The sequence below is a fragment of the Pantoea sp. Morm genome (assembly GCF_016643525.1).
Taxonomy (GTDB): domain Bacteria; phylum Pseudomonadota; class Gammaproteobacteria; order Enterobacterales; family Enterobacteriaceae; genus Pantoea; species Pantoea dispersa.
Genome location: NZ_VOQX01000030.1, coordinates 1 through 54,522 on the forward strand (window position 1 = coordinate 1; position 54,522 = coordinate 54,522).

Genomic DNA, 54,522 nt, shown 5'->3' on the forward strand with positions numbered 1-54,522 from the left:
CTGAACGTTCCGGTTCCGGATGGCAGGCGGGAAAACCCAACAGAGCAGGAGCACAGGGATATGGATAGCGGGATTTAAAGGAATTGGAGAAAAAACGATGATGAAGGCAGATGATTATCGCATCATCAGCAGGGGATGGCAGTTTTCAGTCAGCATCGCCGTGGTGTGGCTGCCGATAAAGAACCGGCGCAGCCGGGAGTGTCCCCAGGCCCCCATCACGATCAGGTCCATGTCGTTCTCCTCCGCGTAACGGCACAGCCCGCGCGGGACGGATTCATCCTGAATTATCCGGGACTCTGCATTAATGCCGGCCGCCTGCAGGATATGCTGCGCATCGCGGAGTGAAGCATCATCGCCATTCACCATCATAACGTGGCTGGTCAGGCCCCGAAGCAGCGGGTTCACGAACAGCCGGGGCGGTTTCTGCGGCTGGCCTCGCTACTGTCCCGGGCGAAGAGCACCCGGGATGGCACTCTGAATGTTTCCCGCACGACCAGTACTGGCTCTTTCTGCAGGCGGATGATGCTTTCCAGATGGCCGCCCACGGTATGTGCCGTGCCGCGCCGGCCGAGTACCATCAGCCTCACGTCATCCAGCCCGGCAAGAATTTCATCCAGCGCGCCGTGCATCTGTAGCTGGCGCACTTCCGGAACTCCCGCACGGGACAGCCGCTCCGCGCAACCGGCCAGAATAGCTTTACCCATGTGCCATGAGCAGGCGGCTGCGCTCACCCTCCACGCGCACAAGCTCTTCGGTCAGCAGCTCTTTACTGTCGATGCCAATGCTCCCGCTCAGGTCAGAGACGGCAGGATGACCGTCTTTTTCCAGCACGTGCAGCAGGGCCAGCGGCGCGGAAAGGCCGGCGGCGGCCCACGCCGCGTAGTCACAGACCGGCCCGGTTGACGGCGAACCGTCCACGCAGGCCACAACGGTATTGTTCATAGCTGAATCTCCTGTCAGTTAGTGACCGCCCATCAGTTTTTCCGCTTCTTCCGGCTTGTCATGCACGCCGAAGCGGTCAACGAGGGTGCGGGTGGCGTCGTTCATGCCCGGTATTTCTACCTCTGTGCCTTCGCGGCGGAACTTGATTACCGCCCTGTCCAGCGCGCTCACGGAGGTGATGTCCCAGAAGTGGGCATGCGTGACGTCAATGACCACGCGCTCTGCTGCTTCGCGGAAGTCGAAATGGCTCATAAAGCGATCGGCGGAGGCATAAAAGACCTGGCCGGTGACGGTATAGGTCCGGGTCTCGCCCTCCAGGGACGATTTGACAGTCATGAAGCGCGCCACTTTAGTGGCAAAGTTAAGCGAGGCAATCAGCACCCCGGTCAGCACGCCGAAGGCCAGATTGTCGGTGGCCACCACCACGACCACGGTCGCCAGCATGACCACGCTGGTCGACAGCGGATGGCGGCGCAGGTCGGTAATGGAGCGCCAGGAGAAGGTGCCGATGGAGACCATGATCATGACCGCGACCAGCGCCGCCATCGGGATCTGCGATACCTGGTCACGGAGGGAGATAATCAGGCAGAGCAGCACCAGTCCGGCAGTCAGGGTGGAGAGCCGCCCGCGCCCGCCGGACTTTACGTTAATCACCGACTGACCAATCATGGCGCAGCCCGCCATGCCGCCGATAAACGCCGTGCAGACGTTGGCGATACCCTGCGCCTTGCACTCGCGGTTTCTATCGCTCGGCGTATCAGTCATGTCGTCCACAATAGTGGCGGTCATCATGGATTCCAGCAGTCCCACCACGGCAAGGCCGGAAGAATAAGGCAGGATAATCATCAACGTATCCAGGTTCAGCGGAATGGCCGGAATGAGGAATACCGGCAGGCTGTCAGGCAGTTTGCCCATGTCGCCCACGGTGCGCACGTCCAGGTGCAGCCACATGGAGATGGCGGTCAGCACCACGATGCAGACCAGCGGAGAGGGAATGGTTTTATTGAGGTACGGAAAGAGGTAAATGATTGCCAGACCGGCGGCGGTGAGCGCATACACGTGCCAGGTCACGTTGGTCAGCTCTGGAAGCTGCGCCATGAAAATCAGAATGGCCAGCGCGTTGACGAAGCCCGTTACGACCGAGCGCGACACGTAGCGCATCAGACTGCCGAGCTTCAGGTAGCCGGCTATCAGCTGGATGACCCCGGTCAGCACGGAGGCAGCAAGCAGATACTGAAGGCCGTGGTCTTTCACCAGGGTTATCATCAGCAGCGCCATGGCGCCGGTCGCGGATGAAATCATGGCGGGGCGTCCGCCAAAAATGGCCATCACCACGGGAATACAGAACGCCGAGTAGAGGCCGACCTGCGGGTCTACTCCGGCAATGATGGAAAACGCGATCGCTTCAGGAATAAGCGCGAGCGCGACGACAGTACCGGCGAGCACGTCACCACGGACGTTGCCCAGCCAGTCCTTACGCGTCGAGGACAGCAGCATAGTAATTTCTCAGATTTTGAATACAGTCAGCCCGTGAGGGCAAAAATTTCAGATACGAAACAGCTCATCCGCAGACGGGATGTTTTTGAGTGCGCGACTGGGGTTACTCAGTGCGACAGGGGAGGGTTACGACTCAGGGTGGCGTAAGACGCATGGTTTTTAAATTCTCCCTTATGGCAAAAGGTGCCTTCAGGACTGAATTATGCCAGCGAAATCTTGTGAAAGTGCGCTGACAGCGAAGCCTGATCTTGTCAGAACAGGGGCTTAACTATAAACGAAAGCAAAAAGAGATCAATGTTTCACCATGCAGATCATTGGCAGGGAAGAGATCAAAAAGGCGCTACTGCTAACGTCTGCTACTGGCACCAACTGGACAAGCTTACTGACCTGAAGGTCCGCTGTGAGCGAACAGCAGACGTTGGACTTAGTAACCTTACAAGCTAGAGTAGCTTGCACGGTCGGTATAATCAGCTGTTAGACCCCGAACCCTCATTTGCTCAAATGAACATACACATTGGATAGGAAGAAAAGTAATGCAATTCATTACCCATGGCCCTGACATTCCGGATGCACTTTTGCAGGCGCACGAGGAAGGCCGCGTGGTATTTTTCTGCGGAGCAGGAATTTCCTACCCTGCCGGTTTGCCGGGGTTCAAGGGGTTGGTGGAGCAGATTTACCGCCTGAACGGCACAACACTTTCGGAAATTGAGCGTGAGGCCTTCGAGCGCGAGCAATTCGACGCCACACTGGACCTGCTGGAGCGACGCTTGCCGGGGCAGCGTGTGGCCGTTCGCCGCGCGCTGGTCGAAACCCTGAAGCCAAAGCTCCGTCGCCAAGGGGCTACCGATACCCAAGCGGCTCTATTGCGCCTGTCACGCAGTCGCGAGGGTACAGTTCGATTGGTCACTACCAACTTTGACCGCATCTTTCATGTGGCAGCCAAACGCACGGGCCAGGCGTTCCAGGAGTACGCAGCGCCGATGCTGCCCGTTCCGAAAAATAGCCGCTGGGATGGTCTGGTCTATTTGCATGGCCTGCTGCCGGTGAAGACGGACAATACCGCCCTGGATCGTCTGGTGGTCACCAGCGGCGACTTTGGTCTGGCCTACCTAACGGAGCGCTGGGCAGCCCGCTTCGTAAGCGAGTTGTTTCGTAACTACGTAGTCTGCTTCGTAGGCTACAGTATTAACGATCCGGTACTGCGCTACATGATGGATGCGCTGGCGGCCGATCGGATGCTCGGTGAAGTCACGCCGCAAGCATGGGCACTGGGTGAATGTGAGCCGGGGCAGGAGCACCGGAATACCGTTGAGTGGGAGGCTAAGGGGGTCACACCCATCCTTTACACCGTACCCGCGGGCACTCACGATCATTCATCGCTGCACCAGACGTTACACGCCTGGGCAGATACTTATCGCGACGGTGTGCAGGGTAAAGAAGCCATCGTCGTCAAACATGCTCTGGCCCGTCCGCAGGACAGCACACGGCAGGATGATTTTGTGGGCCGGATGCTATGGGCCTTATCAGATAAATCAGGTTTACCGGCAAAACGCTTTGCGGAGCTCAATCCTGCCCCGTCGCTGCAGTGGCTGTTGGAAGCTTTCTCGGACGAACGCTTTCAGTACAGCGATTTGCCGCGTTTCAATGTGCCTCCACACACAGAGGTCGACACAAAACTTCGGTTCAGCCTGATCCGTCGGCCTGCGCCCTATGAGCGCGCTCCGCAGATCCTGCTGGCCTCAGGAGGCGTCAGCGTTAGCCAGTGGGATGATGTGATGTTCCAATTAGCCCGCTGGCTGGTCCGCTATCTGGACGATCCAAGGCTGATCATCTGGATTGCAAAATGCGGCGGGCAACTGCACGACCGTTGGTCTTGGATGATCGAACACGAACTGGATCGCTTCGCTGCGCTGGTACGGGATAGTAAGACCTCCGAGCGGGATGAAATTCTTTTGCATTCCCCCAAGGCCATTCCCGGTCCCCATATGTCCACATTGTGGCGGCTTCTGCTCAGTGGTCGTGTGAAATCTTCATGGCGTCACCTCGACCTGTATCGCTGGCAACGCCGTATGAAGCGCGAGGGCTTGACCAGCACATTGCGCCTAGAGTTACGCGTGTTACTTGCTCCCATGGTGGTGTTGAAGAAGCCGTTTCGCTGGAGCGACGACGATTCGGGCAGCATCGCTGAGTCCCTGCGAATCAAGCAACTTGTTGACTATGAGCTTGAGTTGGCCGCCGATCACGTGCATTCAACTCTACTCGACCATGCCGACAAGTCATGGAAATCGGCTTTGCCGCTCCTGCTGGATGAATTCCAGCAGTTGTTACGTGATGCACTGGATCTGCTGCGGGAGTTGGGAGAGGCCGACGAACGTCGCGACCGCTCGCATTGGGATCTGCCGTCCATTACTCAGCACTGGCAGAACCGTGGGTTCCGCGACTGGGTGAGCCTGATTGAATTGCTGCGTGATGCATGGCTGGCCGTTCGCTCCAACGACAGCGCTCATGCTACGCGCATCGCGCTGAATTGGTTTGAGTTACCATACCCCACCTTTAAACGTCTGGCCTTGTTTGCCGCGAGCCAGGACGACTGCATACCGCCCGAACGGTGGGTAAACTGGCTACTGACAGAAAACTCGTGGTGGCTGTGGTCCATAGAGACCAGACGCGAGGTATTCAGGCTGTTTGTTTTGCAGGCGCACCATTTGTCAGGAACTACACAAGACCGTCTGGAAGCAGCCATTCTGGTGGGACCTCCGCGCGAGATGTACCGGGATGACCTGGAAGCAGAACATTGGCAAAACAAGGTGGAACATTCTGTCTGGCTGCATCTGGCCAAGCTCAGCACATCAGGCCTTGTTTTGGGTGCATCTGCAGCTGCATGCCTGACAGAAATATCTACTGCCCACACGCAATGGCAACTGGCAGGCAACGAAAGTGATGAGTTCTCTCACTGGATGAGTGGCACAGGTGATCCAGAGTTCGAGGACAGCCGGGATGTCGACATTGCGCCCCGTAAGCGGCAGGAACTGGTGCAATGGCTCGCAAAGCCAATCCCAGAACGGCAACCTTTCTATGAAAACACGTGGCGTGACGTTTGCCGCACGCGCTTTTTTCACAGTCTGTCCGCGTTATGTGAGTTATCACAGGATGGTATATGGCCTACGGGCCGCTGGCGTGACGCTCTGCAGACCTGGGCCGAAGATGGGATGGTATTACGCACTTGGCGGTACGCCGCACCGCTGGTGCAGACTATGCCAGATGCAGTACTTAAGGAGATTAACCACGCTGTCACTTGGTGGATGGAGGTGGCCTCTAAGTCCATCAGCATCCATGAGAAAATCCTGCTGAATCTTTGCTGCCGCGTCCTGGCGCTCAATAAAGGATCAGAGCCTCACGGAATCGAGACCAAGGACCCTGTCGGCTCGGCGATCAACCATCCCATTGGACATGTCACGCAAACACTAGTCAACCTGTGGTTCAAGCAGAACCCGAATGACAACGATCTGCTTCCTGCCGATTTGAAGCCCATCTTCACCACACTGTGCAACACGCAGATAGATCAATTCCGCTATGGACGGGTGCTGCTGGGTTCCCGGCTGATCGCATTTTTCCGCGTAGATCGCCCTTGGACTGAACGGCACCTGTTGCCCTTGTTTGGCTGGAACGATACCGTCGAAGCAAAAGCCGTGTGGGAGGGCTTCCTCTGGTCGCCGCGTCTGTACCCGCCGTTACTTGAAGCCTTCAAGTCGCAGTTCCTGGAGAGCGCAAACCACTATTCTGATCTTGGCCAGCACCGCCAGCAATTCGCGACCTTCCTGACTTACGCAGCATTGGGCCCGACCGGGGGATACACAGTGGAGGAGTTCCGATCTGCGATTGGTGCGCTTCCACAAGAAGGTCTGGAGGAATCCGCGCAAGCGCTCTATCAGGCACTTGAAGGTGCGGCCGATCAGACTGAGGACTATTGGAAAAACCGCGCCCAGCCATTCTGGCAACAGATCTGGCCAAAATCCCGAAACCTGGCCACCCCGCGCATCTCCGAGTCTTTGACTCGCATGGTGATTGCCGCCCGCGGTGAATTCCCGGCGGCTTTAAACATGACGCAGGACTGGCTGCAACCAATCGAACACCCGGACTATGTCGTTCACCTTTTAAACGAATCAGGTATGTGCAGCAGGTATCCAGCAGATGCATTGGCCCTGCTGAATGCCGTAATCGCCGATCAACAGTGGGGGCCCCGAGATTTGGGGCAATGCCTGGATCAAATCGTGCAAGCTGATACGCAGCTTGGGCAAGATGTTCGTTACCAACGACTAAAAGATTATTTTCGAAGGCGCGGATTGTGAAAGTGACGGGCGTCGATCCTCGAGAGCAGCGTGGCATGACAAGGCAAATATGCACGGGACAACTAAAAGCTTTGCCGCTCGTGTCTCGCAATGCAACTTTTGTCTAACGGTGATTTACGGCGTTAAAAGTCTACTTGTGGGGACGAGCAGACCTGCATGCTCATCAATGTCCGCTGTGAGCGAGGAGCAGAAGCTGGCACTTTTGTGGACTGCTCATACAAAAGTGACTGAAGAAACAGTTGCGATTCAGTCCGACTGAAGTACGTCTTTATCCGTGACAACACCCGTTGCTGGCCTGTTCGCCTGCTCTGTCGGGTGCTGGATGTTCATCCCAGTGGCTTTTCTGTGCGATACACCGTCATCAATATCACGCATGTGCTAACGCCTGATGTTTTCAATACCGTGGAAACCAGCATCGATTTGCACCAGTTGTCATTGTTAGACCGCAGTATTTCAGTCCTGTTCGAATCAGCAACGTCGTCTGATTTTTTTGACTCTAGCGGGTGGTGATAACTGGGGTGATTTTATTCCAGAGAGTCGATACCATTAACGCAGTATATGTGATTCAAAACAGTGACGCTTGCAGGTATGGCCATCGCCATCAGGCCAATTGTCCGACCGTTAACCGGAGCAACCGTTGTGGTTATGAACAAACCTACCCAGACGCGCCCTAAGTACCAGTACCGCTTTCTGGCTGTCTCACGCGAGGACCGGTCCGCTCCCCCGTTCCGACTTTGTATTGATGCGGATTCAGAACAGGAAGCCCGTCGTATTCTGTCCCCATACTTTATCCTTTCTTTCACGGGGCAGCATCCTGCAGATGAAGGGGAGCATGGGTAAGTCCGTGAATTCCTGAGTTGCCATTCATTTGCTGCACGGCCCTACAGAGGTGCGTCACGTATCCGTGACGTTTTCGGGTGCAGCATTCTGGAAAGTAAAAGAAATCGTTCAGGTTAAAACGGCGTCGCGCCGGGGGCAAATGGCCTGACATAACGCATCAGTAACAGGCGTGATGGTGCAGTCGTGTACTCCCGGTAAAAACAGGGCTGCCCCTGCTGTTTCTGGGCATGTTACAGTGACTTTTAACGCGCTGGATTTTGTGCGCAGATGCAAAATCCTTCCGGATTTTGCATCTGCGATTCAGTAAAGATTACCTGCGCCAGGCCATTTTTTTTCCATCGCCTCCATCTCGAGTTCCAGCTCTGCAAGCCAGTCATTATTCTGTTCAACGTGCAGTGTGCCTGTTCCCTCACTGTTATCGTTGCTTGCGAGTTGCACCGGTAATTCACCGTCGACCTTATCATGCTTCATCAGCGCTCTCCTCTCTGCTGAAGGATAATTCGGCAGTGAAACGGATTTGTGCAGTGAATATACAAATCTTTTCGTGTGCCCTGACTTTTATGGTGTGGCGGAATCACCATGATGGCCGGTCATAAGTGTTAAGACACCTCAGCCGGCAGTCGTTGGAACTCGCAGACTTAAATCCGTTCCATTTTTCCTCAAAGCTGCCGATAACACTTTTATCATTCACTATCACTTCCTTAATTTATTGAGAATAACGATGAGAATATCTACCCGGCTTGCATCAGGCTTCGGTCTGCTTATTTTGCTCTTTATCCTCTGCACGGGCATCGCATTGAACGCGCTGGATCATGCCAGTGACGGCATGGACGACGCAGTCAACGTCAAAATGAAAAAGTACCAGCTGGTACTGGACATGCGCGGTGGACTGAGGGATATGGGCATTGCGGTTCGTAATATGGCTTTGCTCAGTGAACCCGAGGCCATGAAGCCGGAGTGGGAGCGACTTCAGAAGCAAAAGGCTGAACACTGACATTGAAGACGAACGACTCTCTGCCTGATGAAAAAAGAACCGCGCTTACGCGCGGATTGAATGGGGTCACAAAACGCAGGTCTTGTTAGAGTATTTCTCCATAGTAGTCGTTGCTGATGATACGTCAAGGAAAGCTGCGGCTGTCGTGCCTGATATCAGGGGAGGGAGGGCTGAGGTGCAGCACGGGGTGGTTAAGTCAGCTGTGCAGCATATTGCTGGCAATAAAAACCATAATGATTAAAAGAGCACTGCAGAACTGAGTTTTTCTGAATCGACCCGCTACACATTTTAACCGGATATGGGATTAAAAGCGCTCTTACCCTGCCACCGTATGCGCATGGATCCGTGAAGCGACTTCATTCCCGGTATAAAAATATTTCAACTCCCAGCCTGCCAGGCTGGCTGCCATAAGCGCACGCCATTGCGCCCGGCCCGTTTTACTTCATACAGAGCCTCATCCGCATTGTGAAACCACTGGTTTATGGTTTCAGCCTCAGTGGCTGAAGCGATGCCAATGCTTACCGTACAACGAAAATCATCCGAAGCGGGTAAACGTATCTGCAGGATTTTGTCCTGTAAGATTCTGGCCATCGCCACTGCAGATTCGTTGCAGGCATGATACAAAATGACGCCCAGTTCATCTCCGCCAAAGCGTGCCGGCGTGTCCTGCATGCCCGCGTGCTGCCGCAGAACGGCGGAGATCTCAGCTAACAGGAAGTCTCCTGCTTCATGGCCCCAGTTGTCGTTAACTGCTTTGAAATTATCAATATCCAGCAGCATCAGGTATCCGGAGCTATCGCCGCGGCGCGAACTGAGAAATGCTTTCTCAAGGCAGCGTTCGAACATGCGCCTGTTTGGAATTTCCAGCCCGGGATCCATTAACGCGATACGCTCCAACTCGCGGTTACGCTGACGCAACCGCCAGGTAAGATTGTACGAAGTGACGCTTAGCGCCAGTAAGTAGCATGTCGACAACGGAATGCTCAGCCAGACAGTACGCATACTGAAGGTCATATTCAGCTCCAGACCATTCATCAGCCACACCACTCCAGAAGCACACACAAATGCCCGCACAGAGGCGATGAGTTGCGCTGAACCGCCGGCGGCGTATCGATCGGACGCCAGCACCGCCATTATGATAAACGAGGGGAAAGGGCTCAGCGCCATCAGGGCTACCCAGATGCCACCAAACGCAGCGTCAAGGGTCAGGTTCTGCTTTTCCGCAGTGGTGGCGTCATTGGCGCGCAGCGCGCGGCGATAGGCCAGCCATGGCCAGATAAAAGCGTTCACTGACAGCAGGATGGTAAACGTCAGGCTACGATCCATTTCCATTAATACAGAAAGAATCGGGAAAAAACATAGTGTGGTGCCTAACTGTCGCATCATGAACATACGACGAACAAAGCGTCCGGAACGCTGCGCGAGATGGCTGTTCTCTGGGGAGTAGTAAGGCATTGTCGTGAATTCTGAAGAAGGCGGAATCTATTTTTTACCGAAAAAGATCCACCGGCACCACTTACTTTTCAACTCAACTTAACCATCTGATAAAAAATAAAAAAATGTTCAGATAATGGCTCAGCCATAACCGGAAATACTGCCTCGTTCAGGTAACCTGTGAAGGCAGTGGACTCAGCACATGCCGGGGCTGAACGCTGGCAGTGAAGTGTTCCCCGAATTCATGGATGTGGTGAAGCGAAGTCTCATAAAAAAGGCAGGAGTGATACGAATCAAAAGGCCGGACCGGCTCTTGCGGGGAAAAATCAGCGGGGCGTCCGGGCCTTATGGAGTAGTGCAGGAAGCCGGCATTGACCTGGTGACGCCCTGCGAAAACCTGCTCTGTCGGCACCGCCCCCATTGCCCTTATTAGGGCATCCCGGTCGCTCACAGTGTTAAGGAGGAAATGCAGCCTGACTGTATTTTTCAGGCTCATCAGCTGTCACTGCAGCATCCGGTGCCGTGGATCAGACGTGCTGCTTCATCAGATCGATCATTGCCCCCGCGTGCGCGTCAACGTGGCGGATATAGCGCATCACCGTTTCCGGCTTTTTCCAGGTTCCTTCCTGCATGATTTGCGCGGTACTGTATTTCTTCGTGGCCATGTCGATGGCGGCGCCGACCCGGGCGCTGTGACCGGACCAGGCGCGGTAGCGGTTTTTATTCGGCCGCACAGTGCCGGCATCGCCGGCTTCCTGCCAGGCGCGGGCAAAAATATCCTCCAGCGCCCGGGCGGAAAGCGGCTTTTCAGTCGCAGCGGCTGCCCGGTTCGAGCGGTGAACCGGACCGAAGATGAAGGCGTCGGGCTCGCCGGCCAGCCCGGAAAGCGTCAGCCACTCCGTAAGCCGCTGCGAGGAGAGGTCGCCTAGGGCCTTAATAAGCCCCCCGGTCATCACAATGGTTTTGGTCCAGGCGACGTCCAGGATCACCCGGCCGTCCGCCGCGCGCGAGACGTCACGCACCCGCAGCCGGCCCAGTTCGCTGATGCGCAGCAGGGTGGCGTAAGCCACGTGCAGAAACGCCAGGTCGCGCCGCTGCTGCAGGCGATCGGAAACTGACCAGCACGCGTCGAGCGAGAGCAGGTTGTGCAGGCGGAAGGGAATGGCCTGACCGGCACGCTCGCCGGCGATAACGGCGGTGCGGTTGATCTTCTTCACCGCCCGGAACACCAGCGGCGAGGCGTTGGGCGGCATCAGTCCGGCGTTACGGTGTAACATGGAAATGAGCGCGGCGTGCGTGCTGATGGTGGAAGAGGCACGACCGGACGCCTGCAGCCAAAGCAGGTAATCGCGCAGATCGGCCGGCGCCATCGGCAGCAGCACCCGGCCGTGCTCCGCCGCCCAGCGGCCGGCAATGCGCATCACGCTGAGCAGCTGCTGCCAGGTGTTGTCAGAGAAGGCTTCCCGATCGCTGACGAACTCGCGCAGCCGCCCGGTAATGTCGCCGTCCTCCGGGCCGGTCAGGCCCGGCAGGAGTGCCGAATATGTCATGTTTCCGCCGATTGTCCGCCTGGCGTCGCTACGTGAATTCTGAGAATAAAGCAGGGACTTACCCCTGCAGATTTCACGCAGCGCTGCCGCATTAATGTTCGCCCTGAGCCCGTACAGGCCGGATCCCCATCATACCCGGATCCTCGGACGGATCCCAGCTTCATATAAACCCTATTATATAAGGTTAGGATTTTGGGTGATCACACGCTCTATAGCGAGTACGAGCCAATCCCTAGCGCTGATGGACAATACGCTCATTATGTAAAGTTAGAATTTTAAATAGAGTCTGACTTGTAAAAAAAGAGCGTGTCTCACCATTAAAAAGATGGCAACAACACGAAAGACTAAATTTAATTGAGGCCACAACTAAAGAGTGTTTGTATGATTTTAATTAGGTCATATTAACTTTATAGAAACTTAGAGTCGATTCGTAAACAAAGATGTTATCTGAAATAAATTGAGTGATATGCAAGCATGATTAAAAATCAATTAAAAGCCAAAATTGATTGGCTTTTATATTATGAATGATTTTAATTTAAGAACCTCTTGATAATCTCTATTTTTTCTTCAGATAAGCTAGATGTATCCTTGAAGATAATATCATCTTCATCAATGTGTGAAACTATGTCTAACAACCAAGAAATATCTTCGGGATCAAATCCGTACTTTAATAACCAAATTTCCTTTTCATCATTAGTACCATACCGAATGTAATTTTTTAACACCTTAGACCGCTCATCGCCCGTACTTTCGTAATAAATGGACAGCGCTGCAGATAAAGGGTCAGCAAGAGAAAGACTTATAACCTTATCTAAATAATCGTACGTATCATAAACTAACATATCATAATTAAATTCGACAACATTTGCTTCGCTAGGAAATAATCTAACTAGTCTTAATGATGAATTAGGGATTTTTTCAGCACGAAATGATGTCACAATTTTTATTGTAGCTAATTTTTCTAAATATTCTTCCCGCCCCATATCTCCAGATCTTAAAGAGCGCAATAATCTTCTTCTTTCATCTCGTTCAGTAAGGAAGGCATGTCGTAATGAAATTGTTTCACTGAAGGATTTTCCCTGGACCTTCCAAAGCAATATGGGGATTGCCGTACTTAAAATAACTTGCTCAGACCTAGATAGCTGCTCATTTTTAAGATGGCTACAATAGACGATTTTAATTCTATCTTTTAATTTCTTTCTGGCGCTACTGCCAAGCTGGTAGTATTCTTTAGCAGTGATAGTTTTATTAAACCTAATAAGTTTATCAAGTATGAACTCAATATCTTTATTAATATTTGATTCAACTATTCTATCAACTTGTTTTTTTGTCAAGTGAAGATCATCATCAAAAGTGTCTGACTTAATCGCCTCTACCAGATCCCTATAATCTGGCGGTATATTAGAAAAATCATCATCAAGAGCAGAACTTGTATTCAATTTGACTTTTTCTGACATCCTTTCAATAAAGGTCTTAACATTCTTTCTATTGATAATAGTAAATCCATAGTCGAATTCATTTTTATTTGTACTTCGTCCTGACCTTCCAATTAAGTTTTTTAAAGTAAGGTGTCCCATATCTCTGAAATTATCAATCAGAACACAATCAAAAGGCATGTTTATACCTTGATTTAAGGTTGATGTGGCGAAACAAATCTTAGCAAACCCCTCTCTAACAAAGTTCTCGATCAAAAGCCTAGCCTTAAGAGGCATTGAACCATGATGAACAACAACTCCTCTTTTCATGAGCTCAATAAATGAAGACTTCTTACCTAATTGACTATCAGACGATCCGATATAGTTTTCTAAAGATTCTATTATCAATAAGGCCTTACTGTCCGTGATAGCTGGACAAAGCTCTATGTATTCATTAAAGCTTTCAATATGAGAATTATTATATATTTTGTTTTTGGATATATACACCAATGCAGAACCACCATGTGAAATAATATCTTTCATAAGATCATTGGTGATTGTGTAATCAGTTGTTTTTTTGAAGGGAGAAAAGAAGGAGTAGCTGCCATCATCCTCCAGGGCGACAAATATTTTCCCAACATTGTTCTGCTCAAAGCAATCAGAGCCAGACATTTCATTAAAGTTATGCTTCATCTGTTGGGCTTCAGGATTAGCAACAAAAGGATGTGCAAAAACTTTTTTAGCACTGGGAAAAACCCGTTCAGTTCTTCTTACGAAAGCATCGAATGTGATTCCCCGTACGTTTTCATCTGCTATTTGGGCCTCGTCAAATAAAAATAGCCCAATATCAAAATCCTTCGAGTATTTGAATAGCTCAATTCCTCTTTCAGGAGTGATTATAAAAACCCTCTTTATTATATTATTTTGATTAACATTCTCAATAAACTGCAACACTAAAACATCGTTTTCTACTTCTTTCACTACCGCCGAATAAAATTCAGCAATTAGTGCCCTTGATGGGACTACAATTACAACATCATTATCAATTTTCTTGATTAACTCTCTAAAAAGATATGATTTCCCTGTACTTGTTGGTGCTGAAAAAGAATAGAACTTTTTATCAAGGATTGACTTATAAGCTCTAGCTTGTACAGGAGTAAATGAGTTTCCATATTGGGTCTCAATGGCTTTTCCGAGATCCTCATAAACAATCTCAAGAAAAGTTTTTGGTTTATTGGTTTTAAAAAACAATCCCATTGTAGAGAGTAGCTTATTTTCTATGACCCTAAATCTCTTAGGATGGAAGAGTTTAATTAAACTCAAAGTTTCCAATGATGACATGTTTACCGCGCCACTACAGTGAAACTCAACCAAAATAGTTTCCATTATTTTTTCAATGCCATCTCCATTTATAATTTCATTAAGCACGGACTCTTACTCCTATAAGATAGATAGCCTCGTGGCAAAGAAGCGTAGGCATAAACTCTGAGTTCAAGGCGTTATTCATTATACCATTAATATCATCAGATATAATTGAGAAGGCAGCACAAAATGATTTCCCTCCCGATGGCACTTTGTCTATAGCTATGGCACTAACAAAATGCTGAATATCAGAAAGTTCCTGCAAGTCCTTTTTTGCAATTATAAACTCGTTAATCTGACTTAATGCCTTACCATGTGGGTTACCTACTCCACTATATTTTGCCTCTCCAAAAATCACAAAGTTTTTAGGACATTCAGTATGAAAGTCAAACCCTGGGTTTCCAGATATCTTCTCTTTAATAAGTTCTGCAAGAGGTAATCTTATATGAGTTAAATGGTCTTTTAAAACCGTTTGCGCTGTGTCAGATACAAGATACTCCCCGAAGTCAGATGAGATCTCATCTTCAACTTTACTAAGTATGTCGTTAACTATTTTGTTAATGGTTGGTTCAGAACGAGCTGCATAGGTTGTGCTGTTTATTATATTTAAAGGTTCAAGCCAGCTAGTATCTGTAATTACCTTATGCATATCTTGTACACGTGACTTTAAATCAACTATTTCTACAGCGATGGAGTGAATTACTCCTTTTGCCCCAGCCACATAATCTGACATAGGAGTTGATACTTTAGTTATTAAATTCATTTATCATTTCCGTGAGCTTAGAAAGCTTTACAGTGAAAAATACACTTGAATTACAATAAGATACTTATTAAGAGAAATGCGTGGTTTGTCTACAAGGTGATTTTTAGTTAAGTGTTAAAGATAATATCATCAGCTGACTAACAAATAAAAATATTTAAACATATATTTATCAGTGGCTTATGATTTTAACCTAAGAAAATTCTGTCTTTAGTGGGGAGCCGTTCATTTTGCGCCTGTTAGAAATTCAAGTTAATTTCTAAACATTTGGTTTAGGGGATACTAATCGCAGAGGAGGGCATTGCAGACTTGATAGTTAAGTCAAAACTTAATGCAACAGTAGATATGGTGATTTTTGTAGGATATGAGATATGGTATATATAAATTTAACATAAATAGCATTATGCGCCATTTGATTGTAGTGGCTAAATACAGATGTCCGCGTTATCGTCCTTTTCCAGGATTTCCCGGCTGAGGAGGCTACTGATGATGGCTTACGTTTCGAAGTGCATTACGATGAATGAAGTTAACCGCCTCAAGATCCTGCAGGACGTCATTGATGGCAGGCTCACTACTTCGCTTACATTACAACGACTTGGTCTCTCGGATCGCCACTGCCGGCGTCTGCTTGTACGTTATCGCAAGTCTGGGTCGCTGGCACTGGCGAACCGCCGCCGTGCATTGTTCGGTAATCGCTAGCTTGTTCCTGGCCTTGCTGAACTTGCTCTGGGCATCATCCGCGATAACTATACCGACTTTGGTCCGACGCTCGCCTGCGAGGAGCTGGCCGAACTCCATGACGTTGTGCTGGCTAAAAAGACCGTGCGTCAGCTGATGGTACGAGCCGGACTCTCGATCCCCCGGAAAATGCGTTCACCGAGGATCCAGCAGCCGCGGTATCGTCGCGCCTGCGTTGGCGAGCTGATACAGATTGACGGCTTTGATTACCGCTGGTTTGAGGAGTGCGGTCCTGCCTGCACGCTGCTGGTCTACGTTGATGACGCGACCAGCCGCCTGATGCAGCTTCACTTCGTAAAATCTGAGTCCACGTTCACCTATTTTGACGCCACGCGCGGCTATCTGGAGCTGCACGGTTTGCGATTAAATATTTATTCGCTTTAGTACCTATTAATATGCGCCACGATAATAACGCACGTTTTCTATTACTCATTAAAAGCGTGAGAGGCTTCTGATCGCCTCAGCCTTACCGACAAAATTCCGTTCAGCAGACTGATAATTTTCAGGTAGGGTAATAGATAGATAATCCGCTTCTGACTATGCCGGAGAGCACGGCAGTTCCACTCTCTTGAGAAATCCCGCACGGTAACCTACCTTCTATCACTATCCCTGACGCTGCACCCCTCAGATGCATCAACATAACCGGAGGTCAGATGACCCACAGCCACCCTTCCACACCCTGCAGCGGCACGCTGTTTTTTGATGTTAATGAAACCCTACTGGATACCTCAGGACTGAATCAGGCAGTGGCGCAGCGGCTTGGTAACAGACCTGAGCGCGCCGAAGCTTGGTTCACTTCGGTGTTACATCATTCGCTGGTCGGAACCGTAACCGGCAGCTTCCACAATTTTGGTGATATCGCTGAAGCCGTACTGGAGATGACCGCCGCGCGATACGGCATCACCCTGCCGGAGGAGGCAACGCCGCTGGCCGAAATCATCGCCGCGATGCCTGCTCATCCGGATGTGGCCAGAGGGCTGACCGCTCTGCAGCAGCAGGGATATACGCTGGTCGCGCTTACCAACTCCTCTGCCGCGCTGGCTGAAAAGCAGCTGAGCTCCGCCGGGCTGGCCACCCTGTTCACCCGTATTCTCAGCGTGGAACAGGTTCAGGCTTATAAACCCGATCTGAGAGTCTATCAGTGGGCGATGAAGGAGATGGGCCAGCCCGCGTCTGCCTGCATGATGGTTGCGGCGCATGGCTGGGATGTCGGCGGGGCAAAATGTGCAGGGATGAAAACGGCCTTTGTCGCCCGCCAGGGCCAGGCGCTCTATCCGCTGGCGCCCTCACCGGATCGCATCGTCGATGATATCGTTGCGCTGGCTGCAGATATCACCCCGCTCTGCTGAGCCGCATCAATGGATGTGCAGCGGTGTACGGCACACTCACTGTTATGTCTCAAACGCCGATCTGACCGCCTCGACGATACGTTGGGATGTGACGTCATCTTCAAACAATGGGAAGTTTTTTTTCAGCTTGCCGGAAACCTGCCAGCCGTTCTCCTTTAACGACCGGATGATGCGGCTGGCATCATGATCCGGCATCTCAACCACCTCCTTAAGTTGCTGCTGGGCGCGCTGAAACAGAACCAGCACCCGCGCTTCATCGGCCATTTCGGTTCGCACGGTATGCTCGATCACTCTGCCCGTGTAGAGAACATGCTCGGTCAGATCGGGATAGCGCCAGGCAAAGCGGGCATCCTCATAGTCGCTGAAAATGAAGTTGCTCCTCGTGCCGTCATCATACGTTTTCAGCTCGCCAAAACGGTAGCAGCCCGCATAACGTCGCATCAGTTTTTTAGAAAAGAGATCCAGCGTGCGATCGTAGCCGACCCGAAAATCCATCGAGCTGGTAATGGTGGCGGAAACCGGCAGGATGACGCCATCCGGTATTGCGCCATCCCGGTTCAGCGTGTCATTGATCAGAAATCGGTGGATGCGGCCATTGCCGTCGCGCATCGGATGGATATAGACAAAGCCAAAGGCGATAACGCCTGCCCGGGCCAGCGGCGCGGCACCCTTTGTCGCCTCTTCAAAGGCTTTCAGCCCCTGCATAAAGCGCGGGACAACCTCGTAGTGTGGCGCAATATAATGGACGATATCTTCACGCATCGTCGACTGTCCGACAAACACCGGTGAACGTCGCAGCCCCAGGCCCAGCGCATCCTGCCCCAGAATCCCCTGCTGTATGGTATGCAGGCTCTCCTCGCTGAGCGGATCGTCGAGCTGGCCGCAATACTGCGCGATCACATGCGCAAAGCGTTGGATGCGGTCGCCCTGATCAGACTCTTTTTCAATCAGGAAACTGGCGCGCGACTCCTTAAACGTCAGCCAGCTGGCGGTGCGCATCAGAATATCTGCGCCAAAGGCGTTATCCAGGTCTTTTAAGGCGTCATTTAGATCGAAGGCCAGCGCCTGCTCAACGGCGGGCGTTCTCCGTACCAGCGGACAGAAATCTGACGAGCCCGGCAGGTTATCCTTGATGCGCCAGCGGCGGTTACGCTTCAGCGTGGTGCGGGTGAGCCAGGCACCGGATGAAATCGCCTCGACATAACCGCCGTTGGTCACATCGGGCACCTGTAGCGTGCTGCCGGTCAGCCATTCATAGAAAAATCCGGCCCGCCGCGCATACTGGCCGAACGGCTCCTGGCAACACCACTGTTCCAGTGCTTCAGGTCCGATGGCCGTAAACAGCCGGGCAAAGAACTCAAGATGGATCTCTTCATATTTGAGGCCAAAGGCGAAGTGACCGGCAAAGGAATCTTCCGGCTGATAGCCAGGCGGATAGTGATTCTCTACCTGTCCCTGGCTCTCGTGATGGGATCGTACAGTGCCGATGGCCGACTTCACGCGCAACGGTTGCGCCAGTTCAATTGCATAACGTTCGCGCAGCGCGCTGAAGCCGACCAGCATAGCGAATCCCTTATCTGTCGAATTAAAACGGTAACATATAGGAATTCTACCACGAAAACGTTAATTTCGCTATCGAGAAAGCGTTAACAGCCGTCCAAAAACGATAATTAAGTGGCAGGATGATGCGAAAACAATAACGACACTGCCCCGTCAGGGTTTAACCACGATACAGAGCAGAGCAGACCAGCAACAATCATCACCACACCGGCCAGACTGTGCCAGCTGAAAGCCTCCTGAAACACCGGCAGGCTGACGGCCACCAGCCACACCAGCACATAGCTGAGAATCAGCAGCGGATAGACCCGGTTGAGCGGGAAAAAGTGCAGCGCCCGGATCCAGCAGAGCATCGAGACGCCATAGGCCCCCCAGTCCGGCCAGCAGCATAAGGGCGGGCTGGATAGCCACCGCAGGCAGCGACAGGAGACTGCTGAACTCAGGCAGCCGTGGCATCGCCCAGCGCATCATTAACTGCGCAGCAGAAACCCGCAGCACGCTGCAGGCCACCCATCCATACCCTTTCATAGCTGACTCGCCATCAGTGCCACGCCGGTTACCACCAGCAACGTGCCCGCCATCTGGCGTAGCGTCAGTCGCTCGCGCAAAAGGAGCCGCCCGGCCAGCGCGACGAAAATGAAATTAAGGCTCAGCATCGGATAGGCCTGGCTCACCGGCACCTGCTGCAGCACCTGCAGCCAGAGAAGCATGGCGACACCTAACAACAGCACGCTGAGGGCGATCCAGCTTAACCGCCCCTGACGTGACAGCGATAGGTGGTGCCCACCGCGTGAGCAGCGTCCTCGATGATGGCGATACCATGCTGTTCAGCCAGCGCATAAATCGGGTCGAGATCGGCGAGCGCACCGGCATAATGCACCGGAATGATGGCGCGCGTTCGCGGGGTAATCGCCTGTGCAATCTGTTCCGGCGTCACCATGAGGTTGTAAGGATCGACATCAATCATGACCGGCGTCGCGCCCAGCAACGTAATCAAGTTCAGGGTTGAGACCCAGGTCATGGGGGTGTTCACTTCATCGCCCGGCCCGATCCCGATGGTCATCAGCGTAACGTGCATCCCCGTCGTGGCAGAACTGACCGCAATGGCGTGCTGATTGCCGGTCAGCTGAACAAAGCCTGCTCCAGCTCGGCGCATTTTGTTCCGGTCGTAATCCATCCCGAATCAAACGGCCTTAACGGCAGCCAGCTCTTCATCACCGAACGAAGGGCGGGAAAAGGGCAAAAATCCATGCTAAAACTCATGCAGACCAACCTGTAAGCTGTCGCGGGTTTTAATCAGACACAATGCCGGAAAAAGAATTTGAATAGCGGTTTATTCACGCACGGCAATAGCGCTATCGCGCCCCAATTTTCCCGTTATGGAATTAAGCTTATCGGACTGATAATACAAACCACCGCTCAAAAGTTAACTGAACATTAAATGGATGAAATGAATGACAATAAAATCAACGAGGCATTAGTTAAGGATCGCTGAAAAAAGTTCACTCACCACTCACAGATACTCTCTCTTATCGTTACTCTTTTCGTTCTATTGATAATGTTCATAAATCAGCGAACTTTAACGGGAACAGCCGCAGGAAATGCCCGATCTGTGAATTGTCACGATCGGGTCGGCGTTTAACTTTCGTTGATTTTCATCGCTCCGCTGATGCCGGTTTAATGCAGTGAGATCGCCGTAAAACCGGTAGCTTTGCGCGTGCCGGAAACGCCGGTTTAATAAAGCTGTCTTAATGCAATCTTAATATTGCCGGTTACTCTTGTTCTGACCTCACATTAATCGTTATTTTCTGGTGAAATGAAGCAACACTCAGTTAATATCTTTCCGATAAAATGTACCCGCAACGTAAAAACAGTGCTAAAAAGTGAATGGAATCGCGGAGTCAGGCGTTAACGTTGGATCTGCCAGAAAAAGAGAAAAGAGTGATGATACGTGCCGCCTGTTTATGCGCTCTGCTTGCCCTGCTCAGCCCGGTGCTTTATGCCGCACCGACGACTTATGCCATTACTCCGGACAAAACAACCATTGGCCTTTCCTGGCGTGCCTTTGGTCACGATTTTTCGCAGGCCAGACTGCAGGGTGTGACCGGAACCGTGATACTGAATCCTAATGACGACCGTGATAACCATGTCGAAGTGAGTATTCCGGTCGGCACGCTGGTGGCGTCAAACAGCCTGCTCACCTGGCAACTGAAGAGCGATCTGTTTTTTGATGCGGAGCACTACCCGCAGATTCATTTCGTCAGCAGCCGCGTTGTCGCGCTGGGTAGAGGTCAGTACCGGATTTTTGGCGTGTTAACGGTGAAAGATGTCAGCCGGCCGGTGATGATGCTCGCCTCGCTCGACAGCGGTGAGGCGGTCGATCCTGCTTCACGCTCGCTGGCTCTGCACGCATCGACCGCGATCTCCCGCACGGCATTCCGAGTGGATCGGCTGGTCGGGGTGGTGGATGACCGGGTGAACATTGCGCTGGCGATTGCCGCGCAGGTGAACGCTCCGCTCCGCTGAAGGCGCAGCCAGACTACGTCAGTGCGGCCTGCAGGATAGTGGCGATAGCCGCCAACTGGTGAGCCGGATTGCGGCCAATCAGCACATACTGGAAGCCATCCCGGTTCCACCAGGCCAGCTCCATTCCATACCGCCGTTCACGGGCGATCGCCTCCGGTCCGTGCGGAGCCGGTGAAATACAGAGCGCCATCGGGCCGTAATCCGCGTACAGCCAGGCGATCTGCGCGATTGAAGTCCGCTCATAGCGCAGGATCCGGACCATTTTCAGTTCAGCCCCGGGCAGGCGTCCGGCGCGGCGCTCCGCCTATGCCTCGCGCTGCTTGAGCGTGGCCAGCTGCACAAACGGGTACTGCTGGCGCAGCAGAAAGTCTCTCCTGTTAAGCGCCAGCGCCTCGCTGATGCGCGCGCCGGTGTTCCACAGCGTGGTGAACAGCATCTTGCGGCGCAGGTCTGGCATGAAGTGGAGCAGAACGCTGATCTCCGGCGCCAGCAGGTACTTCGGCAGGTCGTCGACCAGCGCGGCCGGGTAGTCGATGGCCACCGGTAGCTGGGCGAACATGGCGGGCAGGTTAATTGTAATGATATTCAGCTCCCGGCGTATTCTCTGTGACAGTAGGACGTGGGCTCCCCCCGGGTTTGCACCGTGTAGGAAGGAAAATCCGTGATTTCAATATTACTGAATGGCGTAAAGATTTCGCCTGCAGGCAGACGCCGGCGGAATCCTTCCAGGACGGACTTTTCACCCGCAGGGCCGACGGACGGCATCGATACCGACATGCTGTCAGGAACGATGCGGGAATAGCTTCCTTTATCATCCATCCGGTCCAGTATTCTGAGCTTCAGCGTCAGGTCAGAACTGCTACTTTTACCCGGAATGGTCCATGTCGATGAGACCTCATACACTGCGCTGTCCTGCTTCCTGTCAACCACGGTTCCCCGCATCTGCAGTATAGTCGGCTGGATCATTTTTCCGTCGCCCGGCAGATTCTTACTGCATACCATAACGGAGCCGGACGGATAGGCGGCGTTCAGGTGTATGACTTCATCCCGCGTCGCGGCAGGCGTGGCAGGCACCACTCCTGCAGACGCAATGACTCCGGCAATCAGACCGGCAGCCAGGCGCCCCCGGATCCCTGCCCGCGGACTACTCACCCGGACGGTCAGCGGGTGAGCAACCGGACCCGTAATGCCGCGGACTATATCATCTGCCTCCATCATCGTTTTTTCTCCATTTCCTTTAAATCCCGCCATCCATATACCCCTGTGCTCCTACTCTGTTGTGCTTACCCGCCGGCCATCCGGAACCGGCATCTTCAGCAGGCGCGATCGCCGTCGCGGCTCTGCCCCGGGAGGGCGGCCTGCGCCAGTATCCTGTCGCGGTGCGCGTCAAGCCGCTCCAGCCGGACGCCTGCGTCCCCGGCGTGCGTGATTTCCGGGCTGCCCGCGTCCCCCCTGAACCGCCGGCGCGGATGTATCCCCGGCAAAAGGCCGCCGTCGCCGCTGAGGGTGCAGATGACCCGCCCGCCGCCGGTGACGATCTCGCGCCGCACCTGCGCCGCCTGCCACATGCTCCCGGCGATGCGCGTTTCCCTGAGCCAGAGTTCCCGCAGCCGGAACACGCCCCGCGTGAGGGCGGTAATGTCGTCCATCGTGTGACTGTCGATAAGATCCACTGTAACATGCCTTATTATTTCAACTGCGATAATCACTGCTACTTATAAAATGCTCCGTTATAGTTACCCTTCATACAGTAAAGACTGGACACATACCGAATGTGATATTACCAACCTGAAATTAACGGAAGGCGGCATCCGGTGGTTCCGCTTTCTGCCGGATTTACGGCTTTCGCTGAAGCGTAGCACGCGCCGTCGCGGGGAAAAGCGCCGTTTCCGCGGCCGCGCCCGCCCGGCGCGCCCCGTATGTAGTGCCTAGATTAGCTGATACAGCCACTATATGTAGTGTTAGACGCGGAAAACCACCCTCGCACTTGAAAGATCCGATTCTGCCTTTTTTCGGATCTCAGGAAAAGAGAAGAAGGATTGTTGCATGATAATCACAAAAAAATGGTAATTATTGTGATTATTGTGATTATTGTGATTATTGTGATTATTGTGATTATTGTGATTATTGTGATTATTGCTAATTAAGCGAAATTTATATTAATTGATAACTCAAATGCAATTAAACAGCGACCTCATCAGTGGTCTGAAAGGCTCAGAAAATGGATGACAGCTGATGGACTCTGGGTTCCTTACTCACGTCGCAGGCCCCGCATTCATCAGCCCAGGTACCGGCGAGACTGCCTCGGAGAACTTGTTCAGATTGATGGTTCTCCACATGACTGGTTTGAAGGTCGTGCGCCGAAATGCTGTCTGCTCGTTTTTATTGATGACGCGACTGGTCGCCTGATGCATCTCCGCTTTGGTGAGACTGAATCAGCCTTTGATTACATGATGGCCACCCGCGAATATCTCGAGCAACACGGCAAGCCCCTTGCGTTTTACAGCGACAAGCACGGTATTTTCAGGGTCAATAATGGTGGTTCAACCACAACCGGCGTCACCCAGTTTGGCCGTGTGTTTTCTGAACTAGGGATCGAGCTGATTTTTGCCAACAGTCCGCAGGCCAAAGGTCGCGTAGAGCGGGCAAATCAGACTCTTCAGGATCGGCTTATCAAGGAGATGCGTCTCGAGGGAATCAGTAGTATTGAAGCAGCCAATGCTTGGCTGGATACATTCATCGCTGACTTCAATCGTCGCTTCGCAAGACCAGCAAAACACCCTAAAGACCTGCATCGACCCGTGGCTGAAAGCAACGAAGAGCTGGATGATATCTTCGCCTGGCAGGAATTGCGTAAACTGTCTAAAACGCTGACATTCCGCTATGATAAAATGATATATCTGGTTGAACCTACAGAAAAAAATACTCGTATCGCTGGCGAAAAGCTCACAGTCTATGACTATCCAGACGGTACACTGGCATTCAAATACGGTTATCGTTCACTCAAATATCAGGTGTTCGACAAACTGGCGTGTGTCGATCAGGGGCAAATCGTTGATAATAAACGTCTTGGGGCTGTTCTGAAGTTGGCGCAGAGCAAAATGGATGAACTCGAACGTGATGGTAAGCGTGGGCGGAGCAAAAAGATGCCGAAAAGGCGGGCCCAGGCAAGAGTTCAGGAACAACTCAGGGCAACTAACCCGGTCCTGGTCAATCCGGAAGAATTCAGGGCCAGCTTGAAGCGCTAGCCCCCTTCTCTGCTTGGCCAAGCTAAAGCACTGGCCGTAATCGCGGCCTGGTTTTAGCGCGGAGCGTAACCTTCTTCTCTCAGCGCTTTCTGTAATTTATCGATCGCATCTTTCATTAGATACGTCTCATCATCACTGACAGCACAGGCCCTCATCTCACTCCAGGTCAGGCGCTTAATAAACTGCGCAAGCGCCATAGCTTCTTTATCATCAAGTTCAAGAAATAACTTCTCAATACCGTTCATAAGCATCCCTCTTAAGGTGAAGCTCAATTTTATCAGTCGTCAATAACCGAAACGAGTAATCCGCATCAAAAATCAGATAACGACGGCAACTTATGGTCTTTTCAGAGCTAAGCCCAGACACAATCTATCACTTCAGGTGACATTTGAAACTGGGGGAATTGGGTGACATTTTAAGCTTGCAATAACATGCGTTGTAGTGGCTAAATTGAGATGTATGTCTCTGGGATGCTGATGTTTTCAAGCCTGTAAGTCTGGTCAACTAGTCTGGAGTAATTTGACTGAGACGTAACTAATAGTAGAGAAAAGAGAGATACTCACTCTTTTCTCTCATCTCTATTAATTAATGTAAATTGTGATCATTCAGACATTGACAACAGGCCATCATCCAGTCGATTTCCCTGGATTTTTATACCTGCTAATAACGCATCCATATTAGCCAAATCTTCCGTAGTTAATTCAAGATCAATCGCTTTCAAGTTGTCGTCGATATAGGCAACTTTATCCATCCCGGGGATTGGTACGATCCATGGTTTTTGTGCCAATAACCATGCCAGAGCTACCTGCACAGGTGTAGCTCCTTTACTAGCCGCTACTTCTCGGAGCATGATGACTAATGGCATATTTGCTTTTATTGCGTCTGGGGTGAAGCGCGGGAAGTTTGCACGTAAATCTGTTGCGCTATCGAATTTTGTCGAGGTATCAATCGTTCCTGTAAGGAATCCGGTCCCCAGCGGTCCCCATGGCACAAACCCGATCCCCAATTCCTCACAAACGGGCAATACTTCTGCTTCAGGCTCGCGAGTCCACAAAGAATACTGGTTTTGTACAGCCGTGACAGGAGTTACTGCATGTGCCCGACGAATTGTTGCAGCACCAACTTCGGATAATCCATAGTGACGGATCTTTCCTTCCTTAATTAAATCTCCCAGCGTTCCCGCAACATCTTCAATTGGGACATTCGGATCCACTCGGTGCTGATAAAAGAGATCGATATAATCTGTTTTCAGGCTTTTCAGGGATGCTTCGGCAACAGCACGGATGTTTTCCGGGCGGCTATCAACGCCTGTTGTCACGCCATTTTCCAGTTTGAAACCAAATTTGGTCGCAATAATAACTTTTTCACGGTATGCAGATAACGCGTTACCTACAAGCTTTTCATTCGTATAAGGGCCATAGGCCTGTGCGGTGTCAAAAAAGTTAATTCCTCTTTCGAGGGCAGCATGAAGAACGTCAATCCCGGTCCGCTCATCAACAGCGCTACCGGTTCCGAAACTTAAATTCATAGCTCCCATACCCAATGCTGATACATTTAATCCGCTACGACCTAATTGACGATATTTCATATTGAATTCCTTACTCATTAAATACGGGCTATGCCCAGGCTGTCATGTAAATAAAGTGATGGTTCAATCACTATGCGGGTAATCAGATCGGCAATACTTAATCGGGAAACACTGCTGCCCCTAAAAATCTCATTTTTGTGGGTTAGCTCATATTCAACTTCATGCCCATTGGTAAACCACGCAGGTCGGATTATCGTATGATCGAGCCCCGCATTTTCTATAATGTTTGTGGATTCCCGATATGGATCCAAAGTAATACCATACTTTTCACCCGGGACTTCATCATATATACCCATTGAGCTAATAAATATCAAACGGCGCACACCCGTAGATTTCATTGCACGAACAATCGTCTCGGCTTGTTCTTTCATATTACCGGACAGGTTGGCGTACACAATATCTTTACCGTTCATGGCGAGTCTGAGTTGTTCATAATCCAGAACATCACCTTCAACCATGGTTACCCTGGCTGTATCCGGATTTTGCAGGCGTCCACTGTCACGTAAGTACAGAGTTAAAAGAGTCTGGCTGTTATCCAGTAAGTAGCGGGTAGCCACTCGTGCAAGAGAGCCCGCAGCCCCCAGAATCAATAGATTTGTCATTCTTCTCATACCTCATTCCAAATCGATGAGGATAATATTAACGAACCTGATTGTATTTGTATGTGGATTAATCATGCATTCTGTATTCTCAGTTATGGAATAATGAAAAGTACTTTTATGAATGATATATGATAAAAAAGCCTTATTAATGAGTGAGGTTCATAACGCTTATCAGCTTACGATGATTATTAATTGCTTCCGGAGCGATATTATCGTACGCATTACTCTCGTTTATGCAGGTATTTATGAACCGTTCCCCCTCCGTGAAGACAACCGGACTACTGTTTATTCTGATCCTCAGCGCCCTGATGGCCTTTACGTCCTTGTCTACAGATATCTATCTTCCCGCTATGCCCATTATGGCGAAGGAGTTGCAGGGGGATGCAGAATTAACGATTACCGGTTTTTTGATTGGCTTCTGTCTGGCACAGCTCATCTGGGGGCCGATCAGCGATCGCTTCGGTCGTCGCCCTCCTCTAATAATCGGCATGGTATTATTTATTATCGGTTCCGCAGGATGCGCACTTTCTACTGACATCTCGCATATCGTTTTCTGGCGCGTATTTCAGGCGCTTGGGGCCTGCACTGGTCCGATGCTGGCGCGCGCCATGATTCGAGATCTGTTTAGCCGTACTCGTGCCGCCCAGATGCTTTCAACATTAACCATTGTCATGGCGATTGCCCCTATTGTTGGCCCACTTCTTGGCGGGCAGATAATTAAACTCACTTCCTGGCATGCCATTTTCTGGTTGTTGACGGCAATTGGCACATTCATGCTGCTGTCACTTTACTGGTTGCCTGAAACATTGCCGATTGAACGTCGAATATCGGCCTCAATGAGTGATGTGTTCCGGACATATTATCGGTTACTCAGTCATGTGAATTTTATGAAATTCACCCTCTGTCTGACGTTTTATTATGTGGCCATTTATGCATTTATCGCTGGCTCTCCTTTTATCTATATCACATGTTTTAATGTTGATCCGCAGCATTACGGTTGGTTGTTTGCCGTCAATATTGTTGGTGTTATGGGGCTAAGTGCGGTTAACCGTCGCCTGGTACAACACTACCCTCTGGAAACGCTCTTAAAAGGTGCAGTACTGATTGCCGCTATTGCGTCATTAGTCGTGGCTGTTGCGACAAAACTTAATGTCGGTGGTATAGCCCTGATTGCCCTCGCAATTTTCATCCTGTTTTCAATGAATGGCATTATTGCCGCCACGGCAACGGCTGCCGCGCTGGATGCGGCGCCGAACTTTGCGGGGTCGGCTTCTGCACTGATTGGTTCACTCCAGTACGGCAGTGGCATCATTTCATCACTGCTGTTGGCAATTTTCAGCGACGGAACCCCCTGGACGATGGGCTGGATTATCACGTTTTTCACTCTGGCCAGCGCAGCCATAGCGCTGACCACGCGAGTGAGTAAGGCAGTTCATTAAATATTTGTGCTAAAGAAGGCAACAAACTGCCCTATCGTTGCATCGACATAGCGTAGTACTCAATAGAATTGTCAGGGCAGCGTCAGCCTGACGATATGTCGAAGTGATTAGAATCATTGCAGGTAATTCCCATCATCTTAGATAAGGGCACTTCGCATGATCAGACATTTACGTTTCCTCGGACTGTTGCTGCCCTTATTCACATTTTCATCCAGGGCAGCGGAACAATATCCCGCTGTCCATATCGCCCCAGCAGGAAGTCAGAACGCGGTGTATGGGCCCACCGAGAACTTTGCCGGTCGTGTCAGGATTGATCCTCTCCTCAAACCGGATAACGACATCAGTGTTTCCGGGGCTTATGTCACGTTTGAACCCGGCGCTCGTTCCGACTGGCATACGCATCCGGCAGGTCAGCGGCTGATTGTGACCTCTGGTGTTGGGCTCACCCAACAAGAAGGCCAGCCGGTGCAGGTTATCCGCGCAGGTGACGTTGTCTCTTGCCCGGCGGGCGTCAAACACTGGCACGGGGCGGCCCCCGGCAGCGCGATGACGCATCTGGCGATAACCGGGATTGTGGATGGCAAAAGCGTTAACTGGATGGAGAAAGTGACAGATGAACAATACCATGCCCATTAAAGCATTAGCGGCATCGTTACTGCTGGCCTTTGGTTTTGGTCTCGCAGCACATGCTGCGCCCGTCAATAAAGGAGCCTCATATATGAACCACGAACAAACGGTTTCAGATACGTTGTCAGCCCGCCAGCAGGCCATTTCGTTGATTGCTGTATCGATGGCTAGCAGTCAGATGGATAAGCTGAATGCCGACCTGAATCAGGGGCTAGACGCCGGACTCACGATAAACGAAACCAAAGAGATTCTCGTCCAGCTCTATGCCTATACGGGCTTCCCCCGTAGCCTGAATGCGCTTAATGAACTGATGAATGTCGTCGAAGCACGTAAACAACGTGGTATCAAAGACGTTGAGGGTAAAGAACCGGTTGCCCCGATCCCTGTCGGGGATGAGCTTCGCCGTGTCGGCACCGCAAACCAGACAAAAATCTCAGGCGCTCCCGTCCAGGGCCCGCTGTTTGATTTTGCCCCGGTGATTAACCAGTTCCTGCAAACGCATCTTTTCGGTGATATTTTCGCCCGCGATAACCTCGACTGGCAAAGCCGCGAGCTGGCAACGGTTGGCGCATTAGCAGCCACTCCAGGCGTTGAAGCACAGCTGTTATCGCATACACGAGCAAGCATGCGGCTCGGCCTCACGGCAGCACAGCTGCGGCAGCTTGCACAGGTTCTGCGTGAACATGGCGAAAGTGATGCCGCAACGCGAGCTGAAAAGGCACTGCAGCAGGCGCTCGCAAACAATTAGGAGTGGGTTATGGAGCATGATCCCAACCGCAGAATGTTAATCTCCGCACTAGCTGGTTTCACGCTGATGAACGTTTCTTTGGCATCAGCGGCGACCGGAACCGCAAACGTGCAGGGTAAAAGCCGTGTTCTGGTGGCGTACTTTTCCCGCAGCGGAAATACACGAGTCATTGCGGGCGTCATTCACCGCAGCTTGAATACCGATCTGTTTGAAATCGAACCGACTACGCCTTATCCAGAAGACTATTTTCAGACCGTTGAACAGGCGAAAAAAGAGCGTGAGCGAGGCGTAAAACCGACATTAAAAAATAACATTGCAGATATCTCACGCTACGAGACCGTTTATTTAGGCTTTCCGATCTGGGGGACCAGCGTGCCGCCTGTAGTTCAAGCATTTCTCAGCAGCCACAACCTTGCGGGCAAATTGCTCATCCCCTTCATTACTCACGGTGGCTACGGTAAAGGAGACAGCGACGACATCCTTACCCGTCTCGCCGCAACTGCGCGTCGGGAAAAACCGCTGGTTATTGAATGCGACCAGGAGCGAAGAACAACTGAAATGGTCACCAGTTGGTTAGAGACAATACGCAGTTAATCGTCCGCATTCATGAGTCTGCCAAATAAGGGCAATCAGGGGGGCTTAATAATTAACGCTGACAACTCAGATATTATCGAACGGCAAACATAACTGAGGATGTAATATTGAAGACAATCTTAAAAACGCTGGCCATCTGCATGATGGCGGGTGGCCTGGTGGCTCAGTCGGTATATGCCGAGCCGTTGGTCATTCAGGAACAGGGTAGCTTTTCTGCTGGCGGTACTATCAACACCGCTCCTGGTAAGTTTGACGCGAAGAAGCCGCTGGATTCCGCTGGCCAAACCTACCATGGCGATCATGCGTCTGTCTTCTACCAAATTCCTGAGAATCCGCATAAATACCCTATCGTCATGCTGCACGGCGCAGGTCAGTTCTCCCGTACCTGGGAAAGTACCCCGGATGGTCGCGAAGGGTTCCAGAACATATTCCTGCGTCGTGGGTTCTCAACTTATCTTGTCGATCAACCACGCCGGGGCAGCGCCGGGCGCACGACTGTAGAAGGTACTGTTACGCCTAAACCGGATGAACAAATGTGGTTTAACCAGTTCCGAGTTGGCGCGTGGCCAGAGTATTTTAAAGGTGTTCAGTTTTCTCACGACAAAGAAGCGTTGAACCAGTATTTCCGTCAGATGACCCCGAACACCGGACCGTTTGATATCAATGTGATCTCTGATGCGATGTCCGCCGTCGTGGATAAATCCGGCCCCGCTATCCTCTTCACACACTCTCAGGGTGGCGGGCCAGGCTGGTACACTGCGATGAAAAATGACAAGGTCAAAGCCATTGTCGCCTTCGAGCCGGGAAGCAGCTTTGTCTTCCCGGAAAAAGAACTCCCTGCCCCTATGCCAAGCGCGTTTGACACGCTAAAGGGTGAGCCAGTGCCAATGGAACAGTTTATGGCACTGACCAAAATCCCGATTCTGATTATTTACGGCGATAACATACCGGATAAACCTGTCGCCATGCCCGCGCAGGACAGCTGGCGCGTACGTCTGGCGATGGCTCGCGAGTGGCGTGACGTGGTGAACAAGCATGGCGGGGATGTCACTGTGACACATCTGCCTGAAGTAGGAATCAAAGGGAATACTCACTTTCCGTTCTCCGACCTGAATAACATCCAGATTGCTGATTTGGTTAGCAAATTTCTTAAAGATAAAAATCTCCAGTAGCCATACATAAGGATTGCTCATCATTCATTTATGAGTACAGCTAATTAGCCTTAGACAATATTACTCTCTAATCAAATAAATAAGGGTGCGTTAAGCTCTTTTCACCCCCTGGATTGAGGATATTCATGTGCAAACTGTAAAACTGAACAACGGTATTGAAATGCCCCTGCTGGGCTTTGGTGTCTTCCAGATGACGGATGCTGCTGAATGCGAAAGAGCCGTTATTGATGCAATTGATGCGGGATACCGTCTGATCGATACCGCAGCGTCTTACCAGAATGAAACCCAGGTCGGGAACGCTCTGAAACAGACTGGTATCGCCCGTAACGAACTCTTTGTAACGACCAAACTGTGGCTGCAGGATACTAATTATGAAGGCGCTAAAGCACAGTTCGAACGCTCCCTGAACCGGCTGCAACTTGATTACGTCGACCTGTATCTGATTCACCAGCCTTATGGCGATGTCCATGGAGCATGGCGTGCAATGGAAGAACTGCAGCAGGCAGGCAAAATTCGTGCTATCGGTGTAAGCAACTTCCATCCTGACCGACTGGCCGACCTTATCGCCTTCAACAACGTGGCTCCTGCGGTGAACCAGATTGAAGTTAACCCCTTCAATCAGCAGCTGCATGCGGTTCCATGGAATCAAAGCCATGGCATTCAGCCGGAAGCCTGGGCACCGTTTGCTGAGGGTAAAAATGGCCTGTTCCAGCATCCCATATTAACGGCAATTGGCCAGAAGTACGGCAAAAACGTGGGCCAGGTTGTACTGCGTTGGATCTTCCAGAGAGGCATCATTTCACTGGCGAAGTCGGTGCGCAAAGAACGCATGGAGGAGAACATCAACATTCTCGATTTTGAACTCAGCTCTGAGGATATGCTGCAGATTGCCGCCCTCGACACCGCAACCAGCGCTTTCTTCTCTCACCGCGATCCGGCGATGGTGGAATGGCTGACTGGCCGCAAACTTGATGTTTAAGTCGCGATAAAAGAGGTATTCATTCAATGCAAAAACGTTATCTGGGTAAATCCCGACTCGAAGTCTCCTCGCTTGGGCTAGGCTGCATGGGCTTAAGCCACGGCTACGGCCCGGCGACCGATACTCGTCAGGCTATCGAGCTCATTCGCGCAGCGGTTGAACGTGGCGTCACCTTTTTCGATACCGCTGAAGTGTATGGCCCTTTCCTTAATGAAGAGGTTGTCGGCGAAGCCTTAAAACCATTTCGTGACCGCGTGGTCATTGCCACTAAGTTTGGTTTTACTTTTGGCGACGACAACAAGCAGCAGATTTTAAACAGCCGTCCGGAGCATATCCGTGAAGCTGTGGAAGGATCATTACGCCGTCTCAAGACTGATGTCATTGATCTGCTGTATCAACATCGTGTCGACCCGGATGTCCCCATTGAAGATGTTGCGGGAACAGTGAAGGACCTGATCGCTGAAGGTAAAGTTAAACATTTCGGTCTGTCCGAAGCGGGGGCGCAAACTATTCGTCGTGCGCATGCCGTACAACCTGTCACTGCCCTGCAAAGCGAATACTCAATGTGGTGGCGCGAGCCTGAACAAGAGATCCTGCCACTTCTTGAGGAACTCGGCATAGGATTTGTTCCCTTCAGCCCGTTAGGTAAAGGATTCCTGACTGGAACCATTAACGCTTCCACAGCCTTTGCAGAGAATGACTTCCGCCGTAAAGTCCCTCGTTTCGAGACCGAAGCACTGGAATCCAATAAACAACTTGTTGCTCTTTTGGAAGTAATTGCAAAAGACAAAGGCGTCAGCCCGGCACAAATTGCGCTGGCATGGCTGCTTGCTCAAAAAACCTGGATTGTCCCTATTCCGGGTACAACAAAACGCCATCGTCTGGAAGAGAACATGGCCGCATCATCTATATCGTTGTCTCAGGCTGAATTGCTGAAGATAAAAGCCGCTCTCGATACGGTCAAAATTGTCGGCGAACGTTACCCTGCCTCATTGCAGTCTCGAGTGGGCCGTTAGCCATCTATTTAAATAAATTCTCCAGAACTACACTTGGGAATGCTTTCAGACTTTTAAAGGTTAAATATGATTAAGACGGTCAAAGCGATTGGTACCGATGCGGCAACGCATCCTCTGAAAGAATTCAGCATTAAACGTCGCGGATTATTAAATGATGATGTGGAAATAGAAATTCTCTACTGCGGCATCTGCCACTCTGATTTACATCAAATCAAAAATGATTTTGGCGGCACCCATTATCCGGTTGTCCCCGGACATGAAATCGTTGGCCGGGTGATTGCTGTCGGTGAGAATGTCACCAGATTTAAATCCGGTGATTTTGCCGCTGTCGGTTGTATCGTCGATTCCTGCGGTGAGTGCCCTGCCTGCCGCCACGATCTGGAGCAATTCTGCGAATCAGGTACGACATTATCATTTAATACACCAGATAAACATCTGGGTGGAATGACCTACGGTGGATTCTCACAAACTTATGTTTGCCGGGAAAGTTACACGCTGAAAATGCCGGATAATTTAGATCTCGCCGCCGCAGCGCCGTTACTTTGCGCCGGTATTACCGTCTATTCGCCACTCAAACACTGGCAAGCCGGTGCCGGTAAAGTGGTGGGGATCCTGGGCATTGGCGGGCTTGGGCATGTTGCGATAAAAATAGCAAAAGCCATGGGTGCTCATGTTGTGGTCTTTACGACATCGCAGGCTAAAGTTGAGGATGCGAATCGCTTAGGCGCACATGAAGCGGTACTCTCTTCCGATGCACAACAAATGGCAAAATTTGCCGGCAAACTAGATCTGATTTTAGATACCATATCGGCAAAGCATGACGTTAATGCGTATCTGAAATTATTAAAAATTGATGGTTCAGTAGTGCTTGTCGGTTTACCTCCAGACCCTATTGAAATTTCCTCATTTAATGTCGTGAAAGGCCGTCGTAGCTTCTCTGGCTCCAATATTGGCGGCATTGCTGAAACCCAGGAGATGCTTGATTTCTGTGCTGAACACAATATTACCGCAGATATTGAACTGATTGATGCCAGCCAGATAAATGACGCCTTCAGCAGGCTGGAAAAGGGAGACGTGAAATATCGCTTTGTTGTTGATATGAAAACATTGAAATAATCAACATCTTACTATGCAGCCTTCGGGCTGCTTTTTTTTGCTATCGCCACGAGCGCCTTCAGCATCGTTTTATGATCTACCATCAACAATGGCAGCACTTTAAGTGATGGCATTATCAAATTAAAGGTGTAGAATCCCTGAGGTACAGATTATTCATGTTTTTTATTCATAGGTGTATGCGGACTGGCTATCTTAATCAACCACGCTAAACCCGTTATGATGTCCTCGTTCCGTCATATTGTTAAAAATATTACTTACGAGGTTTACCATGAAAAATACCGTATTAATTCTCTCCACATTTTTGTCTCTGTTTTCCATTAACAGTGCATTTTCCGCACAGGCAATCTCAAGTGATGCAGGCAAAGAAAAAATTGACGTTGTTTCCGCCAGTGGTGCCACTACGCTTGATGAATTAGTGGCCAAACTTGCTGACCAGGCAGATAAGCAAGATGCATCCTCTTTTAAAGTTATTTCGGCTACAGGAAATAACAAACTGCATGGCGTAGCAGAGATTTATAAATAATCCTGCTTAGTTCATTTCCGCGGGTTCATTTTATCCTCTTACTGGTTGTAAACAGAGTGAGACTGATGATGATTAAACTCGAGCAATTGATCACCGAAATAAGCAGATGGATAGACGACAATATCCATCAACCACTCAGTATCAATGATGTTGCAGCGCGCGCGGGGTATTCAAAGTGGCATCTCCAGCGCGTTTTCTTTCAGATGAAGGGACAGAATATTGCGACATATATACGGGATAAAAAACTGGCGTTAGCAGCAAACGATCTCATTATCAGTCGTGATAAAGTACTTGATATTGGTATTCGTTATGGTTTTGAATCCCAGCAGTCATTCACTAGGTCATTCTCAAAAAAATACAATGTCCCACCTCAAGCGTATCGCCGATTATATACACAAAAGCATTTTTAAACTGCACTGATAATAAGAGTTCAATATGATGAAAAGTTCGGTGGCTTATTCGCCTCTGGCTATGCTATGCATTTTTTCTATGACGACAGGGTTAGCCGGGTGCGACAGTAAGGACGCGTCTACCGCCAGCAAAGATATTCCTCCTGATGTTATTGTCGAAACAGTAAAAGCAACGCCGCTCACCCTGACCAGCGATCTCCCTGCAAGAACGGTGGCATCCCGTATTGCGGAAATCCGCCCGCAGGTTTCAGGGATTGTGCTTTCGCGTGATTTTACAGAAGGCAGCGAGGTTAAAGCCGGTCAACCACTCTACCATATCGACCCTGCAACCTTCCGCGCATCAGTGGATAATGCCCGGGCGGCACTCAATCAGGCGAAGGCCCAGTCGGAGCTTGCCCAGACAACGCTTTCCCGCTACCGGGCACTGAGCGGGAAAGATTATATCAGTCGTCAGGATCTCGATCAGGCTCAGGCCACTGCCCAGCAGTCGCGTGCGGCAATCGATGCGGCCAGCGCAGCCCTTCGATCTGCAGAAATCGATTTGTCCCACAGCACGGTAACGTCACCACTGAGTGGTCGCATCGGGTTATCTAGCGTGACTGAAGGGGCGCTGGTCCAGAACGGTCAAAGTACTGCGCTGGCTACCGTGCAGCAGTTAGATCCAATGTTCGTTGATATCACCCAGCCGGGCGAGGCGTGGTTACGGCTACAGAGTGCACTTGCGAGCGGCCAGATTAAGCAGGAAAACGGCAAAGTGCCTGTCCATGTACTTATGCAGGATGGAACCCCTTATCCGCTGAGCGGCACACTGGCGTTCTCTGATGTCACGGTGGATCAAACCACGGGCGCAATTACCCTTCGCGCCATTATTCCTAACCCAAATCATCAACTGCTACCCGGTATGTTTGTTCGCGCCCGTCTTGAAGAAGGTGTTGCACCAGAAGCACTGCTGGTTGCCCAGCAGGCTGTCACCCGTACACCACGTGGTGACGCCATGACGCTCATTGTTGATAAGCAAAATCGGGTACAACCCCGCGCGATAACCGTGACGGGAGCGTCTGGCGGTCTTTGGCAGGTCACCGAAGGTCTTCAGGCTGGTGAACGGGTCATTGTTTCAGGCAGTCAGCGGATTAAACCCGGCGAGGTTGTGACCCCGCATGAACGCGCCACGCGCTCCGGTTCGTCTTCACAGGAATAATCATCCATGTCTAAATTTTTCATTAACCGCCCTATTTTCGCCTGGGTGCTGGCTATTATCGTGATGATTGCCGGGGGAATCGCGATTATGGGGTTACCCGTGGAGCAATACCCGGACGTTGCGCCAACGGCGGTACAGATCCGCGTGAGCTATCCTGGGGCTGATGCCACCACGCTGCAAAATAGCGTGACGCAGGTGATTGAGCAGAACATGACTGGCCTGGATGGCCTGATGTACATGTCCTCAACCAGTGACTCTTCCGGGACACTGCAACTGACCCTCTCCTTTAAAAACGGCACCGATCCGGATATCGCACAGGTTCAGGTGCAGAATAAGCTCCAGGTCGCCACTCCCCTTCTGCCACAGGAAGTGCAGCAACAAGGGATTACGGTGATGAAATCCTCCAGTACCTTCTTCCTGGTGCCCGGCTTTGTTGACGAAACCGGGCGCATGAGCATGGAAGACATCGCCGACTTCGTGGCATCCACCATTAAAGATCCGATCAGCCGTATTGATGGAGTGGGAGACACGACGCTGTTTGGTTCACAGTACGCGATGCGCATCTGGCTGGATCCCAATAAGCTCAATAACTATCAGCTGACCCCTGTTGATGTCAGCAATGCCCTTAAGGTACAGAACGCGCAAATTGCCGCTGGTCAGCTGGGTGGTGCGCCTGCGATAAAAGGCCAGCAGTTAAATGCGTCCATCATTGCGCAAACCCGCCTCACCTCGCCGGAAGAGTTCGGGAACATTTTGCTGAAGGTCAACAGCGATGGCTCGCAAGTCACACTACATGATGTGGCGCGAATCGAACGCGGCGGCGAGAACTACCAGTTTGTGGTGAAAATAAACGGTAAACCGGCTTCCGCGCTGGGGATCCAGCTTGCCAGCGGGGCAAATGCCATGGATACCGCAAAAGCTATTCGCGCTAAACTGACAGAGCTGGAACCGTATTATCCAGAGGGGTTAAAAGTAGTTTACCCCTATGACACCACACCGTTTATTAGTATCTCTATCCATGAGGTAGTAAAAACGCTTTTTGAAGCAATTATTCTCGTTTTCCTGGTGATGTATCTGTTCCTGCAAAGTTTTCGTGCAACGCTCATTCCGACTATCGCGGTGCCGGTGGTTCTGCTGGGGACGTTCGGCATACTCAGTGCGCTGGGATACTCCATCAATACCCTGACAATGTTCGGGATGGTGCTGGCCATCGGCCTGCTGGTTGATGACGCCATTGTGGTCGTGGAAAACGTTGAACGCGTAATGGCTGAGGAAGGGCTAAAACCCCGCGCTGCAACACGAAAGTCTATGGAGCAGATCCAGGGGGCGTTGGTCGGCATTGCGCTGGTCTTATCGGCAGTGTTTATTCCTATGGCCTTTTTTGGTGGCAGTACGGGGGTTATCTATCGACAGTTCTCCATTACGATTGTCTCGGCGATGGTGCTGTCAGTGCTTGTTGCCCTCACCCTGACGCCTGCGCTTTGCGCCACTATACTGAAGCCGGTAAAGCCCGGTGAGCATGCCAAAGACCGTGGATTTTTTGGCTGGTTTAACCGCCGTTTCGACGCCAGTAGCTCGCATTATTCACGTGCTGTCGGTCGTATGCTGAACGGAACAGGACGCTACTTAATCATATACGGCGTGATTGTCCTGGGTATGGCCTGGCTGTTTGCACGTCTGCCAACCGCATTCTTGCCTTCAGAAGATCAGGGCGTATTGGCTACGCAGGCCGTCCTACCCGCAGGCGCGACTCAGGAGCGTTCTCAGCTTATTCTGGATCAGATTAATGACTGGTATCTCAATAATGAGAAGCAAAACGTTGCTAACGTCCTGACGGTCAATGGTTTTGGGTTCGCCGGTCGCGGGCAGAATATTGGTATTGCCTTTATCGGCCTGAAAGACTGGTCTAAGCGTGAAGGTAGTGAAAACAGCGTTGACGCCATCGCGGCACGCGCTAATAAAGCCTTCTCTAAGCTCATCGATGCGCAAATCGCCGCGTTCAACTTGCCGCCAATTATTGCACTGGGTAACGCAACCGGCTTCGATTTTGAACTGATTGATCGAGCTGGCCTGGGGCATGAAAAACTCATGGAAGCCCGCAATACCCTGCTCCAGATGGCGCAGCAGCACCCTGACGTATTGATGGCCGTAAGGCCGAACGGCATGGAAGATACGCCTCAATATCGGATCAATATCGACCAGCAAAAAGCATCAGCACTGGGCGTTTCTCTGGAGGATATTAACACCACGCTAAGTACCGCCTGGGCAGGAAGTTACGTCAATGACTTTATGGACAGAGGCAGGGTTAAAAAGGTTTATGTGATGAGCGATGCGTCTTGGCGCATGATGCCGGACGATCTCAATAACTGGTACGTTCGCGCCGGTAACGGTAAAATGGTCTCCTTCGCAAGTTTTGCTGACGCTCAGTGGATTTATGGCTCGCCGCGCCTTGAGCGGTTCAATGGTCTGCCATCCCTGGAAATACTTGGACAACCTGCACCGGGTCGAAGCTCAGGCGAAGCTATGGCTCTTATGGAGCAGTTAGCATCGCAGTTACCAAAAGGTATCGGTCACGACTGGACCGGGATGTCATATCAGGAACGCCTGAGTGGTCAGCAGGCTCCGGCTCTTTATGCCCTGTCGTTGATTATCGTTTTCCTGTGTCTGGCAGCGCTGTATGAAAGCTGGTCTATTCCATTTGCTGTGATGCTGGTAGTACCGCTAGGCGTCGTTGGTGCGTTGCTCGCAACGACCTTGCGTGGTCTCAATAACGACGTCTATTTCGTTGTCGGCCTGCTTACAACCATCGGTTTATCGGCGAAGAACGCGATCCTGATCGTTGAATTTGCCAACGACATGATGGTGAAGGAAGGAAAAGGTCTAATTGAAGCGACGCTTGAGGCAGCACATATGCGTCTGCGCCCGATATTAATGACCTCACTGGCCTTTATACTCGGGGTTCTGCCACTGGCATTAAGCCGTGGAGCTGGGTCTGGCGCACAGAATGCCGTTGGGACTGGTGTCATTGGTGGGATGGTCGCGGCAACGCTGCTGGCGATCTACTTTGTGCCAGTGTTCTTTGTCGTTGTACGCCGTCGTTTTACTGGCAAGCGTGTCAATGATGACGAGGATGATGAGTAATCAAAACCACCGGAGCCCCTGCTCCGGTGTTTTTTTCAAGCGGTATAGCGTAGCGCATCAATCATTAAAGCAAAGGCAGGAGGATGCTGATTCCGGCTGGGATAGTAAAGATAATAGCCCGGAAATACCGGGCTGCACTCATGCAATACCTCAATCAATGCTCCTGATTCAAGCTGCTGTTTGACCATATCTTCAGGGACAAACGAAAGCCCAAAGCCTGCTTCTGCCGCATCGATTCTTTCAGAGAGATTATTAAAGGTAAGCTGACCGTCCACCTTCACCTGAAGGGGTTTTCCATCCTTTTCAAATTCCCAATGGTATAGCCCTCCCAGCGTCGGAAGCCGCATGTTAATACAACGGTGACGCTGAAGGTCGTGTGGGGTATCAGGAATACCATAATGTGTAAAATAGTCGGGTGATCCCACCACGACCAGCCTCAGGTCCGGTCCAATGCGTACCGCAACCATATCTTTATCGAGGCTTTCCCCAAGGCGAACGCCCGCATCAAATCGCCCTTCAACGATATTCACAAAGCCATTATCCACCACCAGTTCAACATTAATCTCAGGATACTCGCGCAGGAAAGGTTTAAGTTTCGGCCACACCAGACTTTTCGCCGCATGCTCTCCGGCAGAGATACGGATATTCCCGGCAGCAATGCCATTAAGCTGCACCAGTTGTTCCAGCTCTTGTTCCAGCTCTGTCAGGCGAGGCTCCAGACAGGCGATGATCCTCCCCCCTGCTTCCGTGGGTGCCACGCTGCGCGTGGTGCGGGTCAGCAGACGGATATTAAGCCTGGCCTCCAGCGCCTTAATGGCATGGCTCAGAGCTGACTGGGAAACCCCGATTTTAGCCGCCGCCCGGGTAAAACTTCTCTCCCTCGCCACGGCCAGAAAGAGCTGAAGTTCATTGAAATTTTCTTTAAGCACGCGATTTCCCTTAATGTTTTGGCTAGTAACTTAATCATGAGAAGGGTTCATAGACGCAATCATTTTAGCCCCATTATTCTCAATAATCACAGTTGATACACTTCTTCACAGTGAAATTCTCCAATTGCTCAGCAGGTTTATAATGAAGGTTTTAATTTTCGGTGCGACCGGCAGTATTGGTCGTCATGTTGTAGAAATGTTGATAGAAATGGGACATCAATCGAAAGCACTGGTCCGTTCCCCAAAAAAAAGAAAATTGTTGCCACAGGGAATTGAGATTGTTTATGGCGACGTCTCTGTCCCGGAAACATTGACCGGCATTGGAGATGATATCGATGCCGTTATTTTCACCCTGGGGTCAGATGGATTAGGCCGTATTGGTGCTCGGGCTGTGGACTATGGCGGGGTGAAAAATATTCTTCAACAACTTAAGCATCGGCGAGTCAGAGTTGCGCTGATGACTGCCATCGGCGTGACAGAAAGAGAAGGTTCGTATAACCGCCAGACGGAAGCGCATGACTGGAAACGTCGTGCGGAACGCCTGGTTCGTGCCAGCGGTCACCCCTATACCATCGTCAGGCCTGGTTGGTTTGATTACAACAAACCGAATGAACAAAAAATCGTCATGTTACAGGGAGACAGACGTCATTCAGGCACACCGACCGATGGCGTGATTTCCCGTAAACAAATAGCCAGAGTACTGGTTAGCGCATTAACAGACGATGATGCTAAGAATAAAACGCTTGAACTCATTGCCGAAAAAGGGAAAGAGCAACAGAATCTCACCCCGCTTTTCTCAGCCCTGCAACAGGACCGCGCAGATAAAAACGATGGTATTCATGATTTAAACAACATGCCCATGGACTCAGAGCCTGAGTGCGTTATTCGCGATCTTAATGCAATGACGCAATAAGATAAATATAAAAAAGGCGGTATATTCTACCGCCTTTTTTAATTACACCTTCAATGAAGCCATATCGATCACAAAGCGATATTTTACATCACTCTTTAGCATCCGCTGCCAGGCCGTGTTAATATCCGAAATATTAATCAACTCAATATCAGACGTTATCTGATGCTCTGCACAGAAATCGATCATTTCCTGTGTCTCCGCAATCCCACCAATGACCGAGCCAGCCACCGATTTTCGCCCTAAAATCAGCGGCGCGCTGTTAAGCATCGGATTCAAGTCTCCCAGATACCCCACAAGCACCAGTGTTCCGCTCAGCGCCAGCGTCGGAATATAGGGATTCAGATCATGCACATAAGGAACCGTATCGATAATCAAATCAAACTGGTTATGCGCGCCCTGCATCTGCTTTTCATCGGTTGAAATAACAATATGCGATGCCCCCAGACGGCGGGCGTCGGCCTCTTTATTCGGCGAACGACTGAATAACGTGACTTCTGCGCCCAGCGCTTTGGCTAATTTAATCGCCATATGCCCCAGGCCTCCTAACCCAACGACCGCGACTTTGCTGCCCGGGCCAACATTCCAGTGACGAAGCGGTGACCAGGTGGTGATGCCCGCACACAGCAGTGGAGCTGCACCTTTTAAGTCCAGCGTTTCAGGCACTTTGATGACGAATTTTTCAGTGACAACAATCTTGTCCGAATAGCCACCATAGGTTGGCATATGGTCATGCCTGTCAGTATCGTTATAGGTTAAGGTATTACCCTCTTCGCAGTACTGCTCCAGCCCTTGCTCACAGGGTTTACAATGCTGGCAGGAGTCCACCATGCAGCCCACACCGGCATAATCACCCACACGGAATTTGGTCACCGCCTTGCCAACCTGACTGACACGGCCAATGATTTCATGACCCGGCACCATCGGATATTTTGCTCCACCCCAGTCATTAAACGCATTGTGGATGTCTGAGTGACAAACGCCGCTATATAAAATCTCGATGACCACATCGTTATCGCGCGGGTCGCGGCGGACAAAATTGTGCGGAACTAAATCCTCTTTTGCGGCAAAAGCGGCATAACCTTTCACATTTAAGGTCATCTTTGAATCTCCGAATAAGAAGTGAAGCGACATCATGGCCACACAGCGGCCGTCATGTCGTGGGAAGAGTAAGAGGGTTTATTTCGGGCGTAATTCGCCATATTTGTAAGACGCTGTAGCGCCACCATCAATCAGCAGATCGCTGCCGGTGACGTAGGTACCATTAGGCCCAAACAAAAACTCTGCCAGCGCGCCAATTTCATCCGGTGTGCCGCCCCGGCCTGCGGGAGATTTATCCAGCATATTGCGGTAAAACGCGCCACGTTCTGCGCTGTTAAGCTCGTCATAGGCCAGCGGCGTAAAAATGATCCCGGCGCTGATGCAGTTAATTCGTGCGCCACGCTTGCCCCACGTCACCGCTTCAGACATCACGCGCAGCGCATTGCAACGCTTGGAAATCTGGTAGGCGTAAAGGCTGTCTTCAATATCTTTCACCAGCGGTAGCTCAAGCAGGTCTTCCGGCGGTAACGTTGCCAGTTCATCCGCCTGGGCCTGAGTCAACGCATCAACGGCTAAGCGATGGCTGGACTGCGAGCCAATCACCACGCAGGAGCCGCCGCGCGCAATCACCTTGCCAAACTCCTCAAAAAGCACGGCGGTGCCGTACAAATCGACCCGGAGAAGATCCTGTGCTTTGGCCTGTGAAGGGGAAAGCCCGGCCGTATGAATAACGCCTTTAATCTCACCTAATGCACAGGCTGACTTCACCAGTGCCTGAACCGACTGGCGAGAGCTAACATCGACCGTCGTTGTGCTTACCTCAAAACCCGCACGAGAGAGCGTATTTTCAGCCTGCTGTGCATTTTCTGTTTTGATATCAGCCAGAAGAATATGTTTTCCGACGCTGACGCGTCGCGCAATGGCCTGTGCGATAGAGCCACTACCTATAACAACAATGACATCTTTCATTTTTATCACTCTTTCATGGTGCTAACTGAAAAAGCATAGCGGCTGAACAAGTGGCGGTTAAGGCTGTCAATGAACTTAACCTTATGAACTTAATTCATAAATTAAACGCCTTTGGTACAGAGATATTAGTCCAAACGCTTCAGAACACGAGCTGGTGATCCACCGACAACAACATTCGGTTCCACATCTTTAGTCACCACAGCCCCGCCAGCAATAACGGCGTTCTCACCTACGGTTACGCCAGGCAGGATAAGCGCCCGGGCACCGATCCATACATTACGTTTGATATGAATCGGTTTGCACAGCAGGGTAAAACGATCGTCAAAATCATGATTGGTGGTTGTCAGCGTAACCTGAGGGCCTATCTGGACATCGTCTTCAATGATAATCCCGCCAGCAGACATCATGGTGCAATTATGGTTAATGAATACATTTTTTCCGACCTGAACCTGGCGACCAAAATCGATATAGACAGGCGGTAAAATCTGGCTGGTACTCTCCATTTCCCGACCAAAAAGTGCGGTAAATAACGGATGCAAAGAGCCGTCCAAAAACGCATATTCTACACGATTAATTGACGCATTAATTGACCATGACTGGCTCATATCCTGAATAGCTTCACGGTATTCTGGAGACCGCATGTTGACCGGTGCGCCAGTGGATAACTTCTGGTATAACGCTGAATTTGACATATATCTTCCTTTTGCAAAGAGGGATTTGCTTGCTTCGGAAAGGCATTATGCTTTTGCATTAACAACAAATCCATGGATTGTTTTTGCTTTCAGTATTCCAATTTTTGATATAATAGTTTCCTAAACATAGCAAAGGACATTTACAAATGCTGGATAAACTCGATGCGTTGAGGATTTTTTGTATAGCGGCAGAAACGTTGAAATTTCGAGAAACAGCGAACCGGCTTGGGCTTGCACCTCAGATGGTAACACGGGCTATTGCTGAGCTTGAGCAACAATTAGGAGAAATACTGTTCCTCCGTAATACCCGGCAAATGACGTTAACCCCTTTCGGACAGCAACTCTGGCCAAAAGCCGAGTTGCTTCTTGCAGAAAGCGAGTCTTTGTTCACTAGTGGAAAGAAACATAATAGCCAGGATATGACCGGACGCGTGCGAGTCACATTACCGCCGCTTTTTGAAAATCAGGATATTGTTCGTCACTTGCTGCGTTCACTTGGGCCTTACCCTGATCTCACGATTGAATGGCTTCCCACAGATGCGCATCTTAATATCATAGATGAGCAAATCGATATTGGCATAAGAATAGGCACTATTCCGGATAATCGATTTATCGTCAAATGCATTAGACCTGTAGGAATTCGTATTGTTGCCGCTCCAGAGTTAATTAACCAGTTGGGAATGCCAGATTCTTTAAGAACTCTGCAATATGAGTATCCTCTCAGCGCATTGAGTAACAGTAATTCAGGCCGTGTATGGCCATGGCAGTTTGAGGATGGCAGCTCTTTTTTCCCAGCAAAACCTAAATTTATCGCCAGTGACATTGGCAGTGAACTTGCTGCGGCGCTGGCAGGCAGAACCTGCAGCCAGCTTCCTGATATCACGGTCCGACCCTATTTACAGCGAGGTGAGTTGATTGATATTTATCCAGAGTTAAATTATTCCCCATACCATCTATATATTTTTCGACCACACCAACCCCTGATCCCTTTACGTATTCGGGTTGTCTTCGATAACCTAATAAAAATCCTAAATAATCTTTTCAAAGAATAGCTAAATTTTGGTTTATAACAAATATAAATATGATATTTCCACCTATTTAGAAGATGAAAATTTGCGTTAATATTTAAGTATGGGTTATTTTGAAAATGAAAATTGTTCTATCCAGAACGAAAAACAGGTCGGCAACGCACTGAGACAAAGCAGTATCCCGCATAACGAACTATTGTTACCACTAAACTATGGTCGTAGGATACGAATTATAAGGGTGCTAAAGAGCAGTTTGAGCGTTCATTTAACAGACAGCAGATCGACTACGTTGATTTGTACCTAATTCATTATCCTTACGATGATGTTCATGGTGCGTGGCGCACCATAACAGAGTTGCAACAGGCTGGCAAAATTCCCGCTTTTTGTGTCAATCCGGAGGACTTCGAACAGGCCCCATCGTGAGGACAGAATTTGTCTATGGGCGTGGGGGCAGTTCACCATTTTATTTCGGATGGCTGTAAATCTCGGGCATTAATGTTCAAGTAAAATAGAGCCGGAACTCCGCTGCACGAAATATGTGTATTGAATTGGAAGTGAAATACAGTGTCATTGATGTTTATTTTTTTCGGTCTGCAGACCGGTTTTACAAGGCATATATATTCCACGATTGTTGCAGCTATACCTGAACTTGCCAGCCAAGGTTATAGCTTAAAGCTTATCAGTTCAACTGCATCATCGAACAGTTTGATCAATTGCCGCTTTCCATCTGTCGCCACCCATGTACGGATCACAACCCTTAATATCGAAAAAATAACTGCTGGATAAAGGTCAAGGGAGATTAATGATGTTTCTGGAGAAGTTGCTCGTTCAGAGAGGACCTGAGACACTTTTTTTGCGAGTTCTGCAGACATTTCATGCTTACGCGCACTAATTGCCGATGATGAAGCAATCACTCGCTCAATTGTAAGATAAAACTCTGCTTGCTTCTCATACAATTGCAAAAGTTCACGTGCACATGCAAGTAAACTTAAATGTGCATGTTCATCTGTTGGTCGCTGGTGAAGACATGATAAAAAAATTGTCATCCCTTCTTCAACCCAACTAACGATAATGTCTTCCTTTGTCGGAAAATATCGCAAAATAGTTCTGGGTGAAATATCGATTGCTTCAGCAATTTGATTAATGGTAGTGTTCTGAAAACCCTGGCTATCAATTAGTTCTAGTGCTGATTCCAATATTTTACGACGCGTTCTATCTTTCTTTTTTTCTCTTAAGCTCATTTAAATTACCAGAGAGATGTCAGGTAGTTTTGCATTAACACCTGAGTGTGCAACATCCAAAAACTACGTTAAGGGTAGGCGATTTCAGCAACCCAATCATCATATGGAGTACTGTATAGTTGCCAAAATGCCTGTGCAACGCCCATACTCCACGCTAAATCAGCTCCATTCGAAGCAGAAGCAGTAACTGTACAAATATGTATCCCTTTAATTTTGAAGTCATCAAATAGTCCCAATGCAAGCGTTCTAAGTCCTGCTTTGCCAACGCTAAGAGAAATATATTCAGGCACCGGAATAATGCCAAATTTACCGCCAGTAAGCAATATTGTACCTTTTCGCTGAGCCAGCATCAAAGGGAGAACACTCTGAATTGCAACCATAGCCCCAGCAATATTGACGGAAAGATCAGATAGAAAAGTATCGGCGGGCTGCTCTGTGATGTTTGACTGCCGTAAAGCAGCGGCATTATAATGCAGAACATCAATAAAACCATACTGTTGAATCACTCTTGCTAGCAATCTTTTAATACTTTCTGTATCAGAAGCATCCACGTCCATGAAAGCACTTACCCGTCTCTTTTTTTGAGATGTTTGTACATAATGTTCCAGTTGTTCAGGGTTACGAGAACTAAGAACAGTATTAAAACCTTCAGTAGAAAAACGATCAGCAGTGGCAAGGCCAATGCCAGGCCCTGTCCCAATACTCAAAAATGTTTTCATTGTTATCTCAGATCAAATGAGTAATATGGCCAGCTTGTTAAGGCTGACCATGAAGATAAAATTACAGCGCAGCAAAAGAATCAGCAGTGTCAGGACAGCGATTAAGGTCGCGGTGAAGCAGCATCAAGCAGTTTGAATTCCTCATCGCTTAACACAACACCGGCACCGGCAACATTCTCTTCAAGATGAGCAACCTGGCTCGTACCCGGAATCGGTAGCATTACCGGGCTACGTTTAAGCATCCAGGCTAATGCGATTTGACCTGGCGTTACCCCTTTAGCTTTGGCTATCATATCAATGATACCGCCTGATTTGGCAAGCTCACCCGAGGCTAGGGGGAACCACGGAATGAAACCGATGTTGTTTTCTTCACAGTAATCGAGCACATTTTCATCATCACGAGTCACCAGATTGTACATATTTTGTACCGTCGCAACGGGGAAATACTTCTGAGCTTCTTTAATCTGGGCGACAGTCACCTGGCTTAAACCAGCATGTCGAATTAAACCACTATCAATCATATCCCTAATAAAACCAAACTGTTCCGCCTCTGGTACTTTTGGATCAACCCGATGCAACTGCCACAAGTCAATTTGCTCAACTTTTAAACGGCGCATACTCATGCGTACAGCCTGACCAAGATAGGCAGGATCACCAATTATGGGCCACTGGCCATCTGTCAGTCCCGGGCGCACAAGACCACCTTTAGTCGCAATGATCAGGTCTTTTCTGTATGGGTAAAGCGCTTCCGCAATCAATTCTTCGCTGACAAAAGGACCATAGCAGTCCGCAGTATCAATAAAATTAATTCCAAGTTCTGGTGCACGTCTAAGGACACGAAGCGCTTCATCACGATCTTCTGGTTCCCCATAAAAACCCGGGCCGGTAATACGCATTGCGCCGTAACCCAGTCTGTTAATGGTTAGATCTCCGCCAATCTTGAATTGGCCGGAAAAACTTGCATCAATCTTTTCCATTCTCAAATCCTGCTTATTGTGGTTTTAACATCAGTTTAGACAAAGCTTAGGCATAACTAGTGAAGTTAGTTATTAGACAGTCGGCTATTAATTCAATTAATTATCAATACATTAGCTTCTATCTACATAGTTAAATAGTTCTTCATGCATACCTGAGTACATATCCTTGGTTACCAAGATTGTTCCTGTCATAACAATTTTCCGTCACTAGGTGACATTTGTCAATTGGTGACAGTTAATGATGAGGATTTGAGACCAGATCTGATGGTTTTAGATTAAGTGTAAGCTCCTGGTAAGAAGCCGACAGCGCATATCCCGATGTATCCGACAAAGTCGACCTCTGTCAAAATGTAATAATAATCAAAGGGTAAGGTATTCCTAAAAATGTGGCTTCCAGCATACTTAAAGGTTGCCCTAATTATGCTCCTGAGCAGGTTGCCACCTCCTGCGAACCCGGGATAGGCATCCGAAAACTTGAGTAACAGTACTGTTCTTCCCGGTATCGAAGTTAATACCTTCAATAAATCCATCACACTGGATGACTTTCTCCCAGATGCACTTCCCTCTCTCACACACAACTCGTTTGTATAATGTTGCGTGGTGCGAGGGACATCTGCTCCCGCAGCGACCGGAAACATCTCTGCCGTCAAACAGAGAGCGAGGGACGCTGCCAGACCCTGCATTTTTTTCTCTATTTTCATACAGATTTCCTGATACAGGAACGCCCGATTCCTGTCTGTGAATACGTCATGCCAACGAACAGCGAAAAACGGCCCCTGTACGGAGCCGTTAGCATGGTAAAACAGGTTATGACAGGTTACCGGCGTAAACCTGTGTCTGGCCGCCGTCGATGGTAAGATTTATACCGTTGATAAAACTGCTGGCGTCGGATGCCAGGAAAACGACGCCGTCCCCGATCTCATCAGCACGAACAACATGTCCGACGGGGATCTCCGCTGCACATTTGGCGGCGAAGGCTTCAACCTCCTCCGGGGTCATACCCTGCACGGTTTCATAGCCTTCAGTCGGGATAGCACCTGGACTGATAACATTCACGCGGATATTGCGTGTCTTGAGCTCAGTGGTCCAGACTCGCGCCATGCCGATAACTGCCGCTTTGGTCGCGGCGTAAGTCGTGTATTCCGGCAGACCAATAAAGGCGGTCATGGAGGACGTCAGAATGATTGAACCGCCAGCATTCATAATGGGCAGCATGGCTTGTACGGTGAATAACTGCCCCTTAAGGTTGACGTTCAGCATGTTGTCGAAAAACTCTTCGCTCACGTCCTCTAGTTTCTTGCCTATGTAGTAGCCGGCATTAGAGAAAATGATGTCCAGATGACCTTTTTCCAGCTGAATGACTGAGGCGACATTCACCATACCTTCCTTGCGGGAGACATCGGCAACGATGGCACGGGCATTTGGGCCAATCTGTTTAATCGCCTCATCCAGGACGTCCTGGCGGCGGCCTACTATATAGACAAAAGCACCTTCTTCAGCAAGGCGCTTTGCGCCCCCCAGACCGAGTTCCGTTCCGCCACCCGTGACCAGTGCCACCTTACCTTTTAACGTTTAACCGACATAAATATTCCTCTGTTTGTAATACAGGTGGCTTACGCGATAGTCTGCACGACGCTCATGCAGGAGAGATCGATGGTGTCTTTTATTTTCTCTCCGAGGGCCAGATGATCAGGGGCGCGCATATAGCGCTCCCAGTCCTCCCGGGAATCGAACTCGGCAATCAGCACCACTGCTTGGGTTTCTGACCAGTCGAGTGTCTTTTCAACGCTGAAGGCTTTGATCCTCGGGACGATGGAGGGCAATTGGCTAAGGATGTCCACTACAGCAGACAGCTCGGCCTCAGTCTTACCTGGATATGTTTTGCCTATGAAAATATGTTTCAACGTTCGGGGCTCCTTCAGGAATTTTTCAGCGTAGACATGTCAATAGAGAAACGATATTTGACGTCACCCTTTTCCAGGCGGACATAAGCTTCATTAATCTCCTGTATGCCGATGACTTCCACATCGGATGTGATGTTGTGCTGACCGCAGAAATCAAGCATTTCCTGCGTTTCAGCAATCCCGCCAATAAGTGACCCGGACATGCTACGGCCTCCAAAAATAAGGCTGTAGGCTGAGACATCAATTTTGTCAGCAGAAGCGCCAACCAGCGTCAGATTACCTTCCGGATGCAGCATATTGAGGTAAACATTCAGATCATGTGGAGCGGATACGGTATCGAGAATAAAATCAAACGTACCGGTGTGAGTCTGCATCTCTTCCGGGTTTCGTGACACCACTACTTCATGAGCACCAACACGGAGTGCATCTTCTTTCTTGGATGGAGATGTGGTGAAGAGAACCACATGTGCGCCCAGGGCGCGGGCAAATTTTACGCCCATATGTCCTAATCCGCCCAGACCCACGATACCCACTTTCTGACCGGCCTTTACACCCCAGCGACGGATAGGGGAATAGGCAGTGATGCCCGCACATACCAGCGGAGCAACACCTGCCAGAGCGAGATTTTCCGGTACCTGAAGAACAAAATGCTCATCCACCACAATGCTTTCGGCATAACCACCGTAGGTCACCGGAGCAGTACCGTAATTATCCGGTGAGTTATACGTCAGCACCTTGGTAGGGGAATACTGTTCACGATTCGCTTTACAATGAGGGCAGGTTGGATCGGCATCGACCAGGCAACCCACAGCGACAATATCGCCAGCCTTGTGTTTTGTCACCGCCGTGCCCACCGAGATAACCCGGCCTACAATTTCATGACCCGGAACAATCGGGTAAATGGTTGGCATGGCGCTGCCGAACTCATCACGCACATGGTGAATGTCAGAGTGGCAAACCCCGCAGAACAGAATATCAATCCGGACATCGTGCTCATTCGGATCACGACGCGGGATCGATAACGGTGCAAGTGGGGATGTTGCGGACGTGGCCGCATAAGCTTTGGTTACGTACATTCTTTGCTCCCGGTTGATCCCGGCCATAAGTGCCGGGAAGTGCGACTACTATAGGGAGCTAATTATCAACATAATAGACAGGAAAGAATTGAAGCTGTTGCAAGTATTAATTGATAATGATGTTAGTTATCCTGATAGGGAAAGGCATCATGCTGACAAAAGACATTCGCGCGATAGATATATTGGCGAAAGCTGTTGAATTGGGCAGCCTGCGCCAGGCCGCTCTCGCAAAAGGGGTGACCTCACAAGCCGCCAGCCAGACACTCGCTCAACTTGAAGACTCACTGGGGGTGCGCCTTTTGCACCGCACAACTCGTAGCCTATCTCTGACAGAGGAGGGCAGGCAACTGCTGGAAGCCACACAACCGGCACTGGCGGTACTGGACCGCGCCCTTACGCGTGCACGGCAGGCAAAGGACGAGATTGCCGGTCCGTTGCGTATTGTTGGTCCCCGCTCGGCCTTCACACCGGTTTTATGGCCAGTCATTGACGAATACTGCCGGCGCTACCCGGACGTTCAGCCAGAAGTGCAGCTTGATGACAACGTGGGGGACTGGGTTCTTGATCGAGTGGACGTGGGGTTTCGGTTTGGTTCTCCGCCTGCAGAGGGGCTTATCGCACGCCCGCTGTTCCGTGCGCAACTGATTATCTGTGCATCACCGTCATACCTCCGTGCGCATGGTGTACCCCGTTCGCTGGAGGAACTGGCGTACCATCGCTGCAGCGTCTTTCGCCATCCGGGAACGGATGCAATATTTCCCTGGTACGTAAATATAGGGGGAGAAATCCAGACACGAGAGTTTCCTCCAACAGTGGCAACAAACAGCACAGACATAGAAGTTGAGGCCACGCTGACCGGACAGGTCATCGCACAGCTCTCATCATTGTCCTCAGCTGCGCTGATACGCGCAGGCCGTCTTGTGCCCTTACTAACAGAGCATGTGGCCAGCCACCTTCATCTGTACGCTTACTACGGGAGCCGCAAAGCGCAGCCGCTGCGGGTCAGAAAATTTATCGAGCTCGCCGTCGAACGGTTAACGGACAACCGGGAGCTGACTCTGACTACAGATGAACTGCAGACGTATTCTGCTGAAAGGCTGAACCAGTAAGTGACATGTACGGAAACGCCCTTTGTGAAAACAAGCCGGGATTCAGATTCATAACCCAGTCAGATATGTCCGCTCCTGGCTGTGAGTTCAATGGATCAATGCAACGCTATCCTTAATCAAGGGGGACGTTGCCATGAAACGAAGAACTCGGATTAACTACACGCCAGAGCAGAAGGCGATTATCTGGGACAGGTATCGGCCTGGAGCCCCTTATACGGTCAAATGTTCCTGCCCTGACCCGACACCGACTGAACTGGACAAAAGCAAACTACCTGCGGGCTGAAACTATAACCAGTGCGAATGCCAGACTGGTTGATTTTCAGGCAGCACTGCCACTGGCACAGGTCTGGGGTGGCGGAGAAGTGGCCTCTGCAGACGGAATGCGCTTTGTTACGCCGGTCAGAACAATCAATGCCGGACCGAACCGCAAATACTTTGGCCATCACAGGGGGATCACCTGGTACAATTTTATGTCCGATCAATATTCCGGTTTCATGGCATTGTTATACCGGGGACGCTGAGAGATTCTATCTTTGTGCTGGAAGGCCTTCTTGAACAGGAGACAGGGCTGAATCCCACCGAAATTATGACCGATACCGCTGGGGCCAGCGATCTTGTCTTTGGTCTTTTCTGGCTTCTGGGGTAACCGCGTTGGTGAGTTACTGCCGTGGCGCGCCACCCTGTCCGGGGAATAATCTCCGGGTCATCCTGTCAATACGGTTCTGACTGTACGCTTACGTATATCTTCAGATTATGAGCAAATTAACTGTAATAACTCCCCTTACTGGTGACAGGTACATTGAAGGAAAAGGAGTGTAAGGGCCCGGGCCAGATCCGGTTCTGTCTTTTTTCGGATCTTCGATAAAAAGAGACAAATAAGAATTTGTGATGCATATACATATGCCCTACATCTGCATATACTTAACATATGCATATGCTTTACATCTGCATGTACAGTGAATATGCTTTATCTATGCAGCGTTGTACTGCCACAAAAAAATAGCCGGTATCGGCACAGTGTCGGAAATCCGACCGGAAGGAGTAACCATGAGAACCGTATCCATTTTTAAAAACGGCAACAATCGCGCCATTCGTCTTCCTCGTGACATGGATTTTGAAGGAGTGAGCGAACTCGAAATCATCCGGGAAGGGGACAACATCATCCTGCGTCCCGCCCGGCCGACCTGGAGCTCATACCTGGAACTCGAAAAGGCCGATCCAGACTTTATGGCAGAGCGCGAAGAGGTTGTCGGCGACGAAGGACGATTTAATCTGTGAACACAACCTATATGCTGGATACCTGTATCTGCTCGTTCATCATGCGCGAGCAGCCGGAAGCCGTACTGAAGCGCCTGGAGCAGGCAGTGCTGCGCGGCCACCGCATCGTGGTGTCGGCCATCACCTACTCAGAGATGCGCTTCGGCGCCACCGGCCCGAAGGCCTTGCCGCGACACGCACAGCTGGTTGACGCGTTCTGCGCCCGGCTCGATGCCGTCCTGCCCTGGGATCGCGCCGCGGTGGATGCCACCACGGAGATTAAAGTGGCGCTGCGCCAGGCCGGGACACCGATCGGCCCGAACGATACGGCGATTGCCGGGCACGCCATCGCGGCCGGCGCCATCCTGGTGACGAATAATACACGGGAGTTTGAGCGGGTGCGGGGGCTGGCGCTGGAAGACTGGGTTAAATAAAAAGAAGCACCTTGAGGTAACGAGGGTCCGCTTTGTGCCAGAAGTGGACGTTGCCAATACTCAGGTACGTTAGCGTCACCTACGTTATGACAAGCCGTAGCCATTTTTCGTGAGTTCGCAGCAGGTTTAAAGAAGGTCAGTGCGATCCCCTCGTGTCGTGGGATGCGAAATCACAATAAATTCCACGGGAGACTCCGTGTCGTTTCTGGCTTGATGTTTTGCCCCCGGGGGAATCTCTAATCCTTGCAGGGGCTTAATATCGTGCATTTCACCCTCTAACTCCATAGATAAAACACCATTGAGGACAAAGAAAAACTGTCTTGAGATGGAGTGCCAGTGTCGGTTGAATTGAATCGCCACGGCTTTAACAGACACCTCGGAGTCATTTAAGATGGCTTAAAGAGAGGTGCCCATGAGCGGTAAACGTTATCCCGAAGAGTTTAAAATTGAAGCAGTCAAACAGGTTATTGGTCGCGGTCATTCTGTTTCCAGCGTTGCAACACGTCTCGATATCACCACCCA

At 50.4% G+C, this 54,522-nt stretch carries 46 protein-coding genes and 12 pseudogenes; 27 read left to right on the forward strand and 31 right to left on the reverse strand.

Features of this window, described 5'->3' with window-relative positions; all coding sequences use genetic code 11:
- Positions 1–114: 114 nt before the first annotated feature.
- Positions 115–942, reverse strand: a pseudogene (locus FT726_RS12380) (universal stress protein).
- 18 nt (positions 943–960) lie between these two features.
- Complete coding sequence (locus FT726_RS12385) at positions 961–2,439, reverse strand: SulP family inorganic anion transporter (RefSeq protein WP_346302852.1); 1,479 nt, start codon at positions 2,437–2,439, stop codon at positions 961–963.
- 533 nt (positions 2,440–2,972) lie between these two features.
- Between FT726_RS12385 and dsr1 the strand changes: the two genes are divergently transcribed.
- Positions 2,973–6,788, forward strand: coding sequence for an anti-phage defense-associated sirtuin Dsr1 (gene dsr1 / locus FT726_RS12390; protein WP_346302853.1), 3,816 nt, complete (start codon positions 2,973–2,975; stop codon positions 6,786–6,788).
- A 246-nt stretch (positions 6,789–7,034) separates the two neighbouring features.
- Here dsr1 and FT726_RS12395 read toward each other — a convergent pair whose 3' ends face one another.
- Positions 7,035–7,163 (reverse strand): hypothetical protein, encoded by a 129-nt coding sequence (locus FT726_RS12395; RefSeq protein WP_346302854.1) that lies wholly within the window; start codon positions 7,161–7,163, stop codon positions 7,035–7,037.
- Positions 7,164–7,433: 270 nt separating this feature from the next.
- Here FT726_RS12395 and FT726_RS12400 point away from each other — a divergent pair, with 270 nt between their 5' ends.
- Entirely contained in the window at positions 7,434–7,628 is a 195-nt protein-coding gene (locus FT726_RS12400) for a host cell division inhibitor Icd-like protein (RefSeq protein WP_346302855.1), read from the forward strand.
- A gap of 300 nt (positions 7,629–7,928) precedes the next feature.
- Here the strand turns inward: FT726_RS12400 and FT726_RS12405 are convergent, their stop codons facing one another.
- Complete coding sequence (locus FT726_RS12405; protein ID WP_346302856.1) at positions 7,929–8,099, reverse strand: hypothetical protein; 171 nt, start codon at positions 8,097–8,099, stop codon at positions 7,929–7,931.
- Between the two features lie 250 nt (positions 8,100–8,349).
- On the opposite strand from FT726_RS12405, the pseudogene FT726_RS12410 reads away from it, so the two are divergent.
- A pseudogene (locus tag FT726_RS12410) lies at positions 8,350–8,613 on the forward strand (MCP four helix bundle domain-containing protein); the annotation flags it as partial.
- Positions 8,614–9,000: 387 nt separating this feature from the next.
- On the opposite strand, the gene FT726_RS12415 reads toward FT726_RS12410, so the two are convergent.
- The 4 genes from FT726_RS12415 to FT726_RS12430 all read right to left on the reverse strand — a co-directional run bounded on the left by FT726_RS12415 (position 9,001) and on the right by FT726_RS12430 (position 15,146).
- A complete protein-coding gene (locus tag FT726_RS12415; RefSeq protein WP_346302857.1) occupies positions 9,001–10,077 on the reverse strand; it encodes a diguanylate cyclase in 1,077 nt (358 codons plus the stop codon).
- A gap of 506 nt (positions 10,078–10,583) precedes the next feature.
- Positions 10,584–11,606, reverse strand: coding sequence for a tyrosine-type recombinase/integrase (locus tag FT726_RS12420; RefSeq protein WP_346302858.1), 1,023 nt, complete (start codon positions 11,604–11,606; stop codon positions 10,584–10,586).
- A 530-nt stretch (positions 11,607–12,136) separates the two neighbouring features.
- The gene (locus FT726_RS12425) at positions 12,137–14,449 is read right to left on the reverse strand and encodes a DEAD/DEAH box helicase (protein ID WP_346302859.1); all 2,313 of its coding nucleotides are present in this window, start codon (positions 14,447–14,449) and stop codon (positions 12,137–12,139) included.
- Positions 14,442–15,146, reverse strand: a complete 705-nt coding sequence (locus FT726_RS12430) for a hypothetical protein (RefSeq protein ID WP_346302860.1) — start codon at positions 15,144–15,146, stop codon at positions 14,442–14,444. Before FT726_RS12430 ends, FT726_RS12425 begins: the two co-directional genes overlap by 8 nt.
- Positions 15,147–15,629: 483 nt before the next feature.
- Between FT726_RS12430 and FT726_RS12435 the strand changes: the two are divergent.
- Positions 15,630–16,259, forward strand: a pseudogene (locus FT726_RS12435) (helix-turn-helix domain-containing protein); the annotation flags it as partial.
- A gap of 275 nt (positions 16,260–16,534) precedes the next feature.
- Entirely contained in the window at positions 16,535–17,230 is a 696-nt protein-coding gene (locus tag FT726_RS12440) for a haloacid dehalogenase type II (protein WP_346302861.1), read from the forward strand.
- Between the two features lie 42 nt (positions 17,231–17,272).
- Here the strand turns inward: FT726_RS12440 and FT726_RS12445 are convergent, their stop codons facing one another.
- From FT726_RS12445 to FT726_RS12460, 4 genes and pseudogenes are all read right to left on the reverse strand, one after another.
- A complete protein-coding gene (locus tag FT726_RS12445; protein WP_346302862.1) occupies positions 17,273–18,793 on the reverse strand; it encodes a Fic family protein in 1,521 nt (506 codons plus the stop codon).
- A gap of 107 nt (positions 18,794–18,900) precedes the next feature.
- Positions 18,901–19,315 (reverse strand): annotated as a pseudogene (gene arnF / locus FT726_RS12450) (4-amino-4-deoxy-L-arabinose-phosphoundecaprenol flippase subunit ArnF).
- A pseudogene (locus FT726_RS12455) lies at positions 19,312–19,560 on the reverse strand (SMR family transporter); the annotation flags it as partial. The pseudogenes arnF and FT726_RS12455, both read right to left, overlap by 4 nt.
- Positions 19,557–20,030 (reverse strand): annotated as a pseudogene (locus tag FT726_RS12460) (aminotransferase class I/II-fold pyridoxal phosphate-dependent enzyme); the annotation flags it as partial. The pseudogenes FT726_RS12460 and FT726_RS12455, both read right to left, overlap by 4 nt.
- A 701-nt stretch (positions 20,031–20,731) precedes the next feature.
- Between FT726_RS12460 and FT726_RS12465 the strand changes: the two are divergent.
- On the forward strand, positions 20,732–21,313 hold the full coding sequence (locus tag FT726_RS12465) for a YceI family protein (protein WP_346302893.1): 582 nt from the start codon (positions 20,732–20,734) through the stop codon (positions 21,311–21,313).
- A gap of 13 nt (positions 21,314–21,326) precedes the next feature.
- Here FT726_RS12465 and FT726_RS12470 read toward each other — a convergent pair.
- The 4 genes and pseudogenes from FT726_RS12470 to FT726_RS12485 form a co-directional block, all read right to left on the reverse strand.
- Positions 21,327–21,596: pseudogene (locus FT726_RS12470) on the reverse strand (hypothetical protein); the annotation flags it as partial.
- A gap of 24 nt (positions 21,597–21,620) precedes the next feature.
- Positions 21,621–21,872 (reverse strand): annotated as a pseudogene (locus tag FT726_RS12475) (phage integrase family protein); the annotation flags it as partial.
- A 26-nt stretch (positions 21,873–21,898) separates the two neighbouring features.
- Positions 21,899–22,564, reverse strand: a complete 666-nt coding sequence (locus tag FT726_RS12480; protein WP_346302863.1) for a hypothetical protein — start codon at positions 22,562–22,564, stop codon at positions 21,899–21,901.
- 62 nt (positions 22,565–22,626) lie between these two features.
- Positions 22,627–22,986: a hypothetical protein gene (locus FT726_RS12485; protein WP_346302864.1), complete on the reverse strand. Its 360-nt coding sequence runs from the start codon at positions 22,984–22,986 to the stop codon at positions 22,627–22,629.
- 534 nt (positions 22,987–23,520) lie between these two features.
- On the opposite strand from FT726_RS12485, the pseudogene FT726_RS12490 reads away from it, so the two are divergent.
- A pseudogene (locus FT726_RS12490) lies at positions 23,521–24,561 on the forward strand (ISNCY family transposase); the annotation flags it as partial.
- Positions 24,562–24,614: 53 nt separating this feature from the next.
- Here the strand turns inward: FT726_RS12490 and FT726_RS12495 are convergent.
- From FT726_RS12495 to FT726_RS12505, 3 genes are all read right to left on the reverse strand, one after another.
- A complete protein-coding gene (locus FT726_RS12495) occupies positions 24,615–24,806 on the reverse strand; it encodes a hypothetical protein (RefSeq protein ID WP_060589184.1) in 192 nt (63 codons plus the stop codon).
- A 356-nt stretch (positions 24,807–25,162) separates the two neighbouring features.
- Positions 25,163–26,149, reverse strand: a complete 987-nt coding sequence (locus FT726_RS12500) for an aldo/keto reductase (protein WP_346302865.1) — start codon at positions 26,147–26,149, stop codon at positions 25,163–25,165.
- A 17-nt stretch (positions 26,150–26,166) separates the two neighbouring features.
- The gene (locus FT726_RS12505; RefSeq protein WP_346302866.1) at positions 26,167–26,751 is read right to left on the reverse strand and encodes an NAD(P)H-binding protein; all 585 of its coding nucleotides are present in this window, start codon (positions 26,749–26,751) and stop codon (positions 26,167–26,169) included.
- Positions 26,752–26,996: 245 nt separating this feature from the next.
- Here FT726_RS12505 and FT726_RS12510 point away from each other — a divergent pair, with 245 nt between their 5' ends.
- The 12 genes from FT726_RS12510 to FT726_RS12565 all read left to right on the forward strand — a co-directional run bounded on the left by FT726_RS12510 (position 26,997) and on the right by FT726_RS12565 (position 39,714).
- Entirely contained in the window at positions 26,997–28,190 is a 1,194-nt protein-coding gene (locus FT726_RS12510; RefSeq protein WP_346302867.1) for a multidrug effflux MFS transporter, read from the forward strand.
- A gap of 156 nt (positions 28,191–28,346) precedes the next feature.
- Complete coding sequence (locus tag FT726_RS12515) at positions 28,347–28,826, forward strand: cupin domain-containing protein (RefSeq protein WP_346302868.1); 480 nt, start codon at positions 28,347–28,349, stop codon at positions 28,824–28,826.
- Positions 28,804–29,565, forward strand: coding sequence for a carboxymuconolactone decarboxylase family protein (locus FT726_RS12520; protein WP_346302869.1), 762 nt, complete (start codon positions 28,804–28,806; stop codon positions 29,563–29,565). Before FT726_RS12515 ends, FT726_RS12520 begins: the two co-directional genes overlap by 23 nt.
- A 9-nt stretch (positions 29,566–29,574) precedes the next feature.
- On the forward strand, positions 29,575–30,159 hold the full coding sequence (locus FT726_RS12525) for a flavodoxin (RefSeq protein ID WP_346302870.1): 585 nt from the start codon (positions 29,575–29,577) through the stop codon (positions 30,157–30,159).
- Positions 30,160–30,266: 107 nt separating this feature from the next.
- Entirely contained in the window at positions 30,267–31,331 is a 1,065-nt protein-coding gene (locus FT726_RS12530; protein WP_346302871.1) for an alpha/beta fold hydrolase, read from the forward strand.
- Positions 31,332–31,458: 127 nt separating this feature from the next.
- Positions 31,459–32,310 carry an aldo/keto reductase gene (locus FT726_RS12535; protein ID WP_346302872.1) on the forward strand — a complete coding sequence of 284 codons (852 nt, stop codon included), beginning with the start codon at positions 31,459–31,461 and terminating at the stop codon, positions 32,308–32,310.
- A 26-nt stretch (positions 32,311–32,336) separates the two neighbouring features.
- Positions 32,337–33,326, forward strand: coding sequence for an aldo/keto reductase (locus FT726_RS12540; RefSeq protein ID WP_047626667.1), 990 nt, complete (start codon positions 32,337–32,339; stop codon positions 33,324–33,326).
- A gap of 69 nt (positions 33,327–33,395) precedes the next feature.
- A complete protein-coding gene (locus FT726_RS12545; protein WP_407075068.1) occupies positions 33,396–34,442 on the forward strand; it encodes an NAD(P)-dependent alcohol dehydrogenase in 1,047 nt (348 codons plus the stop codon).
- A 268-nt stretch (positions 34,443–34,710) separates the two neighbouring features.
- On the forward strand, positions 34,711–34,965 hold the full coding sequence (locus FT726_RS12550; RefSeq protein WP_346302874.1) for a DUF1471 domain-containing protein: 255 nt from the start codon (positions 34,711–34,713) through the stop codon (positions 34,963–34,965).
- 68 nt (positions 34,966–35,033) lie between these two features.
- Positions 35,034–35,375, forward strand: a complete 342-nt coding sequence (locus tag FT726_RS12555; protein WP_346302894.1) for a helix-turn-helix domain-containing protein — start codon at positions 35,034–35,036, stop codon at positions 35,373–35,375.
- Positions 35,376–35,403: 28 nt separating this feature from the next.
- Complete coding sequence (locus tag FT726_RS12560) at positions 35,404–36,573, forward strand: efflux RND transporter periplasmic adaptor subunit (RefSeq protein ID WP_407075069.1); 1,170 nt, start codon at positions 35,404–35,406, stop codon at positions 36,571–36,573.
- A gap of 6 nt (positions 36,574–36,579) precedes the next feature.
- Positions 36,580–39,714, forward strand: a complete 3,135-nt coding sequence (locus FT726_RS12565; protein ID WP_346302876.1) for an efflux RND transporter permease subunit — start codon at positions 36,580–36,582, stop codon at positions 39,712–39,714.
- Between the two features lie 35 nt (positions 39,715–39,749).
- On the opposite strand, the gene FT726_RS12570 is transcribed toward FT726_RS12565, so the two are convergent.
- Positions 39,750–40,643, reverse strand: coding sequence for a LysR family transcriptional regulator (locus tag FT726_RS12570; RefSeq protein ID WP_346302877.1), 894 nt, complete (start codon positions 40,641–40,643; stop codon positions 39,750–39,752).
- 142 nt (positions 40,644–40,785) lie between these two features.
- Between FT726_RS12570 and FT726_RS12575 the strand changes: the two genes are divergently transcribed.
- The gene (locus FT726_RS12575; protein ID WP_346302878.1) at positions 40,786–41,556 is read left to right on the forward strand and encodes an SDR family oxidoreductase; all 771 of its coding nucleotides are present in this window, start codon (positions 40,786–40,788) and stop codon (positions 41,554–41,556) included.
- Positions 41,557–41,598: 42 nt separating this feature from the next.
- Here the strand turns inward: FT726_RS12575 and FT726_RS12580 are convergent, their stop codons facing one another.
- The 3 genes from FT726_RS12580 to FT726_RS12590 all read right to left on the reverse strand — a co-directional run bounded on the left by FT726_RS12580 (position 41,599) and on the right by FT726_RS12590 (position 44,255).
- Positions 41,599–42,654, reverse strand: a complete 1,056-nt coding sequence (locus FT726_RS12580) for an NAD(P)-dependent alcohol dehydrogenase (RefSeq protein WP_346302879.1) — start codon at positions 42,652–42,654, stop codon at positions 41,599–41,601.
- A gap of 78 nt (positions 42,655–42,732) precedes the next feature.
- Complete coding sequence (locus FT726_RS12585; protein ID WP_346302880.1) at positions 42,733–43,563, reverse strand: SDR family oxidoreductase; 831 nt, start codon at positions 43,561–43,563, stop codon at positions 42,733–42,735.
- A 125-nt stretch (positions 43,564–43,688) separates the two neighbouring features.
- Entirely contained in the window at positions 43,689–44,255 is a 567-nt protein-coding gene (locus FT726_RS12590) for a DapH/DapD/GlmU-related protein (RefSeq protein ID WP_346302881.1), read from the reverse strand.
- A gap of 146 nt (positions 44,256–44,401) precedes the next feature.
- Between FT726_RS12590 and FT726_RS12595 the strand changes: the two genes are divergently transcribed.
- Positions 44,402–45,307 carry a LysR family transcriptional regulator gene (locus FT726_RS12595; protein ID WP_346302882.1) on the forward strand — a complete coding sequence of 302 codons (906 nt, stop codon included), beginning with the start codon at positions 44,402–44,404 and terminating at the stop codon, positions 45,305–45,307.
- 106 nt (positions 45,308–45,413) lie between these two features.
- Positions 45,414–45,676 (forward strand): annotated as a pseudogene (locus tag FT726_RS12600) (aldo/keto reductase); the annotation flags it as partial.
- Between the two features lie 269 nt (positions 45,677–45,945).
- Here FT726_RS12600 and FT726_RS12605 read toward each other — a convergent pair.
- From FT726_RS12605 to FT726_RS12635, 7 genes are all read right to left on the reverse strand, one after another.
- Positions 45,946–46,524: a TetR/AcrR family transcriptional regulator gene (locus FT726_RS12605; RefSeq protein ID WP_346302883.1), complete on the reverse strand. Its 579-nt coding sequence runs from the start codon at positions 46,522–46,524 to the stop codon at positions 45,946–45,948.
- A 68-nt stretch (positions 46,525–46,592) separates the two neighbouring features.
- Complete coding sequence (locus FT726_RS12610; protein ID WP_346302884.1) at positions 46,593–47,243, reverse strand: SDR family NAD(P)-dependent oxidoreductase; 651 nt, start codon at positions 47,241–47,243, stop codon at positions 46,593–46,595.
- A 101-nt stretch (positions 47,244–47,344) separates the two neighbouring features.
- Positions 47,345–48,220, reverse strand: a complete 876-nt coding sequence (locus tag FT726_RS12615; protein WP_346302885.1) for an aldo/keto reductase — start codon at positions 48,218–48,220, stop codon at positions 47,345–47,347.
- A 275-nt stretch (positions 48,221–48,495) separates the two neighbouring features.
- The gene (locus tag FT726_RS12620; protein ID WP_346302886.1) at positions 48,496–48,921 is read right to left on the reverse strand and encodes a hypothetical protein; all 426 of its coding nucleotides are present in this window, start codon (positions 48,919–48,921) and stop codon (positions 48,496–48,498) included.
- 106 nt (positions 48,922–49,027) lie between these two features.
- On the reverse strand, positions 49,028–49,777 hold the full coding sequence (locus FT726_RS12625) for an SDR family oxidoreductase (RefSeq protein ID WP_346302887.1): 750 nt from the start codon (positions 49,775–49,777) through the stop codon (positions 49,028–49,030).
- Positions 49,778–49,833: 56 nt separating this feature from the next.
- Positions 49,834–50,124 carry a Dabb family protein gene (locus FT726_RS12630; RefSeq protein WP_346302888.1) on the reverse strand — a complete coding sequence of 97 codons (291 nt, stop codon included), beginning with the start codon at positions 50,122–50,124 and terminating at the stop codon, positions 49,834–49,836.
- 14 nt (positions 50,125–50,138) lie between these two features.
- A complete protein-coding gene (locus FT726_RS12635) occupies positions 50,139–51,200 on the reverse strand; it encodes an NAD(P)-dependent alcohol dehydrogenase (protein WP_346302889.1) in 1,062 nt (353 codons plus the stop codon).
- Positions 51,201–51,349: 149 nt separating this feature from the next.
- Between FT726_RS12635 and FT726_RS12640 the strand changes: the two genes are divergently transcribed.
- The 4 genes and pseudogenes from FT726_RS12640 (at position 51,350) to FT726_RS12655 (ending at position 54,000) form a co-directional block, all read left to right on the forward strand.
- The gene (locus tag FT726_RS12640) at positions 51,350–52,309 is read left to right on the forward strand and encodes a LysR family transcriptional regulator (RefSeq protein WP_346302890.1); all 960 of its coding nucleotides are present in this window, start codon (positions 51,350–51,352) and stop codon (positions 52,307–52,309) included.
- Positions 52,310–52,542: 233 nt separating this feature from the next.
- Positions 52,543–52,955: pseudogene (locus FT726_RS12645) on the forward strand (Tn3 family transposase).
- Between the two features lie 401 nt (positions 52,956–53,356).
- Positions 53,357–53,587, forward strand: a complete 231-nt coding sequence (vapB, locus tag FT726_RS12650; RefSeq protein WP_346302891.1) for a type II toxin-antitoxin system VapB family antitoxin — start codon at positions 53,357–53,359, stop codon at positions 53,585–53,587.
- Complete coding sequence (locus tag FT726_RS12655) at positions 53,584–54,000, forward strand: type II toxin-antitoxin system VapC family toxin (RefSeq protein WP_346302892.1); 417 nt, start codon at positions 53,584–53,586, stop codon at positions 53,998–54,000. Before vapB ends, FT726_RS12655 begins: the two co-directional genes overlap by 4 nt.
- 126 nt (positions 54,001–54,126) lie before the next feature.
- Here FT726_RS12655 and FT726_RS12660 read toward each other — a convergent pair.
- A pseudogene (locus tag FT726_RS12660) lies at positions 54,127–54,351 on the reverse strand (cupin domain-containing protein); the annotation flags it as partial.
- Between the two features lie 61 nt (positions 54,352–54,412).
- On the opposite strand from FT726_RS12660, the gene FT726_RS12665 reads away from it, so the two are divergent.
- Positions 54,413–54,522 (forward strand): transposase (locus FT726_RS12665; protein ID WP_346302815.1); only part of this gene is annotated, 110 nt, incomplete at its 3' end.

Coding starts and splice junctions, on each gene's coding strand:
- FT726_RS12385 (WP_346302852.1), bottom strand. CDS start 2,439: ATGCTGCTGTCCTCGACGCGTAAGGACTGGCTGGGCAACGTCCGTGGT.
- dsr1 (WP_346302853.1), top strand. CDS start 2,973: ATGCAATTCATTACCCATGGCCCTGACATTCCGGATGCACTTTTGCAG.
- FT726_RS12395 (WP_346302854.1), bottom strand. CDS start 7,163: ATGCGTGATATTGATGACGGTGTATCGCACAGAAAAGCCACTGGGATG.
- FT726_RS12400 (WP_346302855.1), top strand. CDS start 7,434: ATGAACAAACCTACCCAGACGCGCCCTAAGTACCAGTACCGCTTTCTG.
- FT726_RS12405 (WP_346302856.1), bottom strand. CDS start 8,099: ATGAAGCATGATAAGGTCGACGGTGAATTACCGGTGCAACTCGCAAGC.
- FT726_RS12415 (WP_346302857.1), bottom strand. CDS start 10,077: ATGCCTTACTACTCCCCAGAGAACAGCCATCTCGCGCAGCGTTCCGGA.
- FT726_RS12420 (WP_346302858.1), bottom strand. CDS start 11,606: ATGACATATTCGGCACTCCTGCCGGGCCTGACCGGCCCGGAGGACGGC.
- FT726_RS12430 (WP_346302860.1), bottom strand. CDS start 15,146: ATGAATTTAATAACTAAAGTATCAACTCCTATGTCAGATTATGTGGCT.
- FT726_RS12440 (WP_346302861.1), top strand. CDS start 16,535: ATGACCCACAGCCACCCTTCCACACCCTGCAGCGGCACGCTGTTTTTT.
- FT726_RS12445 (WP_346302862.1), bottom strand. CDS start 18,793: ATGCTGGTCGGCTTCAGCGCGCTGCGCGAACGTTATGCAATTGAACTG.
- FT726_RS12465 (WP_346302893.1), top strand. CDS start 20,732: ATGATACGTGCCGCCTGTTTATGCGCTCTGCTTGCCCTGCTCAGCCCG.
- FT726_RS12480 (WP_346302863.1), bottom strand. CDS start 22,564: ATGGCGGGATTTAAAGGAAATGGAGAAAAAACGATGATGGAGGCAGAT.
- FT726_RS12495 (WP_060589184.1), bottom strand. CDS start 24,806: ATGAACGGTATTGAGAAGTTATTTCTTGAACTTGATGATAAAGAAGCT.
- FT726_RS12500 (WP_346302865.1), bottom strand. CDS start 26,149: ATGAAATATCGTCAATTAGGTCGTAGCGGATTAAATGTATCAGCATTG.
- FT726_RS12505 (WP_346302866.1), bottom strand. CDS start 26,751: ATGACAAATCTATTGATTCTGGGGGCTGCGGGCTCTCTTGCACGAGTG.
- FT726_RS12510 (WP_346302867.1), top strand. CDS start 26,997: ATGAACCGTTCCCCCTCCGTGAAGACAACCGGACTACTGTTTATTCTG.
- FT726_RS12515 (WP_346302868.1), top strand. CDS start 28,347: ATGATCAGACATTTACGTTTCCTCGGACTGTTGCTGCCCTTATTCACA.
- FT726_RS12520 (WP_346302869.1), top strand. CDS start 28,804: ATGAACAATACCATGCCCATTAAAGCATTAGCGGCATCGTTACTGCTG.
- FT726_RS12525 (WP_346302870.1), top strand. CDS start 29,575: ATGGAGCATGATCCCAACCGCAGAATGTTAATCTCCGCACTAGCTGGT.
- FT726_RS12540 (WP_047626667.1), top strand. CDS start 32,337: ATGCAAAAACGTTATCTGGGTAAATCCCGACTCGAAGTCTCCTCGCTT.
- FT726_RS12550 (WP_346302874.1), top strand. CDS start 34,711: ATGAAAAATACCGTATTAATTCTCTCCACATTTTTGTCTCTGTTTTCC.
- FT726_RS12555 (WP_346302894.1), top strand. CDS start 35,034: ATGATTAAACTCGAGCAATTGATCACCGAAATAAGCAGATGGATAGAC.
- FT726_RS12560 (WP_407075069.1), top strand. CDS start 35,404: ATGAAAAGTTCGGTGGCTTATTCGCCTCTGGCTATGCTATGCATTTTT.
- FT726_RS12565 (WP_346302876.1), top strand. CDS start 36,580: ATGTCTAAATTTTTCATTAACCGCCCTATTTTCGCCTGGGTGCTGGCT.
- FT726_RS12575 (WP_346302878.1), top strand. CDS start 40,786: ATGAAGGTTTTAATTTTCGGTGCGACCGGCAGTATTGGTCGTCATGTT.
- FT726_RS12580 (WP_346302879.1), bottom strand. CDS start 42,654: ATGACCTTAAATGTGAAAGGTTATGCCGCTTTTGCCGCAAAAGAGGAT.
- FT726_RS12585 (WP_346302880.1), bottom strand. CDS start 43,563: ATGAAAGATGTCATTGTTGTTATAGGTAGTGGCTCTATCGCACAGGCC.
- FT726_RS12590 (WP_346302881.1), bottom strand. CDS start 44,255: ATGTCAAATTCAGCGTTATACCAGAAGTTATCCACTGGCGCACCGGTC.
- FT726_RS12595 (WP_346302882.1), top strand. CDS start 44,402: ATGCTGGATAAACTCGATGCGTTGAGGATTTTTTGTATAGCGGCAGAA.
- FT726_RS12605 (WP_346302883.1), bottom strand. CDS start 46,524: ATGAGCTTAAGAGAAAAAAAGAAAGATAGAACGCGTCGTAAAATATTG.
- FT726_RS12610 (WP_346302884.1), bottom strand. CDS start 47,243: ATGAAAACATTTTTGAGTATTGGGACAGGGCCTGGCATTGGCCTTGCC.
- FT726_RS12615 (WP_346302885.1), bottom strand. CDS start 48,220: ATGGAAAAGATTGATGCAAGTTTTTCCGGCCAATTCAAGATTGGCGGA.
- FT726_RS12620 (WP_346302886.1), bottom strand. CDS start 48,921: ATGAAAATAGAGAAAAAAATGCAGGGTCTGGCAGCGTCCCTCGCTCTC.
- FT726_RS12635 (WP_346302889.1), bottom strand. CDS start 51,200: ATGTACGTAACCAAAGCTTATGCGGCCACGTCCGCAACATCCCCACTT.
- FT726_RS12640 (WP_346302890.1), top strand. CDS start 51,350: ATGCTGACAAAAGACATTCGCGCGATAGATATATTGGCGAAAGCTGTT.
- vapB (WP_346302891.1), top strand. CDS start 53,357: ATGAGAACCGTATCCATTTTTAAAAACGGCAACAATCGCGCCATTCGT.